Source organism: Porphyromonas gulae (assembly GCF_000765945.1).
GTDB lineage: Bacteria > Bacteroidota > Bacteroidia > Bacteroidales > Porphyromonadaceae > Porphyromonas > Porphyromonas gulae.
In genome coordinates, this window is record NZ_JRAT01000002.1 from 1 (window position 1) to 57,429 (window position 57,429).

The window sequence follows — 57,429 nt, forward strand, 5'->3', positions numbered from 1 at the left end:
AATAAAATCACGGTTAAAAGGAAAGAGTCCGGTGCAATACCGAACTCTTTCTATAACCGGATAATGTTTAACCTGTCCAACTTTTTGGGTGCACTTCAGTATATGTGGGGCAATTTTTATTGTGCCGATCTCCTTAAAAATGTAGTCCACAGCATCGACACCATTCAAGTTTTTGCCGGTGAAAAGGTGGAATCGGATTTTGTAGAAGGGGAACTTGGCGAGGATCAGTCCATGAGGGCTTGAATCTCAGGTAAACGGCCGGCACGGACATAACGCTTGCTGAAGTACGAACTTCGTTGCAGCGATTCGATGATGATACCTCTACTATTGGTGTTGTGCAGCATGATCAGTTCGTCACCGCGAACTTCGATCAGCAGTGCCACATGGCCGATAACCCCTTTGCGGTTCTTACTGCCACGGAAGAAAAGCAGGTCGCCCGGTAGAGGATGGCGTACGGGAATGGTATAGTTGTATAGTGCCGATGAAGAGCGTGGAATATGAATATCGTAGCAGGAGTAGAGGTAGGCCACGTAGCCGGAGCAATCCATCGGCCAAGACGATGGCCCCCGATACCTGTAGGGTTTGCCTATCAGCTTCTTGCCTCGGGCTATCAGGTCGGTAACGATGTCCTCCGCCGTTCGGAGCGAATGGCCGGTGGCAGTTGTATGGTGAGGTTTACCGGATATGCTTGTCGCTTTCTTGCTCGTTCCGCAGGAATACAGCAGACCGGTAAGGGCGAGGAGCAAACAAGACTGCCGGAAAAGGCATTTACAGATCGATACGCATTCTTTCATTGGCGGCAATAGTCGGCTTGAATACGCTTTGAGCTTCTTCCAGCAAGCCTTGGACATCCTTGTATCTGCCGGAGTAATGCCCGATTAGGAGGCGTTTGGCTCCTGCAAGTCGTGCTATTTCGGCCGCTTCTTTGGCCGTACTGTGGAAAGTCTCTTTGGCTCTTGCCCGATCCTCCTCCATAAAAGTGGCCTCATGGTAGAGCAAATCCAGACCTTGAATAATAGGGACGATGGAGGGATAAAACTCCGTATCCGAGCAGTAAGCATATCGTCTGGGCGGTGTGCCCGGGGTCGTGAGGTGTCGGTTGGGGATGATCCGCCCATCCGGTGTCGTGTAGTCGGATCCTTCTATGATGAGGGGATATTCGGCAAGCGGAATATTGTAGAACTCGGCAGCCGCTCTGTTCAGATGCCTTGCACGGCATTTTTCTTCGAAGAGGTAGCCCGCTGCAGGGATGCGGTGGCTGAGCGGTATGCTATAGACTTTGACGGATTTGTCCTCATGCACAAGCGCATGTCGGGAGGCATCGATCGTATGTATCTCCACCTGATAGGGCATTCGGTGACAGAACTGCTCCAATATGGGGCTGAGGAAACGCTCTATTCCCTCCGGCCCATGTACATGCAGGGTGCCGGTACGTCCCAACAGACCAAGTGTGGAGATAAATCCGGGCAGGCCGAAACAGTGATCGCCATGCAGATGGCTGATGAAAATATGGATGAGACGCCCGAAATGGAGCTTTTCGAGTCTGAATTGTCGCTGGACACCTTCTCCGCAATCGATCATGTAAAGTTTGTCGCGTAGGTCGATTACTTGCGAAGAGGGATGGTGGTGTGTGGTCGGCAGGGCAGATCCGCAGCCCAATATATGTACACTGAATGCTGCCATATTGCGCAAAGATATATAAATGTGTCGCTCGGCTACCGCCGTTCGGCAAAGAAACTACGCATCAGATCCTCTGATTCGTCCGCCAATATACCGCCTTCTACGCGGCATTTGGGGTGGAGTGCATGATCGGTGAACAGCCTGTAGCCCACTTTGGGTTCGGAAGCTCCGTACACTACTCGTGGTATTTGCGTCCAGCGAAGCGCGCCGGCACACATCAGGCAGGGTTCGACAGTCACGTACAGTGTGCAGTCGCGGAGGTATTTCCCCCCTATGGCATCCACAGCCATCGTGATGGCAAGCATTTCGGCATGAGCCGTAGGGTCGTTCAGGCTTTCCACTCTGTTGTGAGCACGCGCAACGATCTGCCCCTTGCAAACGATCACGGCTCCGATAGGAACCTCTCCTTCGTCAGCGGCCGCTCGCGCCTCTTCAAGTGCAAGCCTCATATAGCGGATGTCATCTGTGGCAAGGGTAGGGGCTGTCATCGCATTTCCTCCTCTCGGAAAAGCAAAGGAGTATCACTTTCTAATAGGTGTATTACCTCTTTCATCAGCGTTTCGCGGATCCAGCGAGAGCGGTTCTCCACCTTGAAACGGCTACAATAGGTCTCGACGGCCTTGTGCTCCGCCTCGTTCAGTCGGATTTGGATTGTTTTCTTTCGGAGCATCGTGGCTCGCGGGAGTACATTGTGCCGGTTTTTCCTGCTCATATTCAGTGGTGCAAATATAGTCCCTTTATTCTGCTGCCGGCCGGTCTGCCTCCGCTACTCCGCGGAAAGTAAGGCGGTGATGCGGCGAAACTCCGAAGCGACGAATAGCAGATTTGTGTGCCGTCGAAGGATAGCCTTTGTTGCGTTCCCATCCGTACATCGGGAAGTCCTTATTCAGGCGGAGCATCGCGTCGTCCCGATAAGTTTTGGCCAAAATGGAAGCTGCTGCGATGGAGCGATAGCGGGCATCGCCTCCCACGATGCAGTGGTGGGGGATTTGTTCGAAAGGATCGAACCGATTGCCATCGATCAGCAGCCTTTCGGGGCGAAAAGGCAACTGCTCTATGGCGCGATGCATGGCGAGAAAGGAAGCTCTGAGGATATTGATCTCGTCTATTTCCTGCGCACTTACGATACCTATCCCCCATACGATAGCCTCGGATTCTATGACAGGGCGAAGGGTGTAGCGTTGCTTTTCGCTCAGTTGCTTCGAATCATTCAGCAGGGGATGAGAGAAATCGGCCGGTAGGATCACAGCCGCTGCATAGACGGGACCGGCCAGACAGCCACGACCGGCTTCGTCGCAACCGCATTCACGCAAGTCATCGTCTATATAGCGAGAGAGCAGCATCTTTATATCAGGATAAGTGTTTTATTAGATCTAAAAAGTTTTGTTCCACTTGGGTAATCTTTTGTTTTCTTTCCAAAACTCTTGTATCAATAATGCTTTCACATATGCCGGTAATATTTCATCTTCTTCTTTGATGATGAACCATTCAATAATGATACTTGTCAGTTTATTTTCAGTTTCTTTGATTTGTTCTTCAAAGAATTCTTGGCGGCACTTCCCTTCTTGTTTCAGCATTATTCGTTTGCTTAGTTTTTGTTTCTTGAACTTACTATCACTTACTGTTCCAGAATGGCCAATATACAGAATCTCTCCATCTTCTGTATTAGCACGAAATCGATATACCCCATAATTATTGAGATCCTTGTGTTTTTCAATTAACTTATTCAATTTGTCATCAGATTGAAAAGTAAAAGAACCATCTGCTTTTTGGGGGATATATGCTGCTATGTGATTTGAAATTTCAATGACTTTATTGCAATTCATATAAAGTTTTATTTTAATTCTTAGAACATGCTTACTATGCGCTTCAAGGCTTGGAGGAATTGCTCCACTTCCTCCTCGGTGTTGTATAGGGCAAAGGAGGCGCGAGCCGTGGCATTGAGTCCCATGCTTTCGAGCAGCGGTTCGGCACAGTGGTGTCCGGTGCGGATGGCTATACCCAGCCGATCAAGTAGCATGCCGAGGTCATAGGGATGAATGTCCCCTATGAGGAAAGAGAGCACACCGCTCTTGTGTTCGGCTTCTCCGATGATACGGGCATTGGGAAAAGCTCTCACGCCTTCGGTAGCCATGCGCAGGAGTTTGTCTTCATGTGCGGCTATGACTTCTAAGCCCAGTCCTTCAATGTAGTCGAGAGCTGTGGCCAAAGCTGTGGAACCGACATAGTCCGGCGTGCCGGCTTCGAACTTATAGGGCAATTCGTTGTAGGTGGTCTTTTCGAATGTCACCTTGGCGATCATCTCTCCACCGCCGTGGTAAGGGGGCATCTTCTCCAGCCACTCTGCTTTGCCATACAATACGCCTATTCCTGTAGGTGCGTACACTTTATGGCCGGAGAAAGCGTAGAAATCCGCTCCCAACTCCCGCACATCTACCCGACAGTGGGCGATGGCCTGTGCTCCATCGACCAGAACGGGTACTCCGGCGGCATGAGCCAAATCCGTTATCCGGCGTATGGGATTGATGGTGCCGAGCACATTGCTGATGTGGGCTATCGAAACGATTTTGGTGCGTTCGTTGAGTAGAGACCGGAAATGCTCCACATCCAGTTCGCCCGATTCAGTCAGCCGGATCACTCTGAGCCGAGCACCGGTACACTCGGCCAAAAGTTGCCACGGGACGATGTTCGAATGGTGTTCGAGGGTGCTGATGATAATCTCATCGCCGGAACGGACGAAAGCTTGGCCGAACGAAGAGGCCACCAGATTGATCGCCTCGGTAGTGCCACGCGTAAAGAGCACCTCTTTCGGGTCTTCTGCTCCGATGTAGCAGGCTATTCGCTTGCGAGCATTCTCGTGCTGCTCCGTAGCCACCTGACTCAGATGGTGAACGCCGCGGTGGATGTTGGCGTTGAATGTGCGGTAGGCTCGTTCGATTTGGTCTAATACCGCTATGGGTTTTTGCGTTGTGGCGGCATTATCCAGATAGATGAGGGGTTTACCGTGTACCCGGGTATGGAGGATGGGGAAGTCTTCCCTGATTTTTTGAATGTCGTACATAATGAGCTATACTATATACTATTTATGTAACCTCTTCGGGGGGGAGGGAGGAGAGAGAACCTACCACTTCTCGCGGTGAAGAATCTCCGAGGTTTCTTTGCGCTTCTTGGCCCTGTGCGGATCGGCGGAATAGCCGAGCATGATGTTCATGACTACGCGACGTCCGGAGGGGATACCCAGTATTTCGCGAATCTTGGCTTCGTTTACCCAACCTATGATGCAGCTACCGAGACCTTCAGCCGTGGCAGCAAGCGTGATGTGTGCGGCAGCTATGCCGAGATCGATATTGGCATAGTGGATTTTTTTCATTTTTCCGCCGATAGTAGCCGTGAAGTTGGCTTTCTCCTCTACTACTACGATGTGTACGGGAGCCTGACGTGTGAAATGATTCATACCCAATAGCCGGGACGATGAGGCTTCCGCCAACTGTCTGCGAGTATCGGGATCGGTGACGACTACAAAGCTCCAAGGCTGCGAATTGCAGGCTGAGGGGGAGAGACGCCCCGCTTCGATGATGCGCTCAAGCACGTCTTCGGGTACGGGGCGGTCGGGATCGAACTTGCGATCGCTCTGCCGCTGTTCGATCAGGGAGTAAAAGTCGTTCGGGTTCATTGGTATTGGAGCATCTTGCTGAGGTATTTCCCCACGATGTCGAATTCCAGATTGACCACGCTACCCGGGACAATGCGGCAGAAGTTCGTATGGTCGCGAGTATAGGGGATGATGGCCACACGGAAGCTGTTCATGCCGGAGTCGCATACGGTCAGGCTCACGCCATTGACGCATACGGATCCTTTCTCCACTGTCATATAGCCTTGGCGAGCCATCTCCTTGTCGAGCTTGTATTCGAACGAATAGTAGTGGCTGCCACCGGCTTCTTCCACAGCGGTACATACGGCCGTCTGATCTACGTGTCCCTGTACGATGTGCCCATCGAGCCGGCCGCCCATCATCATGCTTCGTTCCAGATTGACGAGATCGCCTATTTGGAGGAGTCCGAGGTTGGAGCGTTCGAGGGTTTCGCGTATGGCGGTTACAGTATAGGTGGTGTCCGTCTTGCTGACTACCGTGAGGCATACGCCGTTGTGTGCGATGCTTTGGTCTATCTTGAGTTCATTGACGAAAGAGCACGTCATCGTGATGTGCAGATTGTCATTTTCGCGATGGAGATCTGTCACTTGGGCATATTCTTCTACGATTCCAGAAAACATAATTGTCGTTGTTTTTAATTGATGAAGCGGTACAAAACTACAGAAAATATAGTGATGGTAAGGGAAATACCTATCGATAGGAGAGCAAACGCATGCCAAACAGCTATCTCATGGAAATGTCGTTTTTATGGTGTAATTCATTGTAGAGCAGTCATTTGTGGGTATCATCGTAGGGTGTTTCTTGCTCCATGCAGCGGTGCAGGAAGCAAGAAACGGCCTACAATCGTTTTTGGGTGGGTTTGCCGAGAGGAGGCGTGTCGGTTCTCAGCGGAGGACTTCGGGAACGGCCGGAGCAATGGCGCAGAGCAAAGCCTGACGCGTGGTTCCTTTCTGTCCGATGACAACGATGTGTGTTGGGCCGAAGAATACATTCGCCACTTCGGGCGCAGACAGCTCCTCTATTTCCGATGCGATGCGGGTTGCATGGCCTTCGACCGTATTGAGCAGGAGCGTCTCTCCTGCATTGGCCAGTCCGATAAACCCTTCGGTGCGTCCGATGCGAAGTTCACCGCGAGGGGAGGGTGGACGACTGTCTTGGGGCAGACTGTACACTTTTCCCCCCGAAGGCGAAGTCGATTTTTCTATGCCGAGGAGCTCCAGATCACGCGAAAGTGTGCCCTGCGATACGGAAATGCCTTCGGACAGTAAGGCTGTTTGCAACTTCTCTTGAGTGGAGATTTCCCCTCGCAGGATATGCCGACGGATGGCATCGAGCCTTTTCTTTCGCATTTTTCCCCGTATAGTTTTCTTTAGGCGGTCATAACCAGATAGACCGTATAGCAGACGAAGAGCGATAGGAGGATGCTGCCTTCGAAGCGTTTGATCGTTTTGTCGCCGAAGAAAAGACCGAAAATATAGAGCAGGATTGTCGCAAGGATGAAGATCCCGTAGTCCACGACCGTAATGCCTTGGATCCTTATGGGGCTGATGGATGCACTGACTCCGAGGATGAGCAGGATGTTGAAGAGGTTGCTACCGACGATATTGCCGATGGCCATGCCCGGACGCTTCTTGATGGCAGCCACCACGCTGGTGACCAATTCGGGCAGGGAAGTTCCTCCCGCTACTATGGTGATGGCGACAACCGATTCGCTTATGCCCATCTGTGCAGCAAGCATGGCTGCATTGTCCACGAATAGATCGCCCCCGAAGACGAGAGCTGCCAGACCGCCTATTACCATTATTATGGATACGGGGAGGCCAAACAGCCTTACCTGTCCGGGGGATTCTTCCCCTTTGGACATATTGAAGGTGTAGAATAGAAATATCAGGAAGAAAGCCAGCAGCACGAAGCCTTCGGTACGGGTGATCACATTCTCTCCGGCCATGTCGAAGAGACGGTCGTTGGCCATGAAAAACAAGACCGCGGAGGAGAGGATGGTCAGGGGGATTTCGATACGGATCGTACTGTTCGACATGGCCAGCGGTATGATCAGGGCCGTAACTCCCACGATGGCCAGAATGTTGAAGATATTGCTCCCGATGACGTTGCCGATGGCTATATCGGCACTTCCTTTCAGAGCTGCCATCAGACTGACGGTGAGTTCGGGTGCCGATGTGCCGAAGGCCAGTACGGTAAGGCCGATGACCAAGTCCGAGAGCCGGAATCGCTTGGCAATGGAGGCTGCGCCATCGGTGAGGAAATTGGCTCCGCCAACGACTAAGAGCAATCCGAGGATTAGAAGCAGTATGTTCGGTATCATTGTCTTGTAATAGCTGTTTGTTCGTGGAATGGACTACAAAGATGCGTTTTTTTCATTATCGATTGTCCTCAATCCCGGCTGAGCAATGCGGAGTATGCTTCTTCATACCGGTCGTAAAACAGACGCCACTCTGCATGGGATGCCGTTTGCATGGCTGCCTGCCGGTAGACCGTTCGGTCGGCAGTTTCGGCCGGCCAACGACATAGTAGCTCGGCGATGGATTGCACGGCTTCTGCATAATTGTCGTCGGTACGCTTGATGACGGCTACGCCCGTACTGAAATCGTCCCGGCTGCCGCACTCCTGCATAGCCCAAAGTCCGAAGCCCGAAAGGTCGGTCGTCACCGTGGGGATACCGAAGGCGATGCTCTCCAGCGGCGTATATCCCCACGGTTCATAGTAGGAGGGAAAGACGGTCAGATCCATGCCGATGAGCAAATCGTAGTAGCTGAGACCGAAGATGCCGTCCTTCCGATTCAGGTAACAGGGGACGAAGATGAAGGAGGCCTCTCCGGCACTGCCGGCGGATTCGCCGAGTCGTTTCGAGATAGTCTGCTCCTGTACGTCGTACAGCCAATGCGTCAGGAAAGGATAGGGGAGGGGTTTCTCCTTATACTCCATAGGATCGGGATGATTTAGCAGATATTGCAGGTCGGCACGCGCTCCGGCTACCCATGCCGGCACGAGGATGAAAGCCAAAGCCGGGGTGCGAAGTTTGCCCGATCGTCCGGCATCGGAGACGGCATCGATGAAGAGGTCGATACCTTTGTTCCTGTACTCGTGGCGTCCGCTCGTAGCTATCAGCAGGGTATTGTCAGGCAGTTGCTTGCCGGTCAGATGTTCTGCTACGTGGAGCAGTCGCTTTCGCGCTTCGATGCGCCGTCTCTCGTATTCTTCTCCTTGCGGCACGAAGTTCGGTTCGAATCCGTTGGGCAGTACCATCGGATCGCGCTCGAGCAGCTGCCGGCATTCTTTGGCCGTGAGTTCGCTTACCGTGGCAAAGGTATCCGATTGGTGAGCCGCCGCCTTTTCTATCCCGTGCTTGGCTTCCACACCGAGTTCGGCTGCCATTTGATCGCCGTTGTAGCCCGGCATGTATGCATACAGAGCTTTGTTGTTGCCGGCGATAGACCGCCCTGTGGTGGTGGCATGTGTGAGGAAAAGGGTTTTCAGACGAGGCGTTTTCCGCTTGCTGTAGAGGAGTCCCATGCCGAGCATCCATTCGTTGAATATGCCTATGGCCGGTTGGTCTTCGGGGCAGAGGTATTCGCACAGACTGTGCATTGTTTGGGCTGCGGCAATGCCGAAGAGCGAGGCTTCGTCATAGTCGCCGTACCCCTTGTCGCTTTGGATGCCGAAGTGCTCCCACATCTCATAGTAGAGCTTTGCTTTCTGTGCATAGAGGGGTTCGAAGTCCACCAGTACTACAGGGGGAGCACCGGGAGTTCGCCAGCTGCCGCACACATATCGCAAGTCCAGCGAAGGTGCTGCATCACGATGCCAATCCTCCAAGATGGCAGGGACTGTATTCTCAAAATCGGCGGGTAATTCTTCCTGCTCCGTTAGCAGGGGGCCTATGAAAATGACACGTCCTTCGTGGCGTTTCATCATCTCGTGTGCCCTTGATGTAAGCACAGTGTATATACCACCCTGCTTATTGCAAACCTCCCAGCTCGTCTCCAACAAGAGGGAAGGGTTGGGGCGAAAATCATTCATTCGATCGCAATTCGTTTGGGAAAGTTTTTTCGGTCTTATCCTCCGACCAACCGCCATACAAAGGCCACGGCTACGGTGACAACGAAACCCGTGGCAAGCGGAATCAAGGCTGCCAGCAGTGTCCATTTCCGGCTCCCCGTCTCTTTATATATGTTGAACAGAGTGGTGCTGCAAGGATTGTGGAGCAGGCAGAAGAGCATGAGGTTGATACCCGTCAGCATAGTCCAACCGCCGGCTTCGAATAGTCGTGCCGTTTCGGCCGCACCATCGGCTTCGAACATGACGCCGGCACCGGCTCCTCCGTCTATTCCCGTAGTCAGGACGGTCAGCATCAGGATCGTGGGTATCACTATTTCATTAGCCGGAATAGCCAATACATAGGCCAGCAGAATGACACCGTTGAGTCCCATCAGCCACCCGGGGCCGTCCAGCAGGTCGATCAGATATTCGGCTATCCCGATTCCGCCGATTTGAATGTTGCAGGTGAGCCAGATAAGGGCACCGGCCGGCGCAGCAAAGACAACGGCACGCCACAAAACGACGAGCGTACGGTCTACGATGGATTTATAGATCGTCTGCCAAAACTGTGGCGGACGGTAAGGTGGAAGCTCCAGATTGAACGTGGATACTTGACCTCGCAGCAGCGTCCGGGAGAGTACCCAAGAGAAGAAAAACATGAAAGCGATACCCAGCAATGCGATGGCCACGACCGACCCGATGCCGATCACGCCGCGCAAATAGGCCGGTACGGCAGGCGTGAGGAAGACCGTGGCAAGGAGTATCTGCGTAGGCCAACGGCCGTTGCACAGGGAGAAGTTGTTGGTCAGAATAGCTATCAGCCTCTCCCTTTGGCTGTCGATGATGCGCGTATTGATGACTGCCGCCGCATTGCAGCCGAAGCCCATCGTCATGGTCAGAGCCTGCTTGCCGTGCGCACCCGAACGACGAAAGAGTTCGTCCAGATTGAATGCCACTCGCGGAAGAAAACCGAAGTCTTCCAATAATGTAAAGAGAGGAAAGAAAATGGCCATCGGCGGCAACATCACACTTACGACCCAAGCCGTAGCCAAGTAGACACCATCGATGAGAAATCCGCTCAACCAATCCGGCAGGAGATCCATAGCTCGTGTCTTCAGCAAGGGATGGAGAATACCTACAAGGCTGTCGCTCAACCACTGGGACGGATAGTTGGAGCCTACAATGGTAATCCACAGTACGAAGGCCAGCATGAGCAACATGATCGGAAAACCCCACTTCCGGCTCGTGACGATGCGGTCAATCTTGATGTCCAGAGGAGTTCTCCCACGTTTGTTGGCCTGAGTGACCACTTCTTGGCATATTTTTCCGGCGTCGGAATAGAGTGCTTCCGAGAGCTGGTCATGCAGGTCTTCGCCGAAGTTGCGGCGAAATTCGTCCACCTCTCCTTTCAGCTTCTCCGCCAGAGCTTCGTTATCGGCATAGAGCATATTCTCCACCCGTCGGTCTCCCTCCGTAAGGCGAAGAGCTAACCATCTGCTATTGGGTGTATCGGGATGAAAGAGCCGGATGGATTCGGCCAAAGAATCGATCTTCGCATCTATTTCGGTACCGATGCTTGTCAGTCGATGCGGAGTACAGCGATAAATCCCTTTGGCCACCTCAGACAGGGCCGACAGTAGATCGGATATGCCTTCGCCCGAACGTGCACTGGCTCCTACGACAGGGATACCCAGCCTGCGCGAGAGACCTCTCAGGTCGATCTGCACGCCGTTCCGTTCGGCTTCGTCCATCAGATTGGCACATAGGACGGCACGATCCGTTATTTCGAGGATTTGCAGGATCAGATTCATATTCCGCTCCAGTCGGGTGGCATCCGCCACGATGAGGGTGACATCGGGCTTGCCGAAGAGAATGAAGTCGCGAGCGATCTCCTCATCCTCGGAAGTAGAAAGGAGAGAATAGGTACCCGGAAGATCCACTATCTTGTATGAAGAGCCGGCATACGAGAATGCACCTTCGGCTTTCTCTACCGTTTTCCCGGGCCAGTTGCCGGTATGTTGTTTGAGTCCGGTCAGAGCATTGAATACCGTGCTCTTGCCCGTATTGGGGTTGCCGGCAAGGGCGATGGTAAAGTCGTATCGTTCCGCATCGGTGCCCAAGCGCCGTAGTTTATTTCCGCTGTGTGCGGGACAGCCGTTGCAGGCTGAAGAAGTGGCAGCACTCTTTTTCATCATTCGATTCGAAGTTGGTCTGAGCGTTTTGTTTTTTACCTGTATATAAGGATATAACGAGCTTGATCGTGTCGCAGGGCGATGGCTGTTCCTCTGACCACATAAGCCGTCGGATTGCCCAAGGGACTGGTCAGATCTATGGCGATTCGGCTACCGCGTACGAACCCCAAGTCCAACAGCCGTCTGCGATTGGCTCCCCGACAGGCCTTACTGATGCCGGCTATTGTAGCTTCTTCACCCTGACGAAGCGTAGTGAGCTTGACGGTCTTCTGCGCCAAATCTATCATGCCTTCGTCCGTACAGGGCATTACGGTCAGATTATGTACAGCCTCCCGTGGTAGCAAGAATTGCTCCCCCTCGAAAGAGAGGTGCACTCCATTCGTATCGGTATGTAGAAGGTGGAATACAGCACCCCGGAAGAGGCCGATGGTTTCTATCTGTCGGTACAGGTCGGCAGGCTCGTCTTCGATGTGGATCACTCTCACATACGAATCATCCGGCAGTTCGTCGGCATATACTCCTTCCACCGACTGCACTTCGCCCTCTTCCGTCGGGATGGGATCGCCGTGCGGGTCAAAAAGCGGATTGCCGAGGCGGACTGCTATCCGCTCCTGCTCTTCATCGGACAGATAGTGCTCCTCCTTACAGGCTTGTGCATGCCATTCGCTGGGTTCGTAGCCGGAGTGTTCGGACAGGTATTTTTCCAAAAGCCTGTGGCGTCGAATCACCTTGAGCGCATATTTCCGTCCGCTTTCGGTCAGATGCGAGTCCGGAGGAAGACAATAGCCTTGTTTGTGCAGCAGATCGAGTATATACTGTTGGTTGCTTACCTTCAGTCCGGTCAGTCCGGCCAGTTGGTCTGCATTGACTGGCAGACCATCTTCTTCCAAAGAATAGATGGCTTTAAGCGTGTCTTCGGACAGACGGCGTACATCGAAACGAAATGGAAGATTCGAGAATAAATTCATGCTTCTATAACTTCTATTATTACCGAAGTGTTCGGCCTGTTGGCCTGCGGCACAACGTTCTCAGTATGACAAAGATGCTTATTTTCATCGAAGAATTCGTCAAACCACAGGCTCTCCCTCGCTCTTTTACCTGCATCGAGGTATCCGGATGCAAAGTTGTATCCACAAGAGCCGTTTCATTCTCTTTCCCTGGCCATTCTTTTCCCATTGTCTATCGAATCATGAGCGATTTCCTCTATTCAAATCCCATTCATTGACGGTTTTTGGGATTCTTGTGTGAAAGGCTTTAAATAGTTGGTATAAAGTGTTATATTTGAGGCAGTAAGATGGAGGACTGAACGGGGTTACTTTATGGTGTTTTTTAGTGCATGATTCGGCTGTTGAGGAGGATGATATGCAATCGGTTTATGGAATATAGATAAGAGCTATAGTTTGATAAAATCTGCGAATTACATATAAGAATCTTGCTCTATATCTTTGTCAAATAAGTAATACGAATAAAAAGAAAAATGAAAGCAACTATACTATATCAGAGCAAGAAAGGCCGTACTGCCGGATGGGCAAGAGCTATGGCCATGTACTTGTGGAGTAGGGGGGTGAATGTGAACTTCGGAGCACTTTCTGACTTTAAGGACGATCAGATCAAGGACTCGGATCTCCTTATGCTTGGCAGCTGGACTTCGGGGTGGTTCGTCGTCAATCAGCATCCCAGCCATCTTTGGGTAGAAGGCTCTCGCAAACTTCCGGCGACATTGCCTCCCAATCTTGTCCTTTTTGCTACTTATAAGGTGCGTACCGGTGCCATCTTCAACAGGATGAAGCGGCATCTCAATTTGTCGGGTGTCGCTTGCATCGATACGATGCGCTCTCGTACCGGTATCCTCTCAGAGGATGACAAACGGAGATTGGATCATTATATAGAGAAGATAAAGACACTTCACGAAAAAAGTGAATGACATCTTGTTTGGACATTTAATTACTTAACTTAAATAAGAGACAAAACAATGGAAAAGAACAAACTTACTACAGCTGCGGGTGCCCCCGTAGCAGACAATCAGAATGTGGCCACTGCAGGCAAGCGTGGTCCTATGCTTCTGCAGGATGTCTGGTTTTTGGAAAAGCTGGCTCACTTCGATCGTGAAGTGATCCCCGAACGTCGTATGCATGCCAAAGGTTCGGGAGCTTTCGGCACATTTACTGTCACTCATGACATCACCAAGTACACGAAGGCGGCTATTTTCTCCGAAATCGGCAAGCAGACCGAGCTGTTTGTACGCTTCTCGACTGTGGCTGGAGAGCGTGGTGCGGCTGATGCGGAGCGGGATATACGTGGCTTTGCTATCAAGTTTTATACTGAGGAAGGTAACTGGGACCTCGTAGGAAACAATACCCCCGTATTTTTCCTGAGAGATCCTCTCAAATTCCCCGACCTGAACCACGTAGTAAAGCGTGACCCACGCACCAATATGAGGAGTCCTCAAAACAACTGGGACTTTTGGACGCTTTTGCCCGAAGCTCTCCACCAGGTGACTATCACGATGAGCGACCGAGGTATACCTGCCAGCTATCGTCACATGCACGGCTACGGAAGCCATGCATTCTCGTTTATCAACGCCGAAGGAGTAAGACATTGGGTGAAATTTCATCTCCACACTCAACAGGGGATAAAGAATCTGACAGATGCAGAGGCGGAAGCATTGATCGGGAAAGATCGTGAAAGTCATCAGAGAGACTTATTTGAAAGCATTGAGCGTGGCGACTATCCTCGTTGGACGCTCAAGGTGCAGATCATGACGGAGGAAGAAGCCAAAGCTTTGCCGTATAATCCTTTCGACTTGACAAAGGTGTGGTCGCAGAAAGATTTTCCCCTTATCGAAGTTGGCGTAATGGAGCTGAACCGCAATCCGGAAAACTACTTCGCCGATGTGGAGCAGTCGGCATTCAACCCTGCCAATGTGGTGCCCGGCATTAGTTTCTCACCTGACAGGATGTTGCAGGGGCGTCTGTTTTCCTATGGCGATACGCAACGCTATCGCCTCGGCGTGAATCATCACCAAATACCTGTGAACAGGAGTCGTTGTCCTTTCCTGAATATGTATCACAGGGATGGAGCCATGAGGGTAGATGGCAACTTCGGTTCGCGTCTTGGCTATGAGCCTAACAGCTATGGGCACTGGCAAGATCAGAATGAGTACAAAGAGCCACCCCTCGAACTTGATGGTGCTGCCTATCAATGGGATTTCAGGGAAGATGACAGTGACTATTATTCTCAGCCTCGCAAGCTCTTCCATATCATGTCGCCGGATCAGCAGCAGGTACTATTCGACAATACGGCTCGTGCCATGGGTGATATCCCCAAAGAGATCAAGCTGCGCCATATAGCGAATTGCTACAAGGCCGATCCGGACTATGGCAAGGGAGTAGCAAAGGCTTTGGGGCTTGACGTAAACGAAGCACTGTAAGCGATACAGTCAGATCATAGAAAGTTGCTAAAGCGATAAATAGGCTAAGCATACCGACATAGATCGGTTCGTGCTTAGCCTTTTTTATTTCCTTTTTTTGCCATTAACCGGCTTAAAAATACGCGCCAAAAAAGTTTTCAACAACGAAGATGAGTTTGGAATCATTCCAAATAAGCACCTGAAAGGAAGAAGATTTTGAAGCGAAAAAGGCAAGAAGAGGAAGTTTTTCAGGTAGAAACATGACTTTTGGAAGAGAAGATAACGATCTATATACAAATCATTTACGATAAATATATAGATCGTTTTCGATTTGTATATAAATCGTTTTCCATTTATATATAGATCGAAAGTCATTTCTATATAAATCGCATGCTGAAAAAGGCTTTTTCGAGAGGTGATAAAACAAAGGCACCCACCGAGTTCCCCATAGAAACTCGGTGGGTGCCTTAGATCTTTGAGGAGACTATGGAAGCGTTATTCCTCTTTATTTGTCATAGAGATATTCTTGCTTAGACCGAATAAAGCGGTGGTATGACAGATGCGGAGGGGATGGAACCTGCCTGTCAGGTTGGGCAATATATGTGTCGGGGTTGTATGTGTTTTCGTTGTCATTTGGTTGTAAATTATTTATCAATATCGTTCTATATTAATTCGATAATCACTTTCGGCAAAGAGCTTTATACTCTTGATGGGAGCTTTCTTGGCCGGCAAATATAGTCAAAACCGTCAACCACGTGGAATCGAATTTCCGCATCGCAAATCTTCTCCGCTTCGGTCAGTTCAGAGACTATTCGTTTCCAAAAGAATTTTCGCTGTCAGGAGGAAAAAATCGGATTATTTCCGTTCGATCATTTGGCCGTTATGGAATTATTACTACTTTTGCACCCGGGTAAGTCCTATACGGCATGCTCCCTTTGATTCCCCCAGGGCTTGATCGCAGCAAGGGTATTAGGTTGTAGCGGCGCGATATAGCTAGCTTACCCATCTGCCTCTTTAGCTCAGTTGGCCAGAGCACGTGATTTGTAATCTCGGGGTCGTTGGTTCGAATCCGACAAGAGGCTCGAAAAGAATTGCACCGATTTTCTCAGCTTGGTATGAGAAGTCGGTGCAGTCTTTTTTCTGTTGTTCTTTATCTTTCAGTGCCTTAGTATTCGTAATCTCTAATGGACTGAGAGGAAAATCACGGTTTTTATTGCCATCGTTTGTTGCGGATAATCCTTATTTTTGTACTCATTTAAGGGATAATAAAGTTCATGTCGAGGAAAAACCATACCCCCTATCTGTTGCTTTGGATGGCAGCTCTCTTTTTGATCGTGTGTTTGCCTCTGCAGGGCCAACGCAATCGTGCGTTTACGGTGGTTATCGATGCCGGACACGGAGGACATGATTCGGGGGCGGTCGGTAATGGTTTGCGAGAAAAAGACATCAATTTGGCCGTGGCTTTGCGTGTGGGGCGACTGATTAAAAGCAAACATCCGGATGTGAAAGTGCTCTATACCCGTGAGAAGGATTTCTTCGTTACCCTGATGGGGCGTGCCGAATATGCCAATAAAAACAATGCCGACCTTTTTATCAGTATTCATGTCAATTCCCAAGAGCGAGGTCATGGAGGTTATGGTACTGAGACCTATGTAATGGGGCATGAACGTAACAGTAAAAATATGGCGGTAGTCCAGCGTGAGAACGCCGTCATATTGATGGAGAAAGACTATAAGACCGTCTATAAAGGGTTTGACCCCCGTTCGTCCGAGAGTTATATCATGTTCGAACTGATGCAGAATACGTATCAGGATCAGAGCATCAAACTGGCTCAACAGATCCAAAAAGGATTTGTGGCCAAGGGGCGTCATGACAGAGGGGTGAAGCTCGGCAATCTGGCTGTACTCGTGTTTTCTGCCATGCCGAGTGTTCTCGTCGAACTGGGCTTTATAAGCAATCCGGCAGAGGCTCGTTATTTGGGGTCGGAAGCCGGGCGTGACGAGTTGGCTTCGGCTATAGCCCGAGGATTTGCCCGATACAAGGAGGATTATGACAGACGTTCCGGTAAGGTGTCCGAACCTGCACCACAGGCTACTGAAGAAGAGGATAAGGCCGAAGCCGAAGCTGAAGACAATGCTGCCTTTTCGGCAGATATGTCTGATGATAAGGGAAGTATAGCTCCCAAGGAGCATGCCACAAAGTTGGATGAGGGTGCTCATTCCACGAAGGAAACCTATAAAATACAGATCATGTCCTCGAAGACGAAGCTCAAAAATGGCGATAAGCGATTGAAAGGTTACAAGGTGACCATTGAACAACGAGGCGGTCGATTCTTTTATCTTACAGGAGCGGCTTCCAGCGAGGGGGAGGCACGTCGCCTTCGGAAAAAGGTCAGGAAAAGTTTCCCCGATGCTTATATCGTGGTTTATGAGGCAGGCAAACGTGTGAGAGAGATATATTGATATTGTTTGGAAAGCATTATTAGAGGTAACAATAAAAGAAATGAGAATAAATAAGACTACAAAGATCGGAGCATTGACTCTCATTGCTCTTTTTCTGCTGTACTTCGGTCTGAACTACCTGAAAGGATTCAACGTTTTCAAACGGGAGAATGTGTATTATGCCGCTTTCCCGGAAGTGAAGAACGTTAATGTCGCCAGTCCCGTATTGGTCAACGGCTATAAGGTAGGAGTGGTAAAGTCTCTTAGCTTCGACTATAAGAATGGTCGTTCTATCATTGTGGGAGTCGATCTCGAGTCCGAATATCGTATGCCCAAAGGCAGTCATTTGGCCATTCACCAGACAGCTTTGAGTGGAGCGGAGCTTCGCATCATGCAAGGTGATCCTCGGGATGGATACCTGAATCCGGGGGATACCATTCGGTCTGAAACTCCCGAAGATATTATGTCGGTAACGTCGAATAAGATCGTTCCTTCTGTCGTGAACATGATGCCGAAGGTGGATTCAGTCATTGTCGGCTTGGCGAATATGGTCAATAATCCCAATTTGGCTATAATGATGGAGAATATGGCAGCAACGGCCCAGCGGCTAAATCGTTTGACTGCTTCTTTGGATAAGTCCATCGGGACACAACTGCCTGCCGTCATGGCCAATACACGTACCATCACGGATAATGTGGCAGAGCTTTCGGAGGAATTGAAACAGCTGAAACTGGAGGCTTTGATGGCCGAATTGCAGGCTACATCGGAGAACCTTCGAAGCTTTTCCGATCAAATTCGCAATTCCGACGGTTCGCTCGGGATGCTCTTGAACGACAAATCGCTCTATATGCGACTGGATAGTATGGCTTCGAGTGCGGATGCACTATTGCGCGACCTCAAAGCCAATCCCAAACGCTATGTACACTTCTCCGTTTTTTGATCGCGCGTGAATGAGGACAGCATTTAGCAGATATTTGGATCTCGTGGGACGAGTTTCTTTCTCGTTCTTGCTTTTTATCCTCTCGTTGCAGTTTGTTGGCTGTAAGCAGGATACAAAATCGGGAGCGGGGCATTTGCTTGTATTGATGCGTGAAGCATACGAGCAGGCCGATTACTCCGGTGTTCGGATTTTGGCTGATAGCGTTCATCGTCATTACGCTACGGATACGGTTGCTCGCAAGGAGGCTTTGCACCTCAGTCGACAGGCTGAGTACAAAGAGTGTGAGCGCAATCGTGCCTTTGCCGATAGTGCCCTGCTTGTACTCTCAGGAAGGATCGACAGTGCCTCCCGCTCTTTCAAGACCTTGGCCATGGAAGACAGAGCACCGGAATTCTTTCTGCCCGGTTGGGGTGAAGCATCGGGGCAGGAACGTACACGTCTGCGTTGCAGCGCGGATACCCTTGGCCATCTCAATGTTTTGAGCGTATATGCCGGAGCCAAAGCTATCAACCATACTGCTATTCGGGTGAGGGATGTGCTATCGAAGTCCATGCTACAGACTCAAGATATTCCCTACGATGGTGCGCTTAACTATCGTTTTGCCGATTTGGGGTTATACTATGAAATGGTGACCTATCCGTCAGAAGAGACGGCCAAACTCGGAGAGCTTTTTGTTCAGGCCGAGGCCGAAGGACATACCCTTCGGATAGATTTTATGGCCAAAGGAAAAGTAATGCATACATTCCAAATATCCGGAGCGGGTGTTAAAGCCTTGTCGGAGACTGCTCGTCTCGGACAAATGTACAGCTATCGTACTACTCTCATGGGAGAAAGAGAAAAGGCTGAAAAGCGTATCCGTTATTTGAGTGACAAACTTGGTTTATCTTCCCGATAGAGGTCGGCTATTTTTCCTCATCAATTATTTCAAACACTATCATGTCTGAAACGTTTTCGGTTCGGTTTGTCCGCTTATTGCGGCAAAATATGAACGTTGTCTTTCTCATACTCGGTATCGTAGTCTTGTCCTTATTATATCCATTGGTGAAAGACTGGCAGGTATTCGAACCGAAAAAGGCTGCGCCACCTTTCTTCGTGTGGATTTTTGCCATCGTTATGGGAGGAATGGCTGTTGCTGCCGGTGTCAGAGGAGTCATTCGGACAGATGCTACTACCTTCCGCAAGCTGCTGCTTATCTCGTTTGTTGTGGCTGCGGTAGGCCAACTGCTAGGTTTTGCTATCGGTGCGGTATGGTTTTTCTGTGGTATTTCCTATGTGTATGCCATTGCTCAAAAGAAATTCTATCTGCCGGTAGGTATTCTTGTTTTGCTGGTAGCTTACTATCTGTTTCAGATGACGGGGCTTATCGGAGCCGTAGAGACTAAGGACGCTCTGCATACGCTTAAGCAGCGACTTCCCTTATTGGCTTTGCCTTTGGCTTTGTGCTGTTGGCGCCCGACAAGAGTGGAATGGGGCGTATTTCTTTCTTTTTCTTTCCGCCTTGTATTGGTGTACTTATCCTGCATCATTCTTATTTCTCTTCTTTTGACCCAATACTTCGGTCAATCTGTTTTATCTCCTTTCTCTTTCGATAAATTCTATCTCAAGGCTCATATCCCAATGCCTGCATCGAGCTTCTGTATGCTCCATTGGACGCATTTTGCCCATCCCACTTATATCTTCTTGGGCATATTCGCTATTTTTATGGCAGTCGCCGTACGTCAGTATTTCTATCGGGAACAAACGGTATCTACGGTGGAAATGGTCTATGGTTTGGTCGCCTTGTCATGCTTTGCTTTTATTACCCAAAGCCGCTTGGCCATGCTCTTCATTCCCCTGTCGATCATGTTCTTTTTCTTGGTACGAGCCTTTTTCCTATCCCAGAAAAAGAAACTTTTATTCGCCTCTTTCGTCCTTATCATTGTAGGAGGTTTTATCTTCAACGGTCTCTTGTCGCATCGCTTTTTTGCTGACGGAGAGCGTAGTCAAATGCGAGATATAGCGATGGAAGCTATCGATCGGCATCCGTGGACGGGTATTCGCTTGGGTACTATGGACAATGTGCTACAGGCACGGATCGATACGGATATTTTGTTGAAACATCCGCACAATCAACTTTTGGCCGATGGTATGCAGCTCGGGATTCCCGGGATGGTCGTATTGGTGATATTCGTAGGCGGGTTGTTTTACTTTGCCTATCGCGAGAGACGATATGATTTCCTCCTTTTCCTGCCTGCTATCCTCCTGACAATGGCAATCGAATCCCCTCTGATCTTTGTTCGAGGTGCCTATTTGCTGGCATTTTGGTTCTCGGTATTTGCCGTTTCTCCGACTCGAAAGAGAGACTTTGCTTGAAAGATTTTTTTAAGTTTGCCCTGATCCTCAGATGATCAGGGTCTGTTTCCGTACGGCTTGAAAAATGAAAAAGCAAAAGCAAAAACAGGGAAAATTATTCTATTCCATCAGCGAAGTGGCACAGATGTTCGATCTGCCGGATTCCACTCTGCGTTTTTGGGAGAAGGAATTCCCTGCACTAAAGCCACATACTTCCAAAGGCGGCACTCGTCGCTATACAGCCAAAGACATTGAAATGGTGCGGCTTATTCACCACCTTACCAAGGAGAAAGGGCTTACACTTGCAGGTACGAAGCAAGCTCTCAAGAACGATTATGATGGTACTACGCGCAGGGAAGAAGTCATCAGTCGCCTGAAAGAAATCCGTCAGGAACTATGTGATATTCGTGATGCCATTGATCAATGGGAGCGGAAGAATATATACTAAGGGAAGAACTGCTGTGATGAATCCCGAATTTGATCTCCTTCTGAAAGCATGGAAAGGAAGTGGACTCGCTGCCGGTATGAAAGAGGATGAGGTCATAGCTCTGCTTGAGAGTTGTTCATATAGGACTGAACGGCTGAAAGCAGAAGAGCTATACGCTATCGGTGGAGATAAGCTGCAAGACCTTCGGATCGTGGGCGCAGGAGAGATTCGCGCTGAGATGGTGGGACCTTCCGGTAAGCAGATTCTGATAGATACACTAGCCACCGGTCGTATCTTGGCTCCGGCCCTTCTTTTTGCATCGGAGAATATTTTACCCGTTACCTTATTGGCCAATGAGGACAGTATTCTTTTCCGCATCGGGAAGCAAGAGTTCAAAGGGACGATGCATAAGTACCCTGCTCTGATGGAGAATTTTATCGGCATGATTTCGGACATCAGTGCTTTCCTCATGAAGAAAATCCATCAGCTTAGTTTACGAAGTTTACAGGGCAAGATCGGAGACTATCTGCTTCGGTTTTATACCAAAGACGGCAGCAGTCGGATCGTTGTCGAATCTTCATGGAAAGAACTTGCCGATCGCTTTGGCGTGAACAGGCAATCGCTGGCACGCAGCCTTTCTCAACTTGAAGAAGAGGGCATTATTAGGGTGGACGGCAAGAGTATAGAAATACTCCAACCTCAACGATTGTCGAGGCTGGAGTAATCAAATCAAGTCTTCTTGATTATACATGTTTTTTCTTCTCTTGGTCATCGACCGGAGAGGAATACCTACTGCAATGCTCCCAATCTACTGCCGCAGGCATTCACACACGTTCTCATGCAATCAGCGTCTGAATGTCTTCTTCGACCGTACCGATACCGGCTATACCGAAGTTTTCTACCAGTACTTTCGCTACGTTCGGGGATAGGAATGCCGGAAGGGTAGGGCCTACATGGATATTCTTGACTCCGAGGCTGAGCAGAGCGAGTAGGACGATAACGGCTTTCTGCTCGTACCATGCAATGTTGTAGATGATCGGAAGTTTATTGATATCATCCAATCCCATTACTTCTTTCAGCTTCAGAGCAATAACTGCCAGTGAATAGCTGTCATTGCATTGTCCGGCATCAAGAACGCGAGGGATGCCACCTATATCGCCAAGCTGCAATTTGTTGTATCGGAACTTGGCACATCCCGATGTAAGGATAACGGTATCGGAGGGAAGAGCTTCGGCAAACTCCGTGTAATAGTTGCGCCCATTCTGCCGGCCATCGCAACCGCTCATCACTACAAACTTGCGGATTGCTCCACTGCTGACCGCTTCCACCACTTTGTCGGCTATGCTCAATACCTGATGGTGTGCAAAGCCTCCAATGATGCTACCGCTTTCAATCTCTGTGGGAGGCTGGCAAGTCTTGGCCAAGGCAATGATTTCGCTGAAGTCCTTGCGGCCGTGCTCATCGCTTTCGATGTACTTGAATCCCGGATAGCCTGTAGCGTTGGTGGTAAATACCCGATCCTTGTAGGAGGCATTGGCTTTAGGCGGTACGATACAGTTCGTAGTGAAGAGGATAGGGCCGTTGAAAGTTTCGAACTCCTCACGCTGTTTCCACCATGCATTGCCGTAATTACCGAAGAAGTGTTTGTATTTTTTGAATTTGGGATAGTAGTTGGCCGGTAGCATTTCACTATGCGTGTACACATCTATACCCGTTCCTTCGGTTTGCTCGAGCAGCATCTCCATATCCTTCAGGTCATGACCACTGATAAGGATACCCGGGCGCGAACCGACACCTATATTTACTTCCGTGATTTCCGGATTGCCAAAGCTTTCGGTATTGGCTTTGTCCAGAAGAGCCATCACTTTCACTCCGTAAGAACCGGTCTCCAGTACAAGAGCTGTCAGTTCATCCGCCGAAAGCAATCCCATCGTCACATCGTGTAGCGCGCGTTCTGTGAAGGCATTGATCTCTTCATCCACGTAGCCGAGTCGATCTGCATGCTCCGCATAGGCTGCCAATCCTTTGAGTCCATAGATCGTCAGCTCTTTGAGAGAGCGTACATCCTCGTTTGTCTCCCTTAGAATACCTACGCTGAGAGCCAACTGATCATATTCTTCCTGCGTTCCCTGCATCGTTACCGCTTCGTTTTCGGGAAGCTCTACACCTTCAGCAAGAGCCAAATGGTGCAATTCCGCTTTGAGTGCAAATGTTTTCTCTACGCGTTTGGCTATGGAAGAGTAGTCGAAATTGGCATTGGTGATCGTGGCGAATAGAGATTCCATGATCGTCTTATCTGCCTTTCGGTAATCGGCTTTCACTCCGGCACGCCTCATCGAAGTTGTTATGATGGCAATGCCTTTGAGGTTGAAGACGAGCAAATCCATCAGATTGGCTGTACTAAAGTCCTTACCGCATACCCCTTTGAGGATGCATCCCTTATTGCCTGCAGTTTCTTGGCATTGATAGCAAAACATTTTCTTTTCCATTGTCGAGTCTCCTTCTTTCTTTTGTTAATCGATCGTTGTTCTTTGATGACACAAAAGTAGAAGCTGCTATCCGCCTGAAATGTCGCCTATGCGACACGGAGCCTTTATTGAAAAAAAGCTGTGGAAAAGTTTTTGGTGCGTATTTGGTGGTTATAGGGCATAAAAAAGAGGCGTCGATGGCGCCTCCTTTTGTGGGGGGAAGAACCGGGGAGGGTGGGGAGCTTGTGTTTGATTTGTGGGGAAAAGCTTGCCACTATCGTTCCTCGGTGGTTCGGAGTAGGGACGGTTGTCGTTATTTGATTTGCCCCAATGCTTTCAGGGTGTTGCGGACTTCTTCGGCCGATTCTTTGGCTTTCTTGCCGTCGATAACGATGCCGTCGAGGACTGTCGCTTGAGGTGCCAGTCGCTTCATCTCGTCCAAACACTTGCCCATGCCGCCACCGCCATGTGTGACAAAGGGGATGATGGTCTTGCCCTTGAGGTTGTGCTGATCCAGAAAGCTCATTACGGCAGGAGCCAAGGTGTGGATCCAGTTGGGCGAACCTATGTAGACAACGTCGTAGTCGGCTATGTCTTTGACAGACTTTTTGAGTTTGGGACGAAAGCCTTTCTTCAGCTCCTCTTTGGCCTGCTGGACGAGGGCTTTGTAGTCTTCGGGGTAGGCCTGCTCCGGTTCTATGCGGAAGAGTACGCCTCCGGTAGCCTTTTGGATGTGTTCGGCCACTGCTTGGGTGTTGCCACTGTGGGAGTAATAGACGATAAGCGGTTTTTTCGCTGTCTTCTTCTGCGCTTCTGCGCCAAACGCTACTGCCAGTGCAGCTACAATCACGAATAAGAATGTTCTGAGTTTCATAGTAGGGTATTTTTATGATTTTCCACGGACAAAGGTATTCGATTAGGTCATATAAGCTGTATGGAGTCTTTATTTTCTTTCTTATACCATGTATTATAATGAGTAATCCTTGCCTTGGATATAAACGATGAGAGGGGAAAAATGTAAAAAAGGACAAAATGTCAGTCTTTAGGCGTTGGCATGGTTGTTGGATTTTGTTCGGTAACAACAAACACAGCAATGAACATTAACAACTACACAATCAAATCGCAGGAGGCTCTACAGCAGGCTGTGGAGCTGACCCGTCGGCACGGACAGCAGGCCATCGAACCGCAGCACCTGCTCAAGGCCGTTATGGATCAGGGCGAAAGCCTGACCGATTTCCTTTTTGCCAAGATGGGGGTGAATAAGGGCAGTATCGCCACGGCTGTGGACAAACTGATCGAGAAGCTGCCCCATGTATCGGGTGGCGAACCCTATCTGTCGCGTGAGACCAATCAGGTGCTGCAGGCAGCGGAGGACGCAGCGCACCGGATGAAGGACAAATACGTCTCGTTGGAGCACATCGTGCTGGCTATTTTGGCTACGCGGTGTGAAGTATCCACTCTGCTCAAGGATGCCGGAGCCACCGAACAGCTCCTGGAGTCGGCCATCGAAGAGCTTCGGAAGGGTCGGAACGTGACCAGTCAGAGTGCGGAGGAGCAGTACAATGCACTGGAGAAATATGCCGTCAATCTCTGCCAGCGTGCCCGCGATGGCAAGTTGGATCCCGTGATCGGTCGTGACGACGAGATCAGGCGTGTGCTGCAAATCCTCTCCCGACGTACCAAGAACAATCCTATCCTTATCGGTGAGCCGGGGGTGGGCAAGACGGCCATAGCCGAGGGTCTGGCTTACAGGATCGTACGTGGCGACGTGCCGGAGAATCTGCGCAACAAGCAGATATTCTCTCTCGACATGGGAGCCTTGATCGCCGGAGCCAAGTATAAAGGTGAATTCGAGGAAAGGCTGAAAGCCGTGGTAAACGAAGTGACCGGAGCCGAGGGGGAGATCATCCTTTTCATAGATGAGATCCACACCCTTGTCGGAGCCGGCAAGAGCGAAGGTGCGATGGATGCGGCCAACATACTGAAGCCGGCTCTGGCTCGGGGCGAACTCCGTGCCATCGGTGCCACCACGCTGGACGAATACCGCAAATACTTCGAGAAGGACAAGGCTCTGGAACGACGCTTCCAGATGGTGATGGTGGACGAGCCGGACGAACTAAGCTCCATCTCCATCCTTCGGGGTTTGAAGGAGAAATACGAGAATCACCACAAAGTGAGGATCAAGGACGATGCCATCATCGCGGCCGTGAAGCTGTCGCACCGCTACATTACGGAGCGGTTCCTGCCCGACAAGGCCATCGACCTGATGGACGAGGCCGCCGCCCGTCTGCGTATGGAGGTGGATTCGCTGCCGGAGGAGCTGGACGAGATCTCGCGCAGGATCAAGCAGCTTGAGATCGAACGCGAAGCCATCAAGCGAGAGAATGACGAAGAAAAGGTACAGCTCCTCGACAGGGAAATAGCCGAACTCAAGGAGAAAGAGGCCTCGGAGAAAGCCCAATGGCAGAACGAAAAAGACCGGATCAATCAGATCCAGCAGCTCAAGATAGATATAGAGGAGCTGAAGTTTCAGGCCGATCGTGCCGAACGGGAGGGCGATTACGGACGAGTGGCCGAGATACGTTACGGGCTTATCAAGCAGAAGGAGACGGAGATCGGCACGATACAGCAGCAGCTGCACGAATTGCAGCGTGGCGGCTCCATGATCAAGGAGGAAGTGGAGGCCGACGACATAGCCGACATCGTGTCGCGCTGGACGGGCATCCCCGTCAGCCGTATGCTTCAGAGCGAGCGCGAGAAGCTGCTCCATCTGGAGGAGGAGCTGCACAAGCGCGTGATCGGTCAGGACGAAGCCATCCGCGCCGTGGCAGATGCCGTCCGCCGCAGTCGGGCCGGTCTTCAGGATCCCAAGCGTCCGATCGGTTCGTTCATCTTCCTCGGCACTACAGGGGTGGGCAAGACGGAGTTGGCGCGAGCCTTGGCCGAATTGCTCTTCGATGATGAGAGCATGCTTACGCGAATAGACATGAGCGAGTATCAGGAGAAGTTCAGTGCCACGCGTCTGATCGGTGCGCCTCCGGGGTATGTGGGCTATGACGAGGGTGGCCAACTGACGGAGGCCATTCGCCGCAAACCTTATTCCGTGGTGCTTTTCGATGAAATAGAAAAAGCTCACCCGGATGTGTTCAACGTATTGCTGCAAGTCCTCGACGATGGCCGCCTGACCGACAACAAGGGGCATGTGGTAAACTTCAAGAATACGCTCATCATCATGACGTCGAACCTCGGTTCGGACATCATTCGCGAGCGGATGCAGAACCTCACGGCGGAGAATCGCCAGTCCCTCACGGCTCGGACGGCCGATGAGGTGATGCAGCTGCTGAAGCACACGATCCGCCCCGAGTTTCTGAACCGTATCGACGAGACCATCGTCTTCACGCCGCTGACCGAGCAGGAGATCTACGAGATCGTCCGCTTGCAGCTCGATGGTATCGTGCGCCAACTGGCCGATAACGACGTGGTGCTCCACTACACGGAGGCTGTCGTGGCCTTTGGCGCCAGAGAGGGCTATGATCCGCAGTTCGGGGCGCGTCCCGTGAAGCGAGTCCTGCAGCGATTCGTCCTCAACGAGCTGAGCAAGGCTCTCTTGGCCGATGCGGTGGACAGTACGCGTCCCGTACTCATCGACTGCATAGACGGGTCGATCGTCTTCCGCAACGAATAGTAGCCTCCGGCTGTCTTATTCCTCTTATTCCTTCAAGGCTCCTTCGGGCATGTGGCTTGCCACTCTCCGGAGGAGCCTTTTTTGTGTCTCAAGGGGTGTCTTCGAGTACATCCCTAAGGGGCCTATATAGAGAGGATACTATCCTCTCACATGAGACCATAGTATCCTCTTATATGAGACCATAGTATCCTCTTATATGAGACCATAGTATCCTCTTGTATGAGACTATAGTATCCTCTTGTATGAGACCATAGTATCCTCTTGTACGAGACCATAGTATCCTCTCACATGAGATCATAGTATTCTCTCTGTATTTATCATGATTTTTTCAAGAAATGAATTTCACTTTATCGACAGAGGAGAAAGTAAAGGGATGACAATATCGGTCGGATCCGTCTGTGGTTTTCACTTTCCGTACGGCTGTTGTGGAGCAAACGGAGAGGGGGGATCGGAAAAAGGACCGTTTTCCCGAAAGAGGAACAAGGCTTTCCTCCGCGGAGTTTATCGGGTTACCTTCCGGAAGTAGCTGTAGAAAAGGATGCCGAGTAGTGTCAGGCTGATGGGAAAGGCCGACCAGATACCGGCCAACTGCATGGGCGTATTGCCCGATATGAATACGAATCCCAGCAAATAGGAGAGTATCGGTGCCAGCAATACGTGGCAGAAAGCTGCTGCCGGAGCCAGAAAACGGACGCGCTCCATTCCTCGCAGAGCATTGGCATAGATGGCTTGGAGGGCATCTCCGAATTGGTAGACGACGACAGGGATCAACGTAAGGGCAACGATACGAGCCACCTCCTCGTCGGGCGTGAAGAGGAAGGAAAAGCTGTGCCGCGTGAGCAAAAGTAGTACGACCACGACGCAGGCGGTCAGTGCGGCCATTCGGTAGGCCGTGGCGGCTACGCGGCGGACTTCATCGGGTTGGCCGTGCAGCTTGAAGTGACTGATGCGGATGGTGGTGGCAGCACCAAGCCCGTAATAGACGAGGTAGCCGAGCGTGGTGATGACGCAGACGATCTGGTGTGCCGCCAGAGCCTGATCGCCGAGCCGCCCGACAAAAAGAACGGCGATGGTGAAAGAGGCCGATTCGAGTCCCATCTGTACGGCAACGGGGAGTCCGACCGAGAATAGACGGCGGTAGGCGCGGCGGATATGCGTCTGCCGGCAGAAGGCACGGCGGATCGCTGTCCATGAGGGTCTGCGATAGAGGAAAAGGACGATGGTGGCGAGCATCAGCAGACGGCTCAGCAGGGTGGCATAGCCCGCTCCGAGGAGTCCCATTTCGGGGAGACCGCCTTTGCCGAATATCAGCAGATAGTTCAGTCCGACATTGAAGAGATTGCCCGATATGGTGATATACATCGGGGTGCGCGTATCGCTCATGCCGTCATAGAACTGCTTGAAGGCATTGAATACCGTTACGAGGAAGAGACCTCCCACCTGCACCCAGTAATAGGGGATGGCGAGAGGGCGGAGCGAGGGTGGGAGGTTGAGCGTATCGAACAAGGGAACCATCACGACTGCCACACTTGCGAGGAAGAGTCCGATCGCTATATTGAGGCGGAGGCTGTGCCGGAGCAGGATGCCGGCTTTGAAGTACTGTCCTCTGTGTTCGGCCGATGCCACCAGCGGCGTCAGTCCGTATGCGAATCCGATACCGAGGATGAGGAGCAGACCTAATATATTGTTCACAAAGGAGGCCGCGGCCAACTCTGCCGTGGAGTGCTGCCCGACCATGATATTATCGGCAAAGCTGACGAAGATGATTCCCAGTTGGCCGATGATAATGGGTAGCCCGAGGCGGAGCAATGCCCCGTAGTGGCCGGTTTTTTGCGTAGTAGCATCCATAGCGTGCTGCGAAAGTACGCCTTTACCTCCTAATGAGAAAGGATACGAAGCGATTCTTCAAAGTATCGGCAGAGGAAGGGGCTGTGTCAAAATTCATTTTGGCATAACCTGTTTTAGGTGCGTAAGAGTGCGAAAGTACGAGGCTCCAAGACCGATTAGAGTACGTGACGAAGCTGAATGTCGCAAGCAGTGCAGTAATTTGCGCATGACGATACACCGTCAATAAGAAAAGAGGCCGATCATCGTAATACCGGACGAACCGATATTGATGACAGGCCTCTTCGATAAGGTCGTTGGCAAATAAGGGAAGGAGGGTTTACCGGTACAATCCTTTACCTGCCAGAAGGGTATTGGACATGAGCGATACGATGGTCATCGGACCTACTCCGCCCGGTACGGGAGTGATGTACGAGCACTTGGGTGCCACTTCATCGAATTTGACATCGCCCGTCAGACGGAAACCGCTTTTGCGCGTAGAGTCCGGTACGAGTGTGGTACCTACATCCACGACCACGGCCCCGGGCTTTACCATATCGGCCGTCAGGAATTCGGGCTGTCCCAAAGCTGCAATAATAATGTCGGCCGTCAGGCATACCTCTTTGATGTTAGGGGTACGGCTATGGCAGATGGTGATGGTGCAGTCGCCCGGTTCTCCCTTTTGGAGCAAAAGCTGCGATACGGGCTTACCTACGATATTGCTGCGTCCCAATACTACGCAATGCTTGCCTCTGGTAGGGATATTGTAGCGGCGAAGCAGTTCCACTATTCCCTTCGGTGTGGCCGAGACGAAACCGGGCAGACCGATGCTCAGACGGCCTACGTTGATGGGATGAAATCCGTCCACATCCTTGCGCGGGTCTACTGCTTCGATGATCTTCTGCTCGTCGATATGCTTGGGCAGGGGGAGCTGTACGATGAAGCCGTCTACCGTCGGATCCTGATTCAGGCGATGCACGCAGGCCAGCAGTTCCTCCTCCGTCACATCGTCTTCGTAGCGAATGAGCGAGGAGGTAAAGCCCACCTCTTCGCAAGCTTTTACCTTGCTGGCCATATAGGTCTCGCTACCGCCATCATGACCTACGAGCACGCCTGCCAAATGCGGACGGCGACCACCTTTCTCCAGCAGCTCGTTTACTTCGGCTGCAATCTCTTGTTTTATTTCGCCGGAAATCTTTTTCCCGTCGAGAAGTTTGTATGTCGTTTCCATATATTAGACAACCTCTTTGATCTCAACATTGTTCTTCGCTCTTCCGTCAGCGATGCCGATGCGCTCTCGCCTTGCACTCACTCCGGCTGTCCGAAGAAGTCTTTGCGGCCGGTATCTTTTTTATCTCTTCATCTTCGGCATGCGCGGCATCTTCGGCATTTTGCCCCCTTTGAATCCCTGTATGGTCTTCATCATCTTACGCGTCTGGTCGAACTGCGTGATCAGCTTATTGACATCCTGTATGGAAGTGCCGCTACCCATTGCTATTCGCTTGCGACGCTGTCCGTTGAGGATAGAGGGATGGGTACGCTCATGAGGCGTCATGGAATATATGATGGCCTCGATGCTCTTGAAGGCATCGTCGTCTATGTCTATATCCTTGATGGCCTTTCCCACTCCCGGGATCATGGATGCAAGCTCTTTGAGGTTACCCATCTTTTTGATCTGATGTATCTGGGCGAGGAAGTCATTGAAGTCGAACTGATTCTTGGCTATTTTCTCCTCCAGTTTGCGAGCTTCCTTTTCGTCGTATTGTTCCTGAGCACGCTCCACAAGCGACACGATGTCCCCCATGCCGAGGATACGGTCGGCCATACGCTCGGGATGAAATGCGTCGATCGCTTCCATCTTCTCTCCCGTACCGACGAACTTGATGGGCTTGTTTACGACCGAACGGATCGAGAGGGCGGCACCACCTCGGGTGTCTCCATCGAGTTTGGTGAGGACAACACCATCGAAATCCAAGCGTGCGTTGAACTCTTTGGCTGTATTCACGGCGTCCTGACCGGTCATCGAATCCACTACGAAAAGGACTTCGTTCGGCTGGATGGCCGCCTTGATAGCCTCTATCTCGCGCATCATTTCTTCGTCGATGGCCAAGCGACCCGCGGTGTCAATGATGACAACGTCGTTCCCCTTGGTCTTGGCTTCGGCGATGGCATGTCGGGCTATCTCGACCGGCTTTTTGCTGTCCGGTTCGCTGTAGACGGGTACTCCGAGCTGCTCGCCGAGGATCATCAGCTGCTGGATGGCCGCAGGACGATACACGTCGCAGGCCACGAGCAGAGGTCGTTTGCCCTGCTTGGACTTGAGCATATTGGCCAGTTTGCCGGAGAAGGTGGTCTTACCCGAACCCTGCAATCCGGACATCAGGATTACTGCCGGACTGCCTTTGAGGTTAATATCCACAGAATGTCCGCCCATCAGAGCAGCCAATTCGTCATGAACGATCTTCACCATCAGTTCGCCCGGACGGACGGAGGTCAGTACGTTTTGGCCGATGGCTTTTTCCTTGACCAAGTCCGTAAACTGCTTGGCAACGACATAGTTCACGTCGGCATCCAAAAGGGCACGACGTACGTCTTTGAGAGTCTCGGCTACATTGATCTCGGTGATTCTCCCCTCACCTTTGAGGAGCTTAAAAGAACGGTCGAGCCGTTCGCTCAGATTTTCAAACATAGGAAATGATAGCTTGCATCTCTCCTCTCGCGATCCGATTCATAGCCGGAGAGGAGGGGTGAGATTATATTGCTGTGATTATTTCAGAATTATCTTGTTCGTTGCAGTATCGGGAAATACTACAGCAGGCTTGAACACCTTGGCTTCCTCCATCTTCATCCAGGCATACGCCATGATGATGATAATATCGCCCGGATGAACGATGCGAGCAGCTGCTCCATTGAGACAGATTACCCCCGAACCTCTTTTGCCCGGTATGGTATAGGTCTCCAAGCGTGCTCCGTTGTTGTTGTCCACGATTTGGACTTTCTCTCCGGCGATGATGTTGGCAGCATCCATCAGATCTTCATCGATGGTGATGCTGCCTACATAGTCGAGGTTGGCCTCCGTAATGGTTACGCGGTGTATTTTGGATTTTAATACTTCGACGTACATGTTGTTTTGCAATTCTCTGTATTTTTTACGACTGCAAAGTAACGGTAAATATATGTATGTACAACAATCGCACTTGTATTCAGTATATCTATATCTCTATCTCTCTGTGGCAAACGTTGTTCGTATGGGATGCAACCGAGAATTGCTGTACCTTTGTTCGGACAGATCAAGTGGGAGTAGCTGCCTGCGCTACCTCAAGACAAATTCAAATTTGCAGTCGAAATGACAATCGAACAATTATATGCAGCCTATCTGGCTCATCCTACGGTGACTACCGACAGCCGCCAAACACCTCCCGACAGTATTTTCTTCGCTCTCAAGGGCGAGCTGTTCGATGGCAATCGGTTTGCCTCCTCTGCCTTGGAGAAAGGATGCGCCTTGGCTGTGGTGGATGACCCTTCAGTCGTTCGTGACGAACGCTATCTCCTTGTGGACGATGTGCTGACAGCTCTCCAGCAGCTGGCTGCTTTTCACCGCAAGAGTCTCGGCACACCGGTTATCGGTATCACCGGGACGAATGGCAAAACCACGACAAAGGAGCTGATGGCTGCTGTCCTTTCCACGACTTATCCTGTACTCTATACGGAGGGCAATCTCAATAACCATATAGGAGTGCCTTTGACTTTGTTGAGGCTCAAAGCCGAACACCGGATAGCTATTATCGAGATGGGTGCCAATAAGCCCGGAGACATTGCCGAGCTGACGCGTATAGCTCGTCCTAACTTTGGACTGATTACCAATATCGGTCGGGCGCATTTACAGGGCTTCGGCTCTTTGGAAGGGGTAAGGCGTACCAAGGGAGAACTTTATGATTTTATTCGAGCAGAGGGGGGGATCCTCTTCTTGAATTTCGATGATGATACCCTCGTCGATATGTCGCAGGGACTGCAATCGGTCTCTTACGGTACCTCGGCAGATGCCACGGTTCGAGGACGAATAGTTGCAAACAACACGCCTTATCTCTGCTTCGATTTATTCGGCTCATCGAGTGAGCAGAGGATTTGCACCAATCTCGTGGGCGACTACAATCTGCCGAATGCTTTGGCTGCCGTAACGACAGGACGCTTTTTCGATGTCCCCGATGAAGCCATTGTATCGGCTCTTGCTACTTACAGACCGAGTAATAATCGCTCCCAATGGATCGAAACGGAGCGAGGCAATTCCCTGATTGTGGATGCCTATAATGCCAATCCGGTGAGCATGCACGCGGCACTCGACAATTTCGATTCCCTGCATACCGATAAACCTCTTGTGCTTATCCTCGGCGACATGAACGAACTGGGCGCAGAGAGCAAGCGTGAGCATATGGCTCTTCTCGAACGTATCAATACCGGTCGGTATCGGCGGATATTGCTATGCGGTCCTTGCCTGACGGCTTTGGCGGATAGCTTCCCCAACGGAGCAACGGGATTTGCCGACAATGTTGCTCTCGAAGAGTATTTGAAAGCTCATCCCATTCACGATTCTCTCATCCTGCTCAAAGGATCGCACGGTATCCACCTCGAAAAGATAATTCCTCTATGTTGAAGCAAACCCTTGCTCAAAGGCAGCAACAAAATCTCTCTGCACAGCAGATCCAGCAAATCAAACTCTTGGAGCTTCCTGCCATTGAGTTGGAAGAGAGGATACAGAAAGAACTGGAGGCTAACCCTGCTTTGGAAGAAGGAGCGTATGATGATGAGGTACCTGGCAGTGCGGATGGAACCGAAGACAATCTGATGGGGGATGACACCTCCGACCTCTCATTGGGCGATTACCGTACCGAGGAAGATATTCCGGAATACAAGCTGCGCGAAATACAGGATCGCAACAGCCGACGAGAGGAAATACCTTTTTCTTCCGCTGCACCTTCGATCAACGATCGTTTGGTCGAACAGCTGAAGTTCCTGCCTCTGACGGATCGACAGCAACAACTTGCTCCTTATATTATTGGTAACATAGAAGAAGATGGCTATCTGCATCGCGATCTGGAGGAGATTCTGGACGATCTCGCCTTCCGTGCCGGTATCGAAGCGGACGAAAAGGAAGTGGAGGAAGTGATAGGATTGGTACAAAGCCTCGATCCTCCCGGCATATGTGCCAGAGATCTCAAAGAATGTCTGCTACTTCAGTTGGAGCGATTGCCGGATACGACAACTCGGCAGACAGCCCTCCATATTCTTACGAACCATTATGACGACTTTGTCTCCAAACGGTTCGAGCAGTTGCAGGAGGAGGCATCTCTTTCCGACTCGGAAATGAAGGAAGCCTTCGGGCTGATCATGCAGCTCAATCCCAAACCCGCTAATGGATGGGGAGACGATGCCGAAGCAGCCATGAACAGGGTATATCCCGATTTCATCGTCGAGCGTATGGGAGATGATCTGGTCGTGTCGCTTACCCGTGGTGGTGATATTCAGCCCTTGCGCGTCAGTAAGGTCTATCAGGAGATGATGCAGGATTATCAGGGCTCTGCTAAGAATCGTTCACGCGAACGCAAGCAAACACTTCTTTTCGTCAAGCAGAAAGTGGATCAGGCACAATGGTTCATCGAGGCCATTCGTCAGCGTCGGGAAACCCTACAGCGGACGATGGAGGCCATAGTACGGCTACAGGATGCTTATTTCAGAAGTGGAGAACTTGCCGATCTGAAGCCTATGATTCTGAAAGATGTGGCGGATCCGACGGGTTACGATGTCAGTACGATCTCTCGGGTGAGCAACAGCAAATATGTACAGACCGACTTCGGAATCTTCTCCCTGAAGCACTTTTTCAGCGATGGCACTGTCAATGATAAGGGAGAGGAAGTATCCACACGTGAGGTCAAGCGAGTACTTGCCGAAGCCATCGACTCCGAGGACAAGAGATCTCCCCTGAATGATACCGAGTTGGCTGAGGTTTTGGCCGAAAGCGGTTATCGACTGGCTCGTCGTACCGTTGCCAAATATCGGGAGCAGCTCGGTTATCCCACAGCGAGGATGCGGAAAGAAGTCGTATAGAAAGGCTCTGTCAGACGTACGTACTCAGGCGAATAGTAGCCTGTGGCAGGATGAATGATGAGAGTATCGGTGAGTGGCGATCGGTCGATAGCAGTATCGGCAGGTCGCCATTCGCTTAGGAGGCGTTTAGGTCCTTTATGGGGTAGGGTATGCACCTCGGTCAAGCGAGACGGGACCAAACGATAGGTAGCTGCATACAGGCGTAAATCCTTTAGCCGGTCATGGGGTGTAATGAGTGCCAATCGCCCTTGCGGAGAGAGCAATTCGGAGGCACGGCATATCAGTTTTTCCAATGGCAGGGTTTCTTCATGTCGTGCCATGGTACGCTGTCTGTCGGGAGCATGCAGGGAGGACTTGAAGAAAGGCGGATTCGAGGCGATCAGGTCGAAACGTTGATTTCCGATAAGGCTTTCGAGCGATGAATCCAAAATATCTCCCGAAGCGATCGCTATTCGATCGGAAAAAGGAGAGGCAGCAGCGTTTGCGCGAGCACATTCGGCAGCGGCAGTATCTATTTCTATTCCCTGTACCCGGGCCTGTGGGAATCGCTGTGCCATCATTAAGGCTATCAGCCCTGTACCCGTGCCTATGTCCAGACAATGCCGGGGCATACTTCCGGCTGCATCCCCTCCGGCCCATGCTCCGAGCAGGACGCCATCTGTACCCACGCGCATGGCACAACCTGTTTGGTCGATGTCGAATTGTTTGAAGGAAAAAATATCTGTCGGCATAAAGGCGGTACAGAATGAAGAGTCATTGTTTCGTTGTATCCTTTTCGGATTTCTCCCCCTTCCACCATCGCTTCGTCCGCTCTCCCAGTTTGGCTTCATGCGCCGTGTGCATTTGAGGAGTCCAGAAAGAGACGTCAGCAGCTTTGTCGGGCAGATATTGCTGTGAGACGAAGTGCTCCGGAAAATCGTGCGAGTATTTATATCCCTTACCATAGTCGAGGTCGGCCATCAGACGGGTAGGGGCATTACGCAGGTGCAGGGGTACAGGGAGATTGCCTGATCGACGGACATATTCGAGAGCGGAGTCGATGGCCAAATAGGCTGAATTGCTCTTCTCCGAAGTGGCCAAATAAATGGTAGCCTCGGCCAGTGGAATACGGCCTTCGGGCCAGCCGATCCGGTCTAAAGCCTCGGCACAGGCCGTAGCGATGAGCATGGCATTCGGATTGGCCAGACCGATGTCCTCCGCAGCCGATATGATCAGCCTGCGAGCGATGAATGAGGGTTCCTCCCCACCGTCTATAAGGCGCGCCAGCCAGTAAATAGCCGCGTCGGGATCACTGCCCCGAATACTTTTGATAAAGGCGGATGCTATATCGTAATGCAGTTCGCCTCCCTTGTCGAAAGCAGCAGGGTTTTCTTGCAATCGCCGGCGTATCTTTTCGTTGGTAATGACGAGCCGGTCTTCTACTTCGCTTGTGGCCAGAAGGTCGAGGATGTTCAGCATCTTTCGCGCATCGCCTCCGGCATAGAGAAGCAGAACTTCTGTCTCCTCCAGTACAGGATGCTTGGCAGCCAGCAGTTCGTCCCGATCGATAGCCCTATGTGCCAGTAGCAGCAGATCCTCATCGGCCTGAGGTTTGAGCACATAGACCTGACAGCGCGAGAGGAGCGGACGTATGACTTCGAAACTCGGATTTTCGGTCGTGGCACCGATCAGTGTCACTATTCCCCGCTCTACGGCTGCCAGAAGTGAGTCCTGCTGACTCTTGCTGAAACGGTGTATCTCATCTATGAAGAGGATGGCGCGTCCGCCCTTGTCGAACAGATTGCCACGATTGGATTCGATGTCGGCTATCACTTCTCGCACTTCTTTCACACCGGAGCTGACCGCACTCAATGTATAGAAAGGTGCATCCACCTCGTGAGCGATGATTTCGGCCAGCGTGGTCTTGCCTACTCCGGGAGGCCCCCACAGAATCATGGATGGCACTTGTCCCTGTTCGATCATCCGCCGGAGCACAGCTCCCGGTCCGATCAGATGCTGCTGCCCCACATAGTCGACCAGCGTCTTGGGACGCATTCTCTCTGCCAAGGGTATTTGTTTCATGCCGCTAAGGTACATAATTGGGATACGTTGAAGATACAGAAAAGGCCGTGGGTAAATACCACGACCTTTTCAGTTTGAGAAGCCTACGGATTTTCCGTACCGTCGCCGTCTGACGGCTTCGTCGTCTTCTTTTTCTTCGCAGGTATTTCCACGCGCTGGTAGGTTACGCCCGTGAGGGTGAAGTACTTGCGCGAGGGCGAGAGGCGAACGGTGGGTTTGGTGATGTGTATGTTGGGATTGAACCGTTCTTGCCCTTTCACCACAAGGACACTCTTGAACGAAGGCGTGAGCGTACCGATGTCACCGAATTCGACGATGTCGCCATTTTCCACATGCCGCTTCGCAATTTCAGCAGCAAGGCGAAGTACAGCTTCTACCTCCGCGCCGGTGAATGTCGTCGCCCGACCTACTTCGTCGCAGAAACTGCGGTGGTCTACACGCTTGCGCCCTGTGGGCCGTGCCTGAATGACAGTCTTGCCTGCCAGCTTTCCGAAATTTGCCTTGCGCTCCGATAGCACATAAGCCAAAGGTTTGTTTGCCATAGCTTCAAAAGGTTGCCCCGCAGTTGGTTTTGTGCCGTGTAGAGGTCGGGAGCTTTAGCCTCCGTCGTACATTTTTTCCGTTTGATAAGACAAAGATATAAAAAACAGTCGTCAGTTTTCAGAAAAATAGTCGTCAGTTTCTAATAAAATAGTCGTCAGTTTTTGGGAAATCAGTCGTCAGTTTCAGAGAGATCAGCCAACTGATTTCTTATTATATCATATCTGTAAGAATCTTCCTCTGTTTGATCAATTGATGAATAGACATATAATATATGGTACTTGCCGTATTTCCGTAGCTTTGCAGAGTGTTTAAGAAAAGTACTCCTCCTAACCTCTCAATGATTTGATATGAGTCCTCTCGTAGCTATTCTGACCGTTATCATCTATTTCATTTTCCTTTTCGGTATTTCCATCATTACGGGCCGCAAGGCGGATAATGCCGGCTTCTTCGTCGGCAATCGCAAATCCCCGTGGTACATGGTGGCTTTTGCCATGATCGGCTCCGGTATATCGGGTGTGACCTTCGTATCCGTGCCGGGCATGGTGGCCGGCAGTGGATTCTCCTACTTGCAGATGGTACTGGGCTTCGTGGCCGGACAGCTGATCATTGCTTTCGTGCTGATCCCTCTCTTCTACCGGATGAATCTGATGTCCATTTACGGCTACTTGCAAGAGCGATTCGGATTCTCGTCCTACAAGACGGGGGCATGGTTTTTCTTCATTTCCAAGATGCTCGGTGCGGCTGTCCGTCTCTTTCTCGTGTGCCTGACGCTCCAACTGATCATATTCGAACCGTTCGGTTGGCCTTTTTGGACCAATGTATGTCTGACGATGCTCCTCGTCTGGCTGTATACGTTCAAGGGCGGAGTGAAATCGCTGATCTGGACAGATTCGTTCAAGACCCTCTGCCTCATCGTCTCGGTCGTACTCTGCATCGTCTATATTTCTGCCGACTTGGGCGACAAGTGGGGTGGGCTTTCCGATCTTATCGGTGGGAGCGACTACTCCCGTATGTTTTTCTTCGATGACGTGAACGACAGACGCTATTTCTTCAAGCAGTTTCTGGCGGGCGTATTCACCGTAATAGCTATGACGGGTCTGGATCAGGACATGATGCAGCGCAATCTGAGCTGTAGGAACTACCGCGATTCGCAGAAGAACGTCCTCACCGGTGGCGTGATGCAGTTTTTCATCATAGCACTCTTCCTCATGCTCGGCACCCTGCTCTATACCTATGCCGACAGCCACGGCATCCCCCATCCGGCCAAAAGTGATGAACTTTTCCCTCTCTTGGCCACGGGTAGCTATTTTCCGCCTATTGTCGGTATCCTGTTTGTTTTGGGACTGGTGTCGTCGGCTTTCTCCGCAGCCGGTTCGGCTCTGACGGCTCTGACCACTTCGTTCACGCTGGACATCCTCCAAGCAGACAGCCACCGAACCGAAGAGCAATCGGCTCGCATACGCCATCGCGTGCACATCGGCATGGCTGTCGTCATGGGGTTGGTCATATACTTCTTCGATATGGTGAGCAGCACGAGCGTCATCGATGCCGTCTACGTACTGGCCAGTTACACTTATGGCCCGATATTGGGGCTGTTTTTCTTTGGCATCGCCACCAAAAGGGCGGTACGGGACAGATACGTCCCTCTGGCAGCCCTTGCCGCTCCGGTGCTCTGCTACATTCTCCAGAGCCATTCGGAGCAATGGTTCGGCGGCTATAAATTCAGTTACGAACTCCTCATCTTCAATGCCCTCTTTACCGCTATGGGTCTGGCCTTGTTGAGCAGGAAAAAAGAAATACGATCATGATTCTGATTGGAGACAGCGGTTCCACCAAGACGGATTGGTGCATGGCCAAGGAGGGAAAAAGCCTCGGACGATTCCAAACGTCGGGTATCAATCCCTTTCAGCAGGATAGGGACGAAATAGACACTGCCCTGCGCTCGGAAGTCCTGCCGGCCATAGGCCCAAAAGCCACCTCCATCCGAGCTGTACATTTCTACGGAGCAGGGTGTACACCGGCCAAAGCTCCTATACTATACGAAGCCTTGGGCGGTATGCTGCCCTGCTGTGGCCGCATCGAAGTCGCCGGCGATATGCTCGGCGCAGCCCGTGCTCTCTGTGGCGATACCGAGGGGATAGCCTGCATATTGGGTACGGGATCCAATTCCTGCCTGTTCGATGGTCGGGAGATCAAAGCCAACGTTTCCCCACTGGGCTATATCCTCGGAGATGAAGGGAGCGGAGCCGTATTGGGACGGCTCTTCATCGGCAGCCTGCTCAAGGGGCAGATGCCGGAGGGGCTGTGCGAAGCTTTCCTGCAGGAGTATGATCTGACGTCTGCCGATATTATCGAGAGTGTCTATCGAAAGCCTTTCCCCAATCGTTTCTTGGCCGGATTCTCTCCCTTTATCGCGCAGCATTTGGACATTCCGGCTGTATATAGCCTTGTACAGAATAGTTTCGACGACTTTCTTGTGCGCAATGTGCTCCGATACAATCGCCCTGACCTCCCCATCCACTTCATCGGCTCCGTAGCCTTCCACTATCGGGAAGTGTTGAGCAGCGTCATCGAAAAAAGAGGCTTGACGCTCGGATCGGTACTGCAAAGTCCGATGGAGGGACTTATACAATATCACTGCAACGATCATGTTTGAGAAGATTACCGAACAACCATCCCTGTACGACCGACTGGAAGAAAAGTCGACCAGAGAGATCCTCGAAGACATCAACCGCGAGGACAGGAAAGTGGCCGAAGCCGTCAGCCGGACTATCCCGTTGATCGAACGATTGGTCGAACAAATCATACCACGCATGGAGCAGGGTGGGCGACTCTTCTACATGGGAGCCGGCACCAGTGGCCGCCTGGGCGTTCTGGATGCTTCGGAGATCCCTCCCACATTCGGTATGCCCCCCACATTCGTCATCGGGCTGATCGCCGGAGGGGATCGTGCCCTGCGTAATCCGGTCGAGAAAGCCGAAGACAACACCGAACGCGGCTGGGAAGAGCTTTTGAGCCACGGAGTGAACTCCTCCGATACGGTCATCGGCATAGCGGCATCGGGGACTACACCCTATGTCATCGGAGCCTTGCGAGAAGCACGCAGACATGGAATCCTGACGGGATGTATCTGTAGCAATGTCGGATCTCCGTTGGCTGCCGAAGCGGATTGTCCCATCGAAGTGATAGTAGGCCCGGAATACGTGACGGGTAGCTCACGGATGAAATCCGGTACGGCGCAGAAAATGATCCTGAATATGATCAGCACCTCCATAATGATTCGTCTCGGACGGGTAAAGGGCAATCGTATGGTCAATATGCAACTCAGCAACAACAAGCTGATCGATCGGGGCACGCGCATGCTGATGAGTGAGTTCGACCTCTCCTACGAAGAAGCCCGTACCCTCCTCCTTCGCCATGGATCTGTCCGTATCGCCTCCGAAAGCATGAAGCAAAAGCCACCCGAGAAATAGAAACTTACACCGGCAAAAGGGAAAAAACCGTTCGGGGATGTTGCATCTATCGATAAAACCACTATATTTGCACCCGAAACGAAGAAAAGAAGAACGGCCGCGTAGCTCAACTGAATAGAGTAGCTGACTACGGATCAGCCGGTTACAGGTTTGAATCCTGTCGCGGTCACTTTTTCTCCTTCTATTGTTTCAGGCTTTTACGATGGCCGCGTAGCTCAACTGAATAGAGTAGCTGACTACGGATCAGCCGGTTACAGGTTTGAATCCTGTCGCGGTCACACAGTATCTGAGGGAATCCATTCGAAGGGTTCCCTCTTTCAGTATATACCCCGTACGGACGATGCTATTCGACGAAAAAGAAATTCTCGCCATTACGCGATGGGCTAAGCTCTATGCCGACCAATCACCCGACAGGATTCTGCTGGGGAGCAATGATATTCCCCCGGAGTATCGGGCTGCGGTAGCTACCCAAATAGAGCTTTGGCCTCGTCTGAAGAACAAGCTGCCCCGGTGGGCCGGTATCAGTTCTCTGTACATTCCTTCACGGCTCTCTTTGGAGCAATCCTCTGGAGCTGTCACGAGTTCGTACAAAAGCCGTTTCGTCGGAGAAGGGGCCAAAGTGGTGGATCTGACCGGCGGACTCGGCATCGACTTCATGGCCTTGATGTCCAAAGCGTCCCAAGGCATATATATCGAGCGAAATGAAGAGACGGTAACTGCAGCACGGCACAACATACCGCTATTGCTCAACGAAGGGAAAGATGTAAATATCCTAACAGGGGATTTCAAAGAGTATTTACAGCAGATAAAGACTTTTCACCCCGACTGTATCTACGTGGATCCTGCCAGAAGGTCGGGAGCGGATAAGCGCGTTTATGCCATAGCCGACTGTGAGCCGGATCTCATCCCATTGGCTGCCGAATTGCTGCCGTTCTGTGGCAGTATTCTGGCCAAACTATCTCCTATGATCGACCTGTGGGACACGCTTCAGTCTCTTCCGCACGTACAGGAACTACACGTAGTGGCCGCCCACGGAGAGGTAAAAGAACTATTGGTCAGAATGTCTCTAAGCAAAGCTGCTATTCCTCCCGAAAAAGTGCCGATCCACGCAGTCAATCTTCTTTCGGAAGATACCGCAATACCCTTCATCTTTACAATGGAAGAAGAGAGAAGTATCTCTATTCCGTACACCGATTCGATCGACAAGTATGTTTATGAGCCACATACTGCACTGCTCAAAGCAGGAGCCTTCAAGACCGTAGCCTATCGCCATGGCATACGTAAACTGCATCCCAATAGCCATCTATACACGTCGAAAGTATATGAGTCGGCTTTCCCCGGGCGTACCTTTGTTCTGGAAGAAATTATTCCCTTTTCCTCTTCCGTGCTTAAACAGCTTCACAAGACAGTACCACAGGCTTCCATCAGTTGTCGCAACTTTCCTCTTTCTCCGATCGAACTGAGACAACGCAGCAAGATGGCAGACGGTGGAGAAAAGACACTGATGGGCACGACAATGGCAGATGGGAAAAAGGTGTTGCTACTACTTCGTAAGGCAGAGTAATTCATCCTCCGAACAAAACACAAGAAGTCGGGCATTTTTCACAGATAAATAAGATCAAAATCCATACAAAAAAAACGGGATTGCTTATACAAGCAATCCCGCGCGCACCCATTACAATAAAAACACTATTGAGGAATAAGTAAGATATTTTCCCAAAACAGTATCTCTGTTTTTATCTATCGCAAAGGTAAGAGGTATTTGAAGAGATTTTCTACGGGTTTCTCTGTATTTTTTCTACGTATATATACGTATGCATATTCCCTTTCATATGATATTATCACAGGGTAAAAGAGTAGAAAATAAAAAAGATGTATACTACTCTTGGAAATAAACTCTGCGGACACGAGGCGAGATACCTGTGAGCACCTCATAGGGGATAGTATTCATCTTACGGGCAACTTCTTCGATCGGGAGTTCTTCTCCGAAAATAATGACAGGGTCACCCTCTTCTGCCGGCACGCCGGTAACATCTATCATACATATATCCATACAGACATTCCCTACAATTGGACAGCGGTGACCGCGGACAAGTACTTCTCCTACTCCACAACTCAAACGCCTATCCAGACCATCGGCATAACCGATAGGTATAATGGCTATTCGAGATGGTTGCTGTACCCGTCCTCTACGTCCATATCCGACCGTATCGCCCGAAGAAATATCCTTGATTTGCAAAATTGTAGTCATCAGGGTGGCTACCGGTCTCAATCCTTGTACACCGGATGCCGTTACTCCATACAAGCCGATGCCAAGACGAATCATGTCGGCACGGTAGTCGGCAAAACGCTCTACCCCTGCCGTATTCAATACATGACGGAGAGGTATATAGCCTAATGAAGAAGAGAGAGAGGCGAAAACAGTATCGAAAGACAGCAGTTGAGATCGCGTGAAATCATCCAAATCAGGGTCATCGGCACCTGCAAGATGAGTAAATACAGAGCGAATGCTCAATCCGGCATCTTTAACAAGTATCTCACCGAGCTGTGTCATCTCAGACGGTAAAAAACCAAGCCGGTGCATCCCCGTGTCGATTTTGATATGAACAGGATAGCCCGTGAGACCGTTGCGTACGACAGCATCTGAAAAAGAAGCGAGAAGGGCAAAGCTATAAATCTCAGGCTCTAATCCATAGTCTATGAGTGTCTGAAAGGCATTTCTTTGGGGATTCATCACCACGATAGGCATATTGATACCCCTTTCCCTAAGCTCCTTACCTTCGTCCGCTACAGCGACGGCTATATAATCCACACGATGCTCCTGCAGCGTCTTGACAAGCTCGTAGGAGCCTACGCCGTAGCCCTGGGCTTTGACCATACAGATGGTTTTGGTGCCAGAAGGAACTAAATTGCGATAGAAATTAAGATTATGGGTGATGGCCGATAAGTTGATCCTTAGCGCAGTCTCGTGCACCTGCTGGACAAGCCGTTCCGTAATCTGTTCGAAACGATACTTGCGTGCACCTTTAAGCAGAATGCAACTGTTGGAAAGGTGTTCTATCTCACCGGATGCCAAGAATGTGGCAACGTCTTTGAAAAAAACGGCAGACATGCCGGCAAAACAAGTGCGATTCGAGGCTATTTCCTCTCCGATACCGACGAAAAAGTCAAGAGCATAGACTTGTAATTGTGCTGCTACATGCCTGTACAATTCTTCGGGAGGCATTCCGCTTTGCAAGATGTCGGACAGAATCAACACTTTCTTTAGGCTTGTTTCGGCAGTACGTCTTCGTTGGAAGTCCAAGGCCAGCGTGAGCGAATAGACATCATTGCTGTAAACATCATTGATGATCGTATTGCCATGGTCTCCGGCCTTAACTTCCATTCGCATTTCGACAGGCTCTAAACCTGCAAACCGCTTTCGTGCAGATAAGACCTCCGGACACAGTACAGAAATCAGTGTGATGCAATGGATCATATCTTCTATGGAAGCAGCATCTGTGAATGGCAACACAAGAGAGTAATCTTTGCCGAGACACCGAAAATCAATCTCGGTGCGATTATCTTTCGATTCCAATCTGCATATGTACAAATGAGCTTCGGGATTCGTCCGGCTCCATGACACCCCGGCTCTTGCCAAACCAGAAGAAGAGATAGCTGCTGCTATCTCTTCGCTGTCGCCGTTATAGACAATGGTATGACAATGGAGGAACAAGCGAAGCTTTTCCTCCAGTTTCGTTTTTATATCCGGGAAATTCTCCTGATGAGCACCTCCTATATTCGTAATGATACCGTACGAGGGGCGTATTATGCCCTCCAGACGTTCCATTTCCCCCATTTGCGATATGCCGGCCTCAAATATACCGAGAGTGTGTTCCTCTGTCATTTGCCATACGGAAAGAGGTACTCCTATCTGCGAGTTATAGCTTCGGGGCGAGCGGACAATGCGATAGTCCTTGCGTAATAACTGGTAAAGAAACTCTTTGACGATTGTCTTGCCATTGCTTCCGGTAATTCCTATCACAGGAATATCGAACATAGAACGCCTTAGCGCAGCTATCCGTTGTAGAGAGTCCAACGGATGCGCCACACGCATCCAATTTGCTTCCGGCATTTTCTCTGTCAAATCTTCGGAAAGATCCGAAATGACAAAATTCCTTACCCCCCTGTCATACAAGTCTCGGATATATAAATGGCCGTCGCCCGATGCGGTACGTATAGCAAAGAAGAGGGTGGTGGCAGGATCGGACAGTGTACGACTATCGGTAAGCAGGTATACGATCTCGTTGTCGCTGACGATTCTTGCCTCTCGAGGAGACAAGTGCCTGCATAATTCGGAGAAAAGGAACATGGTCATGAATATGCTATTAAATCGTACATTGGAATATCAGGATTCTATCCCATCCGCAATATCGTCTAATACTAAGTCCGGATACTTACGTAGCAATGCACTGATGAGTGTCTGTGTTTGTTCTTCAAACAGCATGGCATCAGGGCTATCCGGGTGTAACGGTCTGTGCGCCATACGACGTCGGAGTTTGAGACAGGCCTCCATAGCCTCACGGTGCTCCTTTCCCACAAAAAGATCGGTAAAGCGTTCACGTATGATCGAAACGGCCAAAGCAGATGGATGAGTCATATCGTCTGCATAATAGCGATAGTCACGCAGTTCGTCCATCATTATCTCATATGCAGGGAAATAATAAAGATGCTCCGGGAAATGCTCTGTCAAAGCCTTACAGAACAGGACGAGAGTGGCTTTGCTTTGCTGATTACCTACAGCTCCATCGCGAAGATGACGTACAGGGCTGACCGTAAGGATGATCTTACGCTCCGGATAAGAAGTTGTCAGTCGCTCCATGAGAGGAATCCATACAGCCAGTAAGTCATCGATACTGACCATATGCCTGCGGAAGAGCCGTTCGGGCAGTTTATGACAGTTGGCCACCACTTTATTGTCATGAATACTGTTGTAGACAAAAGCTGTCCCCCAAGTAAAGAAAAGCCTGTCCGAGCCAAGTAAAGCTTCGCGACCGGTGCGCAAGCGGTCATTGATGTGCTGCAAGGTTTCTCCTCTTTTCGCGTGAGAAAAGACTCCATGATGGTCGAAGCTGTGAAATAAGCCATCATATTCGAACAGTTCATCCGCCGCATAAGGTGTAGCATCGAGCAATCTGCCGATACACCTTCCTATGGATAGGGGATTGTACATGATTCCAAAAGGATTGATCTCTGCACGGAATCCGGCTTGACGCATATAAGAACCGACTTCCAAACTAAAGCAGGACCCGATGAAAAAGAGTCTGTTGGCGTAAGAGATTAACTTTTCGCTTATCACCGGATTGTCAACTGGGGTAGTTAGCTGTATCATCGACCTACAACCTTGTTTCTGCACAAAAGAACAAAAAAGAGAGCAATTAAAGCCGGATTGGTCGTAGGTTTCATTTTTCTAATGACCGATACCGGCTAAATGGGGTATGCTCCATCTTATATCGGTTTAGTTTATGGCACCAAAATTTTTGCGTTCGTTAGTCCTAAAAACATGGCGCGAAAACTTTTTTCTTTTGGTTCGGGAAGTAAAAAATTTATGCGCCAAAATGAAAAAAATCTCGCGCCACTTTCTCCCGAATCAGGGGCGAGAATCTGAACTTTTTTGGTGCGTATTGCCGAGCCGGCAGGTTTTGGGCACTGCGCTGCCTCAATAATAGGAATGTGCTGCTGTCTGGATGTCGGGGTCAGACTCTATCCGCCAAGCCATGTAGGCCGTACATCGAACTTGCATTAGACTATCAGGATCTTTGTCCCAAATTACCAGCCTCGTCCTTAGCTCCTTTTGTCCGAAAAAGAAAGGCTGCCGAAGTTTTACACTCGGACAGCCTCGCTTATTGAGATAACCCTATTCCGATTCATGTGCTATCAGCAGGTGAGAACGGAATAAGGAAAAGATGTTTAGAGGAATTTTTTCAACTCTTCTTTTTGTTCTTTGGTCAGCATTTTAATCTGATCCGCTACAGATGTAACAGCGATATTATCTTTAGCTATTCGGCAGTTGGCCAAGTAATTTTCATAGCGAGCGATCGCTGCATCAAGCTGAGCCATTCTTTCGGCAGGTTTTGTACTCTTAAAGTAAAAACCCATGGAAGCTTTTTGCTTCTTTTGTTCAGGCGTTTCAGCCCTTTTTCCACGCTTTTTTTCCATAGTCTATATTTCTAAATGAATTGTTCGCTATACAAAAGTAAATAAATTCTTTTAAAAAGAATAGTTTATTATTTAGATAGGCTTTATTTTTTGGACAATCACAGGGATAGCATTGGGATCATTATCCGATTTTTGAAGAACATTTTCAAAATCCTTCGGAATAGAATCCGTTTTTATCGATTCTAAGGAAGGGGGCTATAAAGACCAAAATACTTACTTTTGCCGGTAGAAATAATCCACCAATTCAAAAACGATAACGTATGAAAAAATTGTTATTCGCAGCCGTAGCGCTGCTTGCAGGTCTTACATCCTGTCAACAGAAAGGTTATACCATCACCGGTACAGTGGATAGTACGCTGAACCTGGATGGAAAGATGGTTTATATCCAGCTGTCTCAAGACAACAAACTGGATAGCACGACGATCCGGAACGGTGCATTTACATTCACCGGAGAGCATATCGACACAGCTAAATTGGCTTATATCGTGACGGCTTCTCCCGAACAGAACGTAGCTCCGATTATCTTCATCTTGGAGGATGGCAAAATATCGGCTAAAGTCGGAGAATTTGCAGCAAAGGGTACTCCGCTGAACGATAAGAACTTTGAGTATTCCGCTAAACTTAACGAGTTGGAAGATAATTTCAGGATGAAGATGGAAGAGATTCAAGCCGATACCCTTCGTCCGGCCGAGGAAACTCAGGCATTGCTCGAGAAAGAATACACAGCTATGTTAGGAGAGAAAAACAAAATCACAGCCGATCTGTACGAATCGCATACGAACGATGCTCTTGGAATACGTCTCTTCCAGAATATTCTCCGTGGTGAAAGCTCTAATTCCAATGCTATTGCAGAGGCACGTAAAAAAGCCGGCCCTATTGTTTTGGCACATCCGAACATCGTGCGTCTGCTTGCTATGATTGACAACTTGGCTGACACGCAGCCCGGCAAAATGGCTAAAAACTTCACCGGCACAGATGCCGAGGGCAACGAGGTGGAACTATTCAAATATGTGGGACAAGGCAACTATGCTGTGGTAGACTTCTGGGCCTCATGGTGCGGTCCTTGCCGTCGCGAGATCCCTTATATAGCTGAAGCTAATGCTAAGTTTGGAGCTAAAGGTCTGCAAGTAATCGGAGTGGTGGTTTGGGACAAAATGGAAGATCACCTCAAAGCCAAAGAAGCCCTCAACGTAGTTTGGCCTCAGATTTTCGACAGCAAGAATGTTGCAACGGATATGTATGGCATACAAGGGATTCCTCAAGTTATCCTGTTCGGTCCTGACGGCACCATTGTAGAGCGCGATCTTCGTGGCGAAAAGCTCATCGAAAAGTTGAGCGAAATCTATAAATAACATCGGGTATTTAGACTCGGAAGACCGAAACGATTTTAGGAGGAGGCCTTGCGCAGGCTTCCTCCTTTTATTTTTACTAAATAGCTTATTGCCTATATTTGGGGCGTTGAAAAAAAGCCTGCATAAAAAAGAAGAAGGGAAGAAATGAAGGCAAAAGAAAATGTAAGTCGGAAACAATGGCTATCCAACCGAATAGTCCATATCCTTACGATTTTATATATAAGCGGTACTGCTATACTGTTACAAGCCCAGCAGCCTATTGTCAATGATTTTGTTCAGTCCGGCGAGCGACTCGACTATACGGTCTACTATAAATGGGGGGCACTGATGCCTCGTGCCGGTGACGCTTCGCTTTCGTTCAAAAAGGCGGACAAAGGATATCGATCCCGTTTGCTTTTCAGGACGGCTCCTTTCTTCGATGCTATCTTTAGTATGAGGGATACTCTCGACTGTAATCTTGATCAAGACATGCGTATCATGAATGGTCAGAAACACGTAATGGAGGGAGGAGATTATACGATAGATCTCATTCATTTCTCTCGGCAAGAGGGACGCAATCGTATACATACCACACGATTCCGCAACGGAGAGGCAAGGATAGACACGATCGAATTTGTCGATCAAACTTCTCTTGATATGATAGGTGCCATACTTTACCTTCGATCGATTGACTGGTCGAGTGCTTCCAAAGAGATTATAAAGACAAAAATCTTTGCCGGCAAAAAGGGAATCGACTGTTTCTTTCAATACGAAGGGGCTGACGTACAGAAGACTAAACAAGGCATCAGCTACCGAACTCATCGGGTATCTATGCTTATAAATGAACCTGAAACATTCAAGAAGCCTCAAAAAGCTATTACCGTATGGTTCACGAACGATGCCAACAGAATACCGGTGCGTATCAGAATGGAGTTGAAAATCGGGGCTGCCGAAGTCTATCTGAAGTCAGCTGAGGGACTGCGCCACCCGCTATCCGCACGAGTCAAATAAGACTGTAGAAAAGAGATATAAACACAAAAGAGAAAATGGAATCGCAGCCTTATTTTTGTGGTGCGTCCATTTCAAATTATTTTGAGCGTATCTCTCTTATTACCCGTGTTTTTAACTATCTTTGCGACCGCAAATAAGGCGTCATTTCTGTTCGTCTTTCTTTTCAAACAATAACTATAACATAATAAGGTATTATCCATGGATCTCATTCAAGACGTTATTAAGCGTGCTCAAGAGAACAAGCAACGGATCGTTCTGCCCGAAGGGTTGGAACCTCGTACATTGGAAGCTGCCGACCGCCTCATGGCCGACAAAGTTGTAAACATCATTCTGATCGGCAATGTCGACAAGGTGAAAGCCAAAGTGACAGAACTCGGTTTGAAAAACTTGGACCAGGCTGTGATCATCGATCCCAATAACCACCCCAAGAAACAACAATACACAGATCTTCTGCTGCAAATCCGTCAAAAGAAAGGGCTGACTCCCGAAAAGGCGGCCGAACTCGTAGAAAACCCGCTTTATCTGGGTTGTCTCATCGTAAAGAGCGGAGATGCCGATGGACTGATTGCCGGCGCACAGAATACTACCGGCGATGTACTTCGTCCGGCCCTTCAAGTCATCAAGACAGCTCCGGGCATGAGTAGCGTGAGCGGTACTTTCTTACTCTTCACCAAGGCCAAAGAATATGGCAAAGACGGACTCTTGCTCGTGGCAGACTGTGCGGTTATCCCCAATCCGACATCGGACGAGCTGGCACAGATCGCTGTAGCTACAGCTCGCACGGCAAAGGCTATTGCTGACATTGAGCCCCGTGTAGCCATGTTGAGCTTCTCTACGAAAGGCAGTGCAAAGCATGAAATGACAGACAAGGTCGTAGAAGCTACTCGTAAAGCTCAAGAAATGGCACCTGATTTGATGATCGACGGCGAAATGCAAGCCGATGCCGCTTTGGTAGAAAGAGTGGCAATACTCAAAGCTCCCGGAAGCAATGTGGCAGGAAAGGCCAATGTACTTGTATTCCCGACGCTTGAAGTCGGCAACATCGCATACAAACTTGTAGAGCGTCTTGGACATGCAGAAGCCGTAGGGCCTATCCTGCAAGGAATGGCTGCTCCTGTAAACGATTTGAGTCGCGGCTGCTCGGTCGAGGATATATACAGGATGGTTGCCATCACGGCTAACCAAGCTATCGCAGCCAAAGAACAATAATAGAGAAAACTAACCCTATCAAACCCCTAAAAATCAACTAAACGATATGAAAGTATTGGTATTGAACTGTGGTAGTTCATCCGTCAAATATAAGCTACTCGAAATGCCCAAGGGCGACGTATTGGCTCAGGGCGGAGTAGAAAAATTGGGTCTTCCCGGCTCGTTTCTCAAACTAACCATGCCCAATGGCGAGAAGGTAGTGCTGGAGAAAGACATGCCCGAGCATACAATAGCCGTGGAGTTCATTCTCTCCGTACTCAAAGATGAGAAATATGGATGCATCAAGAGCTACGAAGAAATCGATGCTGTAGGCCACCGTCTCGTTCATGGAGGAGAGAAGTTCAGCAACAGTGTGGAGATCACACCGGAAGTAATTGCCAAAGTAGAGGAATGTATTCCCTTGGCTCCGCTTCACAATCCTGCTAACCTCAAAGGCGTGGTAGCCATCGAAAAGCTGCTCCCCGGTATCCGTCAGGTCGGTGTATTCGATACGGCTTTCTTCCAGACCATGCCCGAACATGTGTACCGATATGCCTTGCCATACGATATGTGCAACAAGCATGGTGTACGTCGCTATGGATTCCACGGCACCAGCCATCGCTATGTCAGTGCCCGTGCTTGTGAGATTTTGGGTCTGGACTACAACAAAACTCGTATTATTACGGCGCATATCGGCAATGGTGCTTCCATCGCTGCCATCAAAAATGGCAGGGCTCTGGATGTATCATTGGGGATGACACCCGTAGAAGGACTTATGATGGGTACCCGCAGTGGAGATGTCGACCCCGGTGTTCTTACTTTCTTGATGGAAGCAGAAGGTCTGGATGCTGCAGGAATCTCTGAACTGATCAATAAGAAGAGTGGTGTGCTCGGCGTAAGTGGCATTTCTTCGGACATGCGTGAGATCGAAGATGGTATTAAGAATGGCGACGAAAGAGCTATTCTGGCCATGACCATGTACGACTATCGGATCAAAAAATATGTGGGAGCTTATGCAGCTGCCATGGGTGGAGTCGATGTGCTTGTATTCACCGGTGGAGTGGGTGAAAATCAATATTCTACACGTGAGAAGGTTTGTTCCGATATGGAATTTATGGGTATTGTCTTCGACCCGAAGGTGAATGATGGTATGCGTGGAAAAGAAATGGTAATCAGCAAGCCAGAAAGTAAGGTAACCGTGATCGTGGTTCCCACCGACGAAGAATATATGATTGCCTCCGACACCATGACAATCCTCAGCAAATAAAAAGACCGATCTGACACTGAAATGGGGCATAACAGTTCGTTTCGAGAGCCTCAAACCCCAATATAGTAAAGGGCGTGCCAAGATGAAGAATTGGCACGCCCTCTTTATTCTTTGCCGGATCTGCTATCAAACAATGGGAGATCGGAGCAAAAGATCCGAACCAGCTGAGTATATGGATCCATCCGGTTTATGTATCAGCCCTTGTCCTTTATGTCTTCGAAGTCCACGTATTCTCCTTGGTCTTTGTCAAATCTTCGTTTTTCCAGTTCGTCGAGTTCGACTTTTTCACCCGGTGAAGGCGTTTTTGTGGTTTGCGTTCCTTGCCGTGAAGAGTTCTTCTTCTGATCGAAAAACATCTGACGAATGGCGAACATCTTCATCAGAAATCGGATTACCCAGTAGATAAAGAGGACAAGGAAGAAAGTGCCTATTAGTTCCATATTATGATCATGCTTTTTTTGTTATTGTGCCTATAGCAAGGCAATGAGAGAATACATGGCTTCTGGATCACTTCCGTTCGCGGTCGATACGCTTTGTTGCGATAGCCATCAGCAGATAAAGTACGATAGCGGGCGAAAATCCACCTATTCCCCAGACTGCTACGGACAGAGCCGAAGCAATGACCAGTATATATCGCCATTCATTGCCACGCCACGCCAGCGATCGAATCTTCAGCGCAAGCATGGGCAGCTCGCTTACCATCAGATAAGAAAAGAGGAAAACGAGCGCAAGCGTGAGCACAAGCAAGGGCAATCCCGTGATGATCGGACTGCTATCTAAAGAAAAGAGGTCTATGTATGCGATCCAAAAAAGAGCATTGGCCGGAACCGGCAGGCCGATAAAGGAGATAGTCTGACGCGTGTCGTTGTTGAATTTGGCCAAACGCAAGGCGGCAAATGCAGCCAAAAGGAATACGCCATAGGTGGCAAAGCGATACGAAGGCTCCACTACAGCCTCCAAAGCTTCATACAAACACATGGCAGGAGCCACGCCGAAGCTCACCACATCAGCCAATGAATCCAGATCCGCTCCAATCGATGACTTCGCATTGAGAATCCGGGCTGCCATCCCATCGAAGAAATCGAATCCGGCAGCCAAAATAATGAATCCGGCAGCAACAGTCTGATCGCGGTACTCGATCGCAGCTATTATAGCCACACAACCTGCCAGCAGATTGAGGCAAGTAATCACATTGGGAATATGTCGATGGATATTCATGCTACTCGGGCAGTCGGGCTATTAGCGTTTGATTGCCGACAGTCTTCTGGTCCATCTTAACCTCTACCTGAGAACCGAGGGGCAAGTAAACATCTACTCGTGAGCCAAACTTGATAAAACCCATATGGGCATCTACGGAGCATATATCCCCCACCTCTGCATAGGTAACGATACGGCGAGCCAAGGCCCCTGCAATCTGCCGCGCCAGTATGCGAGCCCCTCTTTCCGTTTTGATAACGATAGCCGAACGCTCGTTGTCGGTGCTGCTCTTAGGAAGGTAGGCTGCGATAAAATGACCGTTCTTGTGGGATACGTGCGTAACCTTGCCTTTGCAGGGGAACCAATTGGCATGAACGTTGAAAACCGACATAAAAATCGACACCTGAATACAGCGTTCATGGAGTATTTCATTTTCGGATACTTCTTCGATGGCTACAATCTTGCCATCGGCAGGTGCCACAACGGCACGATCGTCATTGGCAAAGGGGCTGTGTCTCTTAGGGCAACGAAAAAAGTTGATCGTAAGCAGATAGAGCGAAATGGCAACGATCGTTACCAAATAGGATACAAAAGAAGTCCCAAGGAAATAAAACAGGCTCAAGCATATCCCTGTGAAGAGGGTTGCCATGGATACTAAAAGGCCGGTACTTTCTTTATGAACCTTCATGTCGTTCTCATCATAGTTGAAATGAATCTTGTAGGATTGTACGCAGGAATGATACGCTTCTTCCGCGGTCTCCATTGATACAAAAGTAGCGTTTTTTCTCTTCTTCCAGAGCCGTTTGATTATGCTCCGTATTGAGAGAATGCTGAAAAATCTTTTAAGATTACAGCCCAGCACGACAGATTGAGAAATGGAAGATGTATTTTCCAATAGTAAATTTTATTTGAGGAATCGGCACTTTGTGAAAGTGCGGAAATATATGGTAAAAATGTCAACAAAATGATCACCTTTGCAATAAAGATGGGCTGTGTCAAAATTCTTTTTGGGTACAACCCACCCCTTTAGATGGGTAAGAATGTGTAAAGTACAAGCCGAATATCGCAAGCAACGCCGTAATTTGGACATTATGACACACCGTCAAAACAAAAACATCAGATCAAACGTGTAGGACACAAATCTATGGAAACAAGACAATCTCACACTCACACTTGCTGTTCGGAGCACCAACATGATGCTCATCACCATCAAGAGCATCATCACCACGGACACCATCATCATCTCCATCACCACCATGGCGGCAGTGGAAGCAATTTGCTTTTTGCTTTCGCCATGAATCTCTTCTTTGCTATTGTAGAATTGGTCGGTGGTATTTTCACCGGCAGTGTGGCCATCCTGTCGGATGCTTTGCACGATTTCGGCGATTCCATTTCCCTCGGTGTTGCCTGGCGACTACAGAAGCTGTCTGAAAAGGGGCGCGACACCTCATTCAGCTATGGATACAAACGTTTCTCCCTACTTGGAGCTTTGCTCATTTCGCTTATTCTTCTGGTAGGATCCGTTTTTGTCATTATCGCTGCCATCGAACGTCTTAGCGTACCGGGAGAACCCAAGGCGGGAGGAATGCTTGTGCTGGCCATATTCGGACTCGCTGTCAATGGTTTGGCCGCATTCAGGCTGAAAGGAAGCTCTTCGCTCAATGAGCGCGCCGTGATGCTGCACCTTATGGAGGATGTGCTCGGATGGGCGGCTGTCCTTGTAGTCAGTATCGTTATGCTCTTTGTCAATGCCCCGATCCTCGACCCGATACTTTCTCTATGTATCACAGCGTGGATTCTATACAATGTGTACGGCAATCTGCGCGAGACCTTCAAAGTCATGCTGCAAGGTGTGCCCGACGGGATAGACTTAGAAGGATTAAAAACGGACATACTCTCTCTGCCGCATATACGTAGCGTTCACGACATCCACCTGTGGACACTCGACGGAGAGTCGCACGTGATGACAATTCACGTTGTGTACTGCCCGGACGATTTCTCTTCGCCACAAGCTGTATTCGATATGAAAGAATCGGTACGGGAGAAGTGCACTGCCCATGGAATAAGGCATGCTACGATAGAATTGGATCCCGAGGGTTGCTCTTGCGGAATGGAGGGTTGCTAACTTTCGATTGCTCTCAAGACCCAGTGTCCCGTCAGCCGTATACCTTCTTCTGAGGGTCTGCGGCTGATGTCTTTTCGTTCGATCTCCGTTTGCATCCCGTATGCCTCTTGATCAGCTATCCATGCAGCGGCCGCCTCCAAGAGGTAGCATCCCATATCATACAAAGAGAGGGACGCTACAGGCATAATGTCTTCATCGCTTAGATGAGAGTAGAGCACGACCTCCAAATCGCCTTCGGGCTGCCCTCCCTCCACATCGTGAAAAAACAAAGAGAAGTCGATCCAAGGATCTCCCGATACGATCCACTCGCCTAAAAGAGATGATACGGCTTCGTACAAGGCATCGGCTTTTTCATCTGTGTAAAGCAAAGCCGGGTAGGTCCCTGCCATGCCTAACGCATTGAAGTACTCCGTCCACGGAAAGTATGTGACAAGACGACCTATGGAAAGGTTTTCGGCGTGGACATTATGCTCTCCGAAAACGATAGGCTCGTTGTCTTGCGTATCAGTCATCATTTAGCTTGGCATTAGTCGATATGTACAAGCTTTCTACAGCAAATACAGCGGAGACAGGCTCCGCAAAAGCGAGTCTTTCGGTTCGCCGGACTAAGAGCAAAAGAATAAGATGAGCAATTGTGCAGTCAGCACTCTCAAGAACATGGTCAGAGGATAGACCGTGGCGTAGCCTACGGCCGGGGCATCGTGGTTAGTCGTGTTGTTGGCGTATGCCAGTGCAGGAGGATCTGTAGTACTTCCGGCCAACATCCCCATCAGCGTAAGATAATTGATCTTATATCCTTTGCGAGCGATAAATCCGATAATGAGGAGAGGCAGGAGGGTGATTATAAAACCGTATCCGATCCATGTAAAACCACCTTTGTTTACTATCGTATCGACGAATCCCTCCCCGGCTCCCAATCCTACGCAAGCCAAGAATATGGTGATACCGATTTCTCTTAACATCAAATTGGCACTGGGTGTCGTATAAGTCACCAGCTTGTACCGATAACCGAACCGGCTCAACAGAATAGCTACTACCAATGGGCCACCGGCAAGTCCCAGCTTGACGGGCTGAGGAATACCGGGCAAAACGATCGGAAGCGAACCCAAAAGGATACCGAGACCGATGCCGATGAATATGGACATCAGGTTCGGTTCGTTGAGCCGCTTGACGGAATTGCCGATCAGGTCTTCCACCTTGGGCATCACCAACTCACTGCCCACTACAGTCAGACGATCGCCCACCTGTAGCGGAAGGGAAGCCAATGCTACCATCTCAACTCCGGCACGGTTTACCCGTGTCACATTCATGCCATGTAATTTGCGTAGCTGCAATGAACCGAGGGTCTTTCCATTCAACTCGGACTTCGTGACGATGAATCGGCGACTCACCAAATGCGACTCGGTAGGTATCCACTGCTTCCTGTCCATCTGTACCTCAGTCCCGATGAAGCTGCTGATCACCGCAGCATTTTGCGGATTGGTAATAACGAAAACCCTGTCGTTTTCATTTAGAACCGTATCCGAATGTGCCAGCGAAATACTGTTGGTGCGCGAATCCATCGTGCGCGAAATCACGTAGTCATGACCTTTGAGCAGTTGGCGTACTTCGGCCAGCGTTTTGGAGAAAACGGCCGGATTTTTCACAACCAGAGAGAGTGCGATAGCCTGATTTTCGTCGCCCTGCTCCAGATTGTCCATCTTTTCCTTTTCTTTTGCCACACTGATCTTGAAAATGGCACGTACGATCAGCATCGATGCGATGATCCCCACCACTCCCAACGGATAGGCTACGGCATATCCGAGTGTAATGGTCGGATCGCTCGTTC

54 protein-coding genes and 3 tRNA genes (1 of these 57 only partly in view) are annotated in these 57,429 nt (G+C 50.0%); 25 read left to right on the forward strand and 32 right to left on the reverse strand.

Annotated elements, in window-relative coordinates; genetic code table 11:
• Positions 1–243 (forward strand): hypothetical protein (locus HQ49_RS11900; protein ID WP_039417776.1); only part of this gene is annotated, 243 nt, incomplete at its 5' end.
• Here the strand turns inward: HQ49_RS11900 and HQ49_RS00240 are convergent.
• The 14 genes from HQ49_RS00240 to HQ49_RS00305 form a co-directional block, all read right to left on the reverse strand.
• Complete coding sequence (locus HQ49_RS00240) at positions 225–794, reverse strand: C40 family peptidase (RefSeq protein WP_039417778.1); 570 nt, start codon at positions 792–794, stop codon at positions 225–227. The two genes, HQ49_RS11900 and HQ49_RS00240, sit on opposite strands and share 19 nt — an antisense overlap.
• A complete protein-coding gene (locus HQ49_RS00245) occupies positions 769–1,683 on the reverse strand; it encodes a ribonuclease Z (protein ID WP_039417780.1) in 915 nt (304 codons plus the stop codon). The genes HQ49_RS00240 and HQ49_RS00245 overlap by 26 nt, the downstream gene beginning before the upstream one ends.
• A 32-nt stretch (positions 1,684–1,715) precedes the next feature.
• Positions 1,716–2,168, reverse strand: a complete 453-nt coding sequence (locus HQ49_RS00250; RefSeq protein WP_018965879.1) for a nucleoside deaminase — start codon at positions 2,166–2,168, stop codon at positions 1,716–1,718.
• The gene (locus HQ49_RS00255) at positions 2,165–2,392 is read right to left on the reverse strand and encodes a hypothetical protein (protein ID WP_039417782.1); all 228 of its coding nucleotides are present in this window, start codon (positions 2,390–2,392) and stop codon (positions 2,165–2,167) included. The genes HQ49_RS00250 and HQ49_RS00255 overlap by 4 nt, the downstream gene beginning before the upstream one ends.
• Before the next feature lie 25 nt (positions 2,393–2,417).
• Positions 2,418–3,023 (reverse strand): ribonuclease HII, encoded by a 606-nt coding sequence (locus HQ49_RS00260; RefSeq protein ID WP_080745513.1) that lies wholly within the window; start codon positions 3,021–3,023, stop codon positions 2,418–2,420.
• Positions 3,024–3,053: 30 nt separating this feature from the next.
• Entirely contained in the window at positions 3,054–3,506 is a 453-nt protein-coding gene (locus HQ49_RS00265; RefSeq protein WP_039417784.1) for a hypothetical protein, read from the reverse strand.
• Between the two features lie 20 nt (positions 3,507–3,526).
• On the reverse strand, positions 3,527–4,741 hold the full coding sequence (locus tag HQ49_RS00270) for an aminotransferase class V-fold PLP-dependent enzyme (protein ID WP_039417786.1): 1,215 nt from the start codon (positions 4,739–4,741) through the stop codon (positions 3,527–3,529).
• Between the two features lie 60 nt (positions 4,742–4,801).
• On the reverse strand, positions 4,802–5,353 hold the full coding sequence (locus HQ49_RS00275) for a nitroreductase family protein (RefSeq protein ID WP_018965875.1): 552 nt from the start codon (positions 5,351–5,353) through the stop codon (positions 4,802–4,804).
• Positions 5,350–5,952, reverse strand: a complete 603-nt coding sequence (locus HQ49_RS00280; RefSeq protein WP_039417789.1) for a riboflavin synthase — start codon at positions 5,950–5,952, stop codon at positions 5,350–5,352. The genes HQ49_RS00275 and HQ49_RS00280 overlap by 4 nt, the downstream gene beginning before the upstream one ends.
• 264 nt (positions 5,953–6,216) lie before the next feature.
• Positions 6,217–6,681: an arginine repressor gene (locus tag HQ49_RS00285; RefSeq protein WP_018964926.1), complete on the reverse strand. Its 465-nt coding sequence runs from the start codon at positions 6,679–6,681 to the stop codon at positions 6,217–6,219.
• Positions 6,682–6,701: 20 nt separating this feature from the next.
• Positions 6,702–7,655: a calcium/sodium antiporter gene (locus HQ49_RS00290; protein ID WP_039417791.1), complete on the reverse strand. Its 954-nt coding sequence runs from the start codon at positions 7,653–7,655 to the stop codon at positions 6,702–6,704.
• A gap of 68 nt (positions 7,656–7,723) precedes the next feature.
• On the reverse strand, positions 7,724–9,370 hold the full coding sequence (locus HQ49_RS00295) for a glycosyltransferase (protein ID WP_039417793.1): 1,647 nt from the start codon (positions 9,368–9,370) through the stop codon (positions 7,724–7,726).
• Positions 9,371–9,405: 35 nt separating this feature from the next.
• Positions 9,406–11,580, reverse strand: a complete 2,175-nt coding sequence (gene feoB / locus HQ49_RS00300) for a ferrous iron transport protein B (RefSeq protein WP_039417949.1) — start codon at positions 11,578–11,580, stop codon at positions 9,406–9,408.
• A gap of 35 nt (positions 11,581–11,615) precedes the next feature.
• Positions 11,616–12,548, reverse strand: coding sequence for a metal-dependent transcriptional regulator (locus HQ49_RS00305; protein WP_039417795.1), 933 nt, complete (start codon positions 12,546–12,548; stop codon positions 11,616–11,618).
• A 509-nt stretch (positions 12,549–13,057) separates the two neighbouring features.
• On the opposite strand from HQ49_RS00305, the gene HQ49_RS00315 reads away from it, so the two are divergent.
• The 9 genes from HQ49_RS00315 (at position 13,058) to hcpR (ending at position 21,852) form a co-directional block, all read left to right on the forward strand.
• Positions 13,058–13,504 (forward strand): NADPH-dependent FMN reductase family protein, encoded by a 447-nt coding sequence (locus HQ49_RS00315; protein ID WP_039417796.1) that lies wholly within the window; start codon positions 13,058–13,060, stop codon positions 13,502–13,504.
• Positions 13,505–13,552: 48 nt separating this feature from the next.
• Positions 13,553–15,010, forward strand: coding sequence for a catalase (locus HQ49_RS00320; RefSeq protein WP_018964919.1), 1,458 nt, complete (start codon positions 13,553–13,555; stop codon positions 15,008–15,010).
• Between the two features lie 987 nt (positions 15,011–15,997).
• Positions 15,998–16,071, forward strand: a tRNA-Thr gene (locus tag HQ49_RS00330).
• A 192-nt stretch (positions 16,072–16,263) separates the two neighbouring features.
• Positions 16,264–17,451: an N-acetylmuramoyl-L-alanine amidase family protein gene (locus HQ49_RS00335; RefSeq protein WP_039417798.1), complete on the forward strand. Its 1,188-nt coding sequence runs from the start codon at positions 16,264–16,266 to the stop codon at positions 17,449–17,451.
• 40 nt (positions 17,452–17,491) lie between these two features.
• The gene (locus tag HQ49_RS00340) at positions 17,492–18,370 is read left to right on the forward strand and encodes an MlaD family protein (protein ID WP_018964916.1); all 879 of its coding nucleotides are present in this window, start codon (positions 17,492–17,494) and stop codon (positions 18,368–18,370) included.
• 10 nt (positions 18,371–18,380) lie between these two features.
• Positions 18,381–19,265 carry a hypothetical protein gene (locus HQ49_RS00345; protein ID WP_039417799.1) on the forward strand — a complete coding sequence of 295 codons (885 nt, stop codon included), beginning with the start codon at positions 18,381–18,383 and terminating at the stop codon, positions 19,263–19,265.
• Positions 19,266–19,306: 41 nt separating this feature from the next.
• The gene (locus HQ49_RS00350) at positions 19,307–20,722 is read left to right on the forward strand and encodes an O-antigen ligase family protein (protein ID WP_039417800.1); all 1,416 of its coding nucleotides are present in this window, start codon (positions 19,307–19,309) and stop codon (positions 20,720–20,722) included.
• Between the two features lie 64 nt (positions 20,723–20,786).
• Positions 20,787–21,149 carry a MerR family transcriptional regulator gene (locus tag HQ49_RS00355; protein WP_039417801.1) on the forward strand — a complete coding sequence of 121 codons (363 nt, stop codon included), beginning with the start codon at positions 20,787–20,789 and terminating at the stop codon, positions 21,147–21,149.
• A 16-nt stretch (positions 21,150–21,165) separates the two neighbouring features.
• On the forward strand, positions 21,166–21,852 hold the full coding sequence (hcpR, locus tag HQ49_RS00360; RefSeq protein WP_039417802.1) for a nitrosative stress-sensing transcriptional regulator HcpR: 687 nt from the start codon (positions 21,166–21,168) through the stop codon (positions 21,850–21,852).
• Positions 21,853–21,964: 112 nt separating this feature from the next.
• On the opposite strand, the gene hcp is transcribed toward hcpR, so the two are convergent.
• Together hcp and HQ49_RS00370 are read right to left on the reverse strand one after the other, a co-directional pair.
• A complete protein-coding gene (hcp, locus tag HQ49_RS00365) occupies positions 21,965–23,617 on the reverse strand; it encodes a hydroxylamine reductase (protein ID WP_039417803.1) in 1,653 nt (550 codons plus the stop codon).
• 292 nt (positions 23,618–23,909) lie between these two features.
• Positions 23,910–24,470 (reverse strand): flavodoxin, encoded by a 561-nt coding sequence (locus tag HQ49_RS00370; protein ID WP_018964910.1) that lies wholly within the window; start codon positions 24,468–24,470, stop codon positions 23,910–23,912.
• Positions 24,471–24,689: 219 nt separating this feature from the next.
• Here HQ49_RS00370 and clpB point away from each other — a divergent pair, with 219 nt between their 5' ends.
• Positions 24,690–27,281, forward strand: a complete 2,592-nt coding sequence (gene clpB / locus HQ49_RS00375; protein ID WP_039417804.1) for an ATP-dependent chaperone ClpB — start codon at positions 24,690–24,692, stop codon at positions 27,279–27,281.
• 501 nt (positions 27,282–27,782) lie between these two features.
• Here clpB and HQ49_RS00380 read toward each other — a convergent pair.
• From HQ49_RS00380 to panD, 4 genes are all read right to left on the reverse strand, one after another.
• Positions 27,783–29,129 carry an MATE family efflux transporter gene (locus HQ49_RS00380; RefSeq protein ID WP_018964908.1) on the reverse strand — a complete coding sequence of 449 codons (1,347 nt, stop codon included), beginning with the start codon at positions 29,127–29,129 and terminating at the stop codon, positions 27,783–27,785.
• Positions 29,130–29,445: 316 nt separating this feature from the next.
• Entirely contained in the window at positions 29,446–30,336 is an 891-nt protein-coding gene (gene folD, locus HQ49_RS00385) for a bifunctional methylenetetrahydrofolate dehydrogenase/methenyltetrahydrofolate cyclohydrolase FolD (RefSeq protein ID WP_039417805.1), read from the reverse strand.
• A 120-nt stretch (positions 30,337–30,456) separates the two neighbouring features.
• Entirely contained in the window at positions 30,457–31,794 is a 1,338-nt protein-coding gene (gene ffh / locus HQ49_RS00390) for a signal recognition particle protein (protein WP_039417806.1), read from the reverse strand.
• 78 nt (positions 31,795–31,872) lie between these two features.
• Positions 31,873–32,229, reverse strand: a complete 357-nt coding sequence (panD, locus tag HQ49_RS00395; protein WP_018964905.1) for an aspartate 1-decarboxylase — start codon at positions 32,227–32,229, stop codon at positions 31,873–31,875.
• Positions 32,230–32,451: 222 nt separating this feature from the next.
• Between panD and HQ49_RS00400 the strand changes: the two genes are divergently transcribed.
• Both HQ49_RS00400 and rpoN read left to right on the forward strand, forming a co-directional pair.
• Positions 32,452–33,756, forward strand: a complete 1,305-nt coding sequence (locus HQ49_RS00400) for a UDP-N-acetylmuramoyl-tripeptide--D-alanyl-D-alanine ligase (RefSeq protein ID WP_039417807.1) — start codon at positions 32,452–32,454, stop codon at positions 33,754–33,756.
• Entirely contained in the window at positions 33,750–35,207 is a 1,458-nt protein-coding gene (gene rpoN, locus HQ49_RS00405) for an RNA polymerase factor sigma-54 (RefSeq protein ID WP_039417808.1), read from the forward strand. The genes HQ49_RS00400 and rpoN overlap by 7 nt, the downstream gene beginning before the upstream one ends.
• Here rpoN and HQ49_RS00410 read toward each other — a convergent pair.
• The 3 genes from HQ49_RS00410 to HQ49_RS00420 form a co-directional block, all read right to left on the reverse strand.
• Positions 35,171–35,938 (reverse strand): tRNA1(Val) (adenine(37)-N6)-methyltransferase, encoded by a 768-nt coding sequence (locus tag HQ49_RS00410; RefSeq protein WP_039417809.1) that lies wholly within the window; start codon positions 35,936–35,938, stop codon positions 35,171–35,173. The two genes, rpoN and HQ49_RS00410, sit on opposite strands and share 37 nt — an antisense overlap.
• 22 nt (positions 35,939–35,960) lie before the next feature.
• Positions 35,961–37,268, reverse strand: coding sequence for a replication-associated recombination protein A (locus HQ49_RS00415; protein WP_039417951.1), 1,308 nt, complete (start codon positions 37,266–37,268; stop codon positions 35,961–35,963).
• A gap of 83 nt (positions 37,269–37,351) precedes the next feature.
• Positions 37,352–37,810: an HU family DNA-binding protein gene (locus HQ49_RS00420; protein WP_039417810.1), complete on the reverse strand. Its 459-nt coding sequence runs from the start codon at positions 37,808–37,810 to the stop codon at positions 37,352–37,354.
• Positions 37,811–38,158: 348 nt separating this feature from the next.
• Here HQ49_RS00420 and HQ49_RS00425 point away from each other — a divergent pair, with 348 nt between their 5' ends.
• The 6 genes from HQ49_RS00425 to HQ49_RS00450 all read left to right on the forward strand — a co-directional run bounded on the left by HQ49_RS00425 (position 38,159) and on the right by HQ49_RS00450 (position 42,848).
• On the forward strand, positions 38,159–39,619 hold the full coding sequence (locus HQ49_RS00425) for a sodium:solute symporter (RefSeq protein ID WP_039417811.1): 1,461 nt from the start codon (positions 38,159–38,161) through the stop codon (positions 39,617–39,619).
• Positions 39,616–40,467 (forward strand): ATPase, encoded by an 852-nt coding sequence (locus tag HQ49_RS00430; RefSeq protein ID WP_039417812.1) that lies wholly within the window; start codon positions 39,616–39,618, stop codon positions 40,465–40,467. Before HQ49_RS00425 ends, HQ49_RS00430 begins: the two co-directional genes overlap by 4 nt.
• Positions 40,460–41,284, forward strand: coding sequence for an N-acetylmuramic acid 6-phosphate etherase (murQ, locus tag HQ49_RS00435; RefSeq protein ID WP_039417814.1), 825 nt, complete (start codon positions 40,460–40,462; stop codon positions 41,282–41,284). Before HQ49_RS00430 ends, murQ begins: the two co-directional genes overlap by 8 nt.
• 95 nt (positions 41,285–41,379) lie before the next feature.
• Positions 41,380–41,453 (forward strand) — tRNA-Arg (locus tag HQ49_RS00440).
• A 35-nt stretch (positions 41,454–41,488) separates the two neighbouring features.
• Positions 41,489–41,562 (forward strand) — tRNA-Arg (locus HQ49_RS00445).
• Positions 41,563–41,624: 62 nt separating this feature from the next.
• Positions 41,625–42,848, forward strand: a complete 1,224-nt coding sequence (locus HQ49_RS00450) for a THUMP-like domain-containing protein (RefSeq protein WP_039417815.1) — start codon at positions 41,625–41,627, stop codon at positions 42,846–42,848.
• Positions 42,849–43,163: 315 nt separating this feature from the next.
• Here HQ49_RS00450 and HQ49_RS00455 read toward each other — a convergent pair whose 3' ends face one another.
• The 3 genes from HQ49_RS00455 to HQ49_RS12470 form a co-directional block, all read right to left on the reverse strand.
• Positions 43,164–45,635, reverse strand: coding sequence for a bifunctional UDP-N-acetylmuramoyl-tripeptide:D-alanyl-D-alanine ligase/alanine racemase (locus tag HQ49_RS00455; RefSeq protein WP_039417953.1), 2,472 nt, complete (start codon positions 45,633–45,635; stop codon positions 43,164–43,166).
• Between the two features lie 36 nt (positions 45,636–45,671).
• Positions 45,672–46,655 (reverse strand): GSCFA domain-containing protein, encoded by a 984-nt coding sequence (locus HQ49_RS00460; RefSeq protein ID WP_039417817.1) that lies wholly within the window; start codon positions 46,653–46,655, stop codon positions 45,672–45,674.
• A 126-nt stretch (positions 46,656–46,781) separates the two neighbouring features.
• The gene (locus HQ49_RS12470) at positions 46,782–46,880 is read right to left on the reverse strand and encodes a DUF1661 domain-containing protein (protein ID WP_235315017.1); all 99 of its coding nucleotides are present in this window, start codon (positions 46,878–46,880) and stop codon (positions 46,782–46,784) included.
• 1 nt (position 46,881) lies between these two features.
• Here HQ49_RS12470 and HQ49_RS11905 point away from each other — a divergent pair, with 1 nt between their 5' ends.
• Positions 46,882–46,989: a hypothetical protein gene (locus HQ49_RS11905; RefSeq protein WP_230587224.1), complete on the forward strand. Its 108-nt coding sequence runs from the start codon at positions 46,882–46,884 to the stop codon at positions 46,987–46,989.
• A 244-nt stretch (positions 46,990–47,233) separates the two neighbouring features.
• Here HQ49_RS11905 and HQ49_RS00465 read toward each other — a convergent pair whose 3' ends face one another.
• A complete protein-coding gene (locus HQ49_RS00465; RefSeq protein ID WP_039417819.1) occupies positions 47,234–47,482 on the reverse strand; it encodes a hypothetical protein in 249 nt (82 codons plus the stop codon).
• Between the two features lie 260 nt (positions 47,483–47,742).
• Between HQ49_RS00465 and HQ49_RS00470 the strand changes: the two genes are divergently transcribed.
• The 4 genes from HQ49_RS00470 to HQ49_RS00485 all read left to right on the forward strand — a co-directional run bounded on the left by HQ49_RS00470 (position 47,743) and on the right by HQ49_RS00485 (position 52,279).
• Entirely contained in the window at positions 47,743–48,834 is a 1,092-nt protein-coding gene (locus HQ49_RS00470; RefSeq protein ID WP_039417820.1) for a TlpA disulfide reductase family protein, read from the forward strand.
• A 144-nt stretch (positions 48,835–48,978) separates the two neighbouring features.
• Positions 48,979–49,824, forward strand: a complete 846-nt coding sequence (locus HQ49_RS00475) for a DUF3108 domain-containing protein (protein WP_018964890.1) — start codon at positions 48,979–48,981, stop codon at positions 49,822–49,824.
• Between the two features lie 198 nt (positions 49,825–50,022).
• The gene (pta, locus tag HQ49_RS00480) at positions 50,023–51,033 is read left to right on the forward strand and encodes a phosphate acetyltransferase (protein ID WP_018964889.1); all 1,011 of its coding nucleotides are present in this window, start codon (positions 50,023–50,025) and stop codon (positions 51,031–51,033) included.
• A gap of 46 nt (positions 51,034–51,079) precedes the next feature.
• Entirely contained in the window at positions 51,080–52,279 is a 1,200-nt protein-coding gene (locus HQ49_RS00485; protein ID WP_026292158.1) for an acetate kinase, read from the forward strand.
• A gap of 194 nt (positions 52,280–52,473) precedes the next feature.
• Here the strand turns inward: HQ49_RS00485 and HQ49_RS00490 are convergent, their stop codons facing one another.
• The 3 genes from HQ49_RS00490 to HQ49_RS00500 form a co-directional block, all read right to left on the reverse strand.
• Positions 52,474–52,719, reverse strand: a complete 246-nt coding sequence (locus tag HQ49_RS00490) for a hypothetical protein (protein ID WP_018964887.1) — start codon at positions 52,717–52,719, stop codon at positions 52,474–52,476.
• Between the two features lie 67 nt (positions 52,720–52,786).
• Positions 52,787–53,497, reverse strand: coding sequence for a CDP-alcohol phosphatidyltransferase family protein (locus tag HQ49_RS00495; protein ID WP_039417822.1), 711 nt, complete (start codon positions 53,495–53,497; stop codon positions 52,787–52,789).
• A 1-nt stretch (position 53,498) separates the two neighbouring features.
• Entirely contained in the window at positions 53,499–54,164 is a 666-nt protein-coding gene (locus tag HQ49_RS00500; RefSeq protein ID WP_039417954.1) for a phosphatidylserine decarboxylase family protein, read from the reverse strand.
• Positions 54,165–54,620: 456 nt separating this feature from the next.
• Here HQ49_RS00500 and HQ49_RS00505 point away from each other — a divergent pair, with 456 nt between their 5' ends.
• Positions 54,621–55,601, forward strand: a complete 981-nt coding sequence (locus tag HQ49_RS00505; protein WP_039417823.1) for a cation diffusion facilitator family transporter — start codon at positions 54,621–54,623, stop codon at positions 55,599–55,601.
• On the opposite strand, the gene HQ49_RS00510 is transcribed toward HQ49_RS00505, so the two are convergent.
• Both HQ49_RS00510 and HQ49_RS00515 read right to left on the reverse strand, forming a co-directional pair.
• Entirely contained in the window at positions 55,598–56,116 is a 519-nt protein-coding gene (locus HQ49_RS00510) for a hypothetical protein (RefSeq protein ID WP_039417824.1), read from the reverse strand. The genes HQ49_RS00505 and HQ49_RS00510 overlap by 4 nt on opposite strands.
• A 90-nt stretch (positions 56,117–56,206) precedes the next feature.
• Positions 56,207–57,429, reverse strand: the 3' portion of a protein-coding gene (locus tag HQ49_RS00515; protein ID WP_039417825.1) for a putative transporter. Its footprint extends 457 nt past the window's final position; the window shows 1,223 of its 1,680 coding nt (coding positions 458–1,680); its start codon lies off the right edge, out of view; the stop codon is at positions 56,207–56,209.

Excerpts from the sequence above, each read along its gene's own strand:
- HQ49_RS00240 (WP_039417778.1), bottom strand. The coding sequence starts at position 794 with ATGAAAGAATGCGTATCGATCTGTAAATGCCTTTTCCGGCAGTCTTGT.
- HQ49_RS00245 (WP_039417780.1), bottom strand. The coding sequence starts at position 1,683 with ATGGCAGCATTCAGTGTACATATATTGGGCTGCGGATCTGCCCTGCCG.
- HQ49_RS00250 (WP_018965879.1), bottom strand. The coding sequence starts at position 2,168 with ATGACAGCCCCTACCCTTGCCACAGATGACATCCGCTATATGAGGCTT.
- HQ49_RS00255 (WP_039417782.1), bottom strand. The coding sequence starts at position 2,392 with ATGAGCAGGAAAAACCGGCACAATGTACTCCCGCGAGCCACGATGCTC.
- HQ49_RS00260 (WP_080745513.1), bottom strand. The coding sequence starts at position 3,023 with ATGCTGCTCTCTCGCTATATAGACGATGACTTGCGTGAATGCGGTTGC.
- HQ49_RS00265 (WP_039417784.1), bottom strand. The coding sequence starts at position 3,506 with ATGAATTGCAATAAAGTCATTGAAATTTCAAATCACATAGCAGCATAT.
- HQ49_RS00270 (WP_039417786.1), bottom strand. The coding sequence starts at position 4,741 with ATGTACGACATTCAAAAAATCAGGGAAGACTTCCCCATCCTCCATACC.
- HQ49_RS00275 (WP_018965875.1), bottom strand. The coding sequence starts at position 5,353 with ATGAACCCGAACGACTTTTACTCCCTGATCGAACAGCGGCAGAGCGAT.
- HQ49_RS00280 (WP_039417789.1), bottom strand. The coding sequence starts at position 5,952 with ATGTTTTCTGGAATCGTAGAAGAATATGCCCAAGTGACAGATCTCCAT.
- HQ49_RS00285 (WP_018964926.1), bottom strand. The coding sequence starts at position 6,681 with ATGCGAAAGAAAAGGCTCGATGCCATCCGTCGGCATATCCTGCGAGGG.
- HQ49_RS00290 (WP_039417791.1), bottom strand. The coding sequence starts at position 7,655 with ATGATACCGAACATACTGCTTCTAATCCTCGGATTGCTCTTAGTCGTT.
- HQ49_RS00295 (WP_039417793.1), bottom strand. The coding sequence starts at position 9,370 with ATGAATGATTTTCGCCCCAACCCTTCCCTCTTGTTGGAGACGAGCTGG.
- feoB (WP_039417949.1), bottom strand. The coding sequence starts at position 11,580 with ATGAAAAAGAGTGCTGCCACTTCTTCAGCCTGCAACGGCTGTCCCGCA.
- HQ49_RS00305 (WP_039417795.1), bottom strand. The coding sequence starts at position 12,548 with ATGAATTTATTCTCGAATCTTCCATTTCGTTTCGATGTACGCCGTCTG.
- HQ49_RS00315 (WP_039417796.1), top strand. The coding sequence starts at position 13,058 with ATGAAAGCAACTATACTATATCAGAGCAAGAAAGGCCGTACTGCCGGA.
- HQ49_RS00320 (WP_018964919.1), top strand. The coding sequence starts at position 13,553 with ATGGAAAAGAACAAACTTACTACAGCTGCGGGTGCCCCCGTAGCAGAC.
- HQ49_RS00335 (WP_039417798.1), top strand. The coding sequence starts at position 16,264 with ATGTCGAGGAAAAACCATACCCCCTATCTGTTGCTTTGGATGGCAGCT.
- HQ49_RS00340 (WP_018964916.1), top strand. The coding sequence starts at position 17,492 with ATGAGAATAAATAAGACTACAAAGATCGGAGCATTGACTCTCATTGCT.
- HQ49_RS00345 (WP_039417799.1), top strand. The coding sequence starts at position 18,381 with ATGAGGACAGCATTTAGCAGATATTTGGATCTCGTGGGACGAGTTTCT.
- HQ49_RS00350 (WP_039417800.1), top strand. The coding sequence starts at position 19,307 with ATGTCTGAAACGTTTTCGGTTCGGTTTGTCCGCTTATTGCGGCAAAAT.
- HQ49_RS00355 (WP_039417801.1), top strand. The coding sequence starts at position 20,787 with ATGAAAAAGCAAAAGCAAAAACAGGGAAAATTATTCTATTCCATCAGC.
- hcpR (WP_039417802.1), top strand. The coding sequence starts at position 21,166 with ATGAATCCCGAATTTGATCTCCTTCTGAAAGCATGGAAAGGAAGTGGA.
- hcp (WP_039417803.1), bottom strand. The coding sequence starts at position 23,617 with ATGGAAAAGAAAATGTTTTGCTATCAATGCCAAGAAACTGCAGGCAAT.
- HQ49_RS00370 (WP_018964910.1), bottom strand. The coding sequence starts at position 24,470 with ATGAAACTCAGAACATTCTTATTCGTGATTGTAGCTGCACTGGCAGTA.
- clpB (WP_039417804.1), top strand. The coding sequence starts at position 24,690 with ATGAACATTAACAACTACACAATCAAATCGCAGGAGGCTCTACAGCAG.
- HQ49_RS00380 (WP_018964908.1), bottom strand. The coding sequence starts at position 29,129 with ATGGATGCTACTACGCAAAAAACCGGCCACTACGGGGCATTGCTCCGC.
- folD (WP_039417805.1), bottom strand. The coding sequence starts at position 30,336 with ATGGAAACGACATACAAACTTCTCGACGGGAAAAAGATTTCCGGCGAA.
- ffh (WP_039417806.1), bottom strand. The coding sequence starts at position 31,794 with ATGTTTGAAAATCTGAGCGAACGGCTCGACCGTTCTTTTAAGCTCCTC.
- panD (WP_018964905.1), bottom strand. The coding sequence starts at position 32,229 with ATGTACGTCGAAGTATTAAAATCCAAAATACACCGCGTAACCATTACG.
- HQ49_RS00400 (WP_039417807.1), top strand. The coding sequence starts at position 32,452 with ATGACAATCGAACAATTATATGCAGCCTATCTGGCTCATCCTACGGTG.
- rpoN (WP_039417808.1), top strand. The coding sequence starts at position 33,750 with ATGTTGAAGCAAACCCTTGCTCAAAGGCAGCAACAAAATCTCTCTGCA.
- HQ49_RS00410 (WP_039417809.1), bottom strand. The coding sequence starts at position 35,938 with ATGCCGACAGATATTTTTTCCTTCAAACAATTCGACATCGACCAAACA.
- HQ49_RS00415 (WP_039417951.1), bottom strand. The coding sequence starts at position 37,268 with ATGAAACAAATACCCTTGGCAGAGAGAATGCGTCCCAAGACGCTGGTC.
- HQ49_RS00420 (WP_039417810.1), bottom strand. The coding sequence starts at position 37,810 with ATGGCAAACAAACCTTTGGCTTATGTGCTATCGGAGCGCAAGGCAAAT.
- HQ49_RS00425 (WP_039417811.1), top strand. The coding sequence starts at position 38,159 with ATGAGTCCTCTCGTAGCTATTCTGACCGTTATCATCTATTTCATTTTC.
- HQ49_RS00430 (WP_039417812.1), top strand. The coding sequence starts at position 39,616 with ATGATTCTGATTGGAGACAGCGGTTCCACCAAGACGGATTGGTGCATG.
- murQ (WP_039417814.1), top strand. The coding sequence starts at position 40,460 with ATGTTTGAGAAGATTACCGAACAACCATCCCTGTACGACCGACTGGAA.
- HQ49_RS00450 (WP_039417815.1), top strand. The coding sequence starts at position 41,625 with ATGCTATTCGACGAAAAAGAAATTCTCGCCATTACGCGATGGGCTAAG.
- HQ49_RS00455 (WP_039417953.1), bottom strand. The coding sequence starts at position 45,635 with ATGTTCCTTTTCTCCGAATTATGCAGGCACTTGTCTCCTCGAGAGGCA.
- HQ49_RS00460 (WP_039417817.1), bottom strand. The coding sequence starts at position 46,655 with ATGATACAGCTAACTACCCCAGTTGACAATCCGGTGATAAGCGAAAAG.
- HQ49_RS11905 (WP_230587224.1), top strand. The coding sequence starts at position 46,882 with ATGAAAAAAATCTCGCGCCACTTTCTCCCGAATCAGGGGCGAGAATCT.
- HQ49_RS00465 (WP_039417819.1), bottom strand. The coding sequence starts at position 47,482 with ATGGAAAAAAAGCGTGGAAAAAGGGCTGAAACGCCTGAACAAAAGAAG.
- HQ49_RS00470 (WP_039417820.1), top strand. The coding sequence starts at position 47,743 with ATGAAAAAATTGTTATTCGCAGCCGTAGCGCTGCTTGCAGGTCTTACA.
- HQ49_RS00475 (WP_018964890.1), top strand. The coding sequence starts at position 48,979 with ATGAAGGCAAAAGAAAATGTAAGTCGGAAACAATGGCTATCCAACCGA.
- pta (WP_018964889.1), top strand. The coding sequence starts at position 50,023 with ATGGATCTCATTCAAGACGTTATTAAGCGTGCTCAAGAGAACAAGCAA.
- HQ49_RS00485 (WP_026292158.1), top strand. The coding sequence starts at position 51,080 with ATGAAAGTATTGGTATTGAACTGTGGTAGTTCATCCGTCAAATATAAG.
- HQ49_RS00490 (WP_018964887.1), bottom strand. The coding sequence starts at position 52,719 with ATGGAACTAATAGGCACTTTCTTCCTTGTCCTCTTTATCTACTGGGTA.
- HQ49_RS00495 (WP_039417822.1), bottom strand. The coding sequence starts at position 53,497 with ATGAATATCCATCGACATATTCCCAATGTGATTACTTGCCTCAATCTG.
- HQ49_RS00500 (WP_039417954.1), bottom strand. The coding sequence starts at position 54,164 with ATGAAGGTTCATAAAGAAAGTACCGGCCTTTTAGTATCCATGGCAACC.
- HQ49_RS00505 (WP_039417823.1), top strand. The coding sequence starts at position 54,621 with ATGGAAACAAGACAATCTCACACTCACACTTGCTGTTCGGAGCACCAA.
- HQ49_RS00510 (WP_039417824.1), bottom strand. The coding sequence starts at position 56,116 with ATGATGACTGATACGCAAGACAACGAGCCTATCGTTTTCGGAGAGCAT.